55 protein-coding genes, 2 tRNA genes and 1 pseudogene (1 of these 58 cut by a window edge) are annotated in these 56,656 nt (G+C 65.3%); 49 read left to right on the top strand and 9 right to left on the bottom strand.

What is annotated here, in order from left to right:
* On the bottom strand, window positions 1–1,158 hold the 5' portion of the coding sequence (locus tag ACT6UX_RS10575; protein WP_444775111.1) for an ATP-binding protein. Its footprint begins 1,731 nt before the window's first position; the window shows 1,158 of its 2,889 coding nt (coding positions 1–1,158); the start codon lies at window positions 1,156–1,158; its stop codon lies off the left edge, out of view.
* A 280-nt stretch (window positions 1,159–1,438) separates the two neighbouring features.
* Between ACT6UX_RS10575 and ACT6UX_RS10570 the strand changes: the two genes are divergently transcribed.
* From ACT6UX_RS10570 to ACT6UX_RS10535, 8 genes are all read left to right on the top strand, one after another.
* Complete coding sequence (locus tag ACT6UX_RS10570; protein WP_444775110.1) at window positions 1,439–2,149, top strand: SDR family NAD(P)-dependent oxidoreductase; 711 nt, start codon at window positions 1,439–1,441, stop codon at window positions 2,147–2,149.
* An 11-nt stretch (window positions 2,150–2,160) separates the two neighbouring features.
* A complete protein-coding gene (locus ACT6UX_RS10565) occupies window positions 2,161–2,409 on the top strand; it encodes a tautomerase family protein (RefSeq protein WP_444775109.1) in 249 nt (82 codons plus the stop codon).
* Window positions 2,410–4,206 carry a succinate dehydrogenase flavoprotein subunit gene (gene sdhA, locus ACT6UX_RS10560; protein WP_444775108.1) on the top strand — a complete coding sequence of 599 codons (1,797 nt, stop codon included), beginning with the start codon at window positions 2,410–2,412 and terminating at the stop codon, window positions 4,204–4,206. It begins immediately after the preceding gene.
* Between the two features lie 88 nt (window positions 4,207–4,294).
* On the top strand, window positions 4,295–4,774 hold the full coding sequence (locus ACT6UX_RS10555; protein ID WP_444775107.1) for a (2Fe-2S)-binding protein: 480 nt from the start codon (window positions 4,295–4,297) through the stop codon (window positions 4,772–4,774).
* Window position 4,775: 1 nt separating this feature from the next.
* The gene (locus ACT6UX_RS10550; RefSeq protein ID WP_444775106.1) at window positions 4,776–6,911 is read left to right on the top strand and encodes a molybdopterin cofactor-binding domain-containing protein; all 2,136 of its coding nucleotides are present in this window, start codon (window positions 4,776–4,778) and stop codon (window positions 6,909–6,911) included.
* Between the two features lie 2 nt (window positions 6,912–6,913).
* Entirely contained in the window at window positions 6,914–7,447 is a 534-nt protein-coding gene (locus tag ACT6UX_RS10545; RefSeq protein ID WP_444775105.1) for a cupin domain-containing protein, read from the top strand.
* 3 nt (window positions 7,448–7,450) lie between these two features.
* Window positions 7,451–7,756, top strand: coding sequence for a sigma factor (locus ACT6UX_RS10540; RefSeq protein WP_444775104.1), 306 nt, complete (start codon window positions 7,451–7,453; stop codon window positions 7,754–7,756).
* Window positions 7,753–8,211: a MaoC family dehydratase gene (locus ACT6UX_RS10535; RefSeq protein WP_444775103.1), complete on the top strand. Its 459-nt coding sequence runs from the start codon at window positions 7,753–7,755 to the stop codon at window positions 8,209–8,211. Before ACT6UX_RS10540 ends, ACT6UX_RS10535 begins: the two co-directional genes overlap by 4 nt.
* A gap of 2 nt (window positions 8,212–8,213) precedes the next feature.
* Here ACT6UX_RS10535 and ACT6UX_RS10530 read toward each other — a convergent pair whose 3' ends face one another.
* Entirely contained in the window at window positions 8,214–8,891 is a 678-nt protein-coding gene (locus ACT6UX_RS10530) for a type 1 glutamine amidotransferase domain-containing protein (RefSeq protein ID WP_444775102.1), read from the bottom strand.
* A 69-nt stretch (window positions 8,892–8,960) separates the two neighbouring features.
* Window positions 8,961–9,812, bottom strand: a complete 852-nt coding sequence (locus ACT6UX_RS10525) for an enoyl-CoA hydratase/isomerase family protein (RefSeq protein ID WP_444775101.1) — start codon at window positions 9,810–9,812, stop codon at window positions 8,961–8,963.
* A gap of 257 nt (window positions 9,813–10,069) precedes the next feature.
* Here ACT6UX_RS10525 and ACT6UX_RS10520 point away from each other — a divergent pair, with 257 nt between their 5' ends.
* From ACT6UX_RS10520 to ACT6UX_RS10440, 17 genes and pseudogenes are all read left to right on the top strand, one after another.
* A complete protein-coding gene (locus ACT6UX_RS10520) occupies window positions 10,070–11,347 on the top strand; it encodes a carbohydrate porin (RefSeq protein WP_444775100.1) in 1,278 nt (425 codons plus the stop codon).
* Window positions 11,348–11,500: 153 nt separating this feature from the next.
* Window positions 11,501–12,511, top strand: coding sequence for an alpha/beta fold hydrolase (locus ACT6UX_RS10515; RefSeq protein WP_444775099.1), 1,011 nt, complete (start codon window positions 11,501–11,503; stop codon window positions 12,509–12,511).
* 434 nt (window positions 12,512–12,945) lie between these two features.
* On the top strand, window positions 12,946–13,656 hold the full coding sequence (locus ACT6UX_RS10510; RefSeq protein WP_444775098.1) for an HAD family hydrolase: 711 nt from the start codon (window positions 12,946–12,948) through the stop codon (window positions 13,654–13,656).
* Window positions 13,653–14,738, top strand: coding sequence for a transaldolase (tal, locus tag ACT6UX_RS10505; RefSeq protein WP_444775097.1), 1,086 nt, complete (start codon window positions 13,653–13,655; stop codon window positions 14,736–14,738). Before ACT6UX_RS10510 ends, tal begins: the two co-directional genes overlap by 4 nt.
* A gap of 32 nt (window positions 14,739–14,770) precedes the next feature.
* A complete protein-coding gene (pgi, locus tag ACT6UX_RS10500; RefSeq protein WP_444775096.1) occupies window positions 14,771–16,408 on the top strand; it encodes a glucose-6-phosphate isomerase in 1,638 nt (545 codons plus the stop codon).
* A gap of 183 nt (window positions 16,409–16,591) precedes the next feature.
* A complete protein-coding gene (gene gnd, locus ACT6UX_RS10495) occupies window positions 16,592–17,614 on the top strand; it encodes a phosphogluconate dehydrogenase (NAD(+)-dependent, decarboxylating) (RefSeq protein WP_444775095.1) in 1,023 nt (340 codons plus the stop codon).
* Window positions 17,615–17,702: 88 nt separating this feature from the next.
* Window positions 17,703–19,799, top strand: a complete 2,097-nt coding sequence (tkt, locus tag ACT6UX_RS10490; RefSeq protein WP_444775234.1) for a transketolase — start codon at window positions 17,703–17,705, stop codon at window positions 19,797–19,799.
* Between the two features lie 16 nt (window positions 19,800–19,815).
* Entirely contained in the window at window positions 19,816–21,378 is a 1,563-nt protein-coding gene (gene zwf, locus ACT6UX_RS10485) for a glucose-6-phosphate dehydrogenase (protein WP_444775094.1), read from the top strand.
* A gap of 48 nt (window positions 21,379–21,426) precedes the next feature.
* Window positions 21,427–22,218, top strand: a complete 792-nt coding sequence (locus tag ACT6UX_RS10480) for a Cof-type HAD-IIB family hydrolase (protein ID WP_444775093.1) — start codon at window positions 21,427–21,429, stop codon at window positions 22,216–22,218.
* Window positions 22,215–22,931, top strand: a complete 717-nt coding sequence (gene pgl / locus ACT6UX_RS10475) for a 6-phosphogluconolactonase (protein WP_444775092.1) — start codon at window positions 22,215–22,217, stop codon at window positions 22,929–22,931. The genes ACT6UX_RS10480 and pgl overlap by 4 nt, the downstream gene beginning before the upstream one ends.
* 1 nt (window position 22,932) lies before the next feature.
* A complete protein-coding gene (gene rpe / locus ACT6UX_RS10470; protein ID WP_444775091.1) occupies window positions 22,933–23,619 on the top strand; it encodes a ribulose-phosphate 3-epimerase in 687 nt (228 codons plus the stop codon).
* A pseudogene (rpiA, locus tag ACT6UX_RS10465) lies at window positions 23,616–24,347 on the top strand (ribose-5-phosphate isomerase RpiA); the annotation flags it as partial. The gene rpe and the pseudogene rpiA, both read left to right, overlap by 4 nt.
* A 15-nt stretch (window positions 24,348–24,362) precedes the next feature.
* The gene (locus ACT6UX_RS10460; RefSeq protein WP_444775233.1) at window positions 24,363–24,875 is read left to right on the top strand and encodes a gluconokinase; all 513 of its coding nucleotides are present in this window, start codon (window positions 24,363–24,365) and stop codon (window positions 24,873–24,875) included.
* Between the two features lie 20 nt (window positions 24,876–24,895).
* Window positions 24,896–27,544, top strand: coding sequence for an MGH1-like glycoside hydrolase domain-containing protein (locus ACT6UX_RS10455; RefSeq protein WP_444775090.1), 2,649 nt, complete (start codon window positions 24,896–24,898; stop codon window positions 27,542–27,544).
* 21 nt (window positions 27,545–27,565) lie between these two features.
* Window positions 27,566–29,056 (top strand): alpha-amylase family glycosyl hydrolase, encoded by a 1,491-nt coding sequence (locus tag ACT6UX_RS10450; protein ID WP_444775089.1) that lies wholly within the window; start codon window positions 27,566–27,568, stop codon window positions 29,054–29,056.
* Window positions 29,053–29,844, top strand: a complete 792-nt coding sequence (locus ACT6UX_RS10445; protein ID WP_444775088.1) for an ROK family protein — start codon at window positions 29,053–29,055, stop codon at window positions 29,842–29,844. Before ACT6UX_RS10450 ends, ACT6UX_RS10445 begins: the two co-directional genes overlap by 4 nt.
* 457 nt (window positions 29,845–30,301) lie before the next feature.
* Complete coding sequence (locus ACT6UX_RS10440; protein WP_444775087.1) at window positions 30,302–30,667, top strand: hypothetical protein; 366 nt, start codon at window positions 30,302–30,304, stop codon at window positions 30,665–30,667.
* 271 nt (window positions 30,668–30,938) lie between these two features.
* Here the strand turns inward: ACT6UX_RS10440 and ACT6UX_RS10435 are convergent.
* Window positions 30,939–31,014, bottom strand: a tRNA-Ile gene (locus ACT6UX_RS10435).
* 54 nt (window positions 31,015–31,068) lie between these two features.
* Window positions 31,069–31,776, bottom strand: a complete 708-nt coding sequence (locus ACT6UX_RS10430) for a response regulator (RefSeq protein ID WP_444775086.1) — start codon at window positions 31,774–31,776, stop codon at window positions 31,069–31,071.
* Between the two features lie 16 nt (window positions 31,777–31,792).
* Here ACT6UX_RS10430 and ACT6UX_RS10425 point away from each other — a divergent pair, with 16 nt between their 5' ends.
* From ACT6UX_RS10425 to ACT6UX_RS10415, 3 genes are read left to right on the top strand one after another with little or no spacing between them, the layout of a single operon-like run.
* On the top strand, window positions 31,793–31,960 hold the full coding sequence (locus ACT6UX_RS10425; protein ID WP_444775085.1) for a hypothetical protein: 168 nt from the start codon (window positions 31,793–31,795) through the stop codon (window positions 31,958–31,960).
* Entirely contained in the window at window positions 31,941–34,067 is a 2,127-nt protein-coding gene (locus tag ACT6UX_RS10420) for an ATP-binding protein (protein ID WP_444775084.1), read from the top strand. The genes ACT6UX_RS10425 and ACT6UX_RS10420 overlap by 20 nt, the downstream gene beginning before the upstream one ends.
* Complete coding sequence (locus ACT6UX_RS10415) at window positions 34,064–34,420, top strand: Hpt domain-containing protein (protein WP_444775083.1); 357 nt, start codon at window positions 34,064–34,066, stop codon at window positions 34,418–34,420. Before ACT6UX_RS10420 ends, ACT6UX_RS10415 begins: the two co-directional genes overlap by 4 nt.
* Here the strand turns inward: ACT6UX_RS10415 and ACT6UX_RS10410 are convergent.
* Window positions 34,384–35,298, bottom strand: coding sequence for a PaaI family thioesterase (locus tag ACT6UX_RS10410; RefSeq protein WP_444775082.1), 915 nt, complete (start codon window positions 35,296–35,298; stop codon window positions 34,384–34,386). The genes ACT6UX_RS10415 and ACT6UX_RS10410 overlap by 37 nt on opposite strands.
* Window positions 35,299–35,376: 78 nt before the next feature.
* Between ACT6UX_RS10410 and ACT6UX_RS10405 the strand changes: the two genes are divergently transcribed.
* The 15 genes from ACT6UX_RS10405 to ACT6UX_RS10335 all read left to right on the top strand — a co-directional run bounded on the left by ACT6UX_RS10405 (window position 35,377) and on the right by ACT6UX_RS10335 (window position 51,224).
* Window positions 35,377–36,162, top strand: a complete 786-nt coding sequence (locus ACT6UX_RS10405; RefSeq protein WP_444775081.1) for an enoyl-CoA hydratase — start codon at window positions 35,377–35,379, stop codon at window positions 36,160–36,162.
* 8 nt (window positions 36,163–36,170) lie between these two features.
* Window positions 36,171–37,151 (top strand): Bug family tripartite tricarboxylate transporter substrate binding protein, encoded by a 981-nt coding sequence (locus ACT6UX_RS10400; RefSeq protein ID WP_444775080.1) that lies wholly within the window; start codon window positions 36,171–36,173, stop codon window positions 37,149–37,151.
* Between the two features lie 2 nt (window positions 37,152–37,153).
* Window positions 37,154–38,950, top strand: coding sequence for an acyclic terpene utilization AtuA family protein (locus ACT6UX_RS10395; protein WP_444775079.1), 1,797 nt, complete (start codon window positions 37,154–37,156; stop codon window positions 38,948–38,950).
* A 193-nt stretch (window positions 38,951–39,143) separates the two neighbouring features.
* Entirely contained in the window at window positions 39,144–39,842 is a 699-nt protein-coding gene (locus ACT6UX_RS10390; protein ID WP_444775078.1) for a CerR family C-terminal domain-containing protein, read from the top strand.
* A 40-nt stretch (window positions 39,843–39,882) separates the two neighbouring features.
* Window positions 39,883–41,394 carry an efflux transporter outer membrane subunit gene (locus ACT6UX_RS10385; protein WP_444775077.1) on the top strand — a complete coding sequence of 504 codons (1,512 nt, stop codon included), beginning with the start codon at window positions 39,883–39,885 and terminating at the stop codon, window positions 41,392–41,394.
* Between the two features lie 53 nt (window positions 41,395–41,447).
* Window positions 41,448–42,578, top strand: a complete 1,131-nt coding sequence (locus ACT6UX_RS10380) for an efflux RND transporter periplasmic adaptor subunit (RefSeq protein WP_444775076.1) — start codon at window positions 41,448–41,450, stop codon at window positions 42,576–42,578.
* A 22-nt stretch (window positions 42,579–42,600) separates the two neighbouring features.
* Window positions 42,601–45,696, top strand: coding sequence for an efflux RND transporter permease subunit (locus ACT6UX_RS10375; protein WP_444775075.1), 3,096 nt, complete (start codon window positions 42,601–42,603; stop codon window positions 45,694–45,696).
* Window positions 45,697–45,772: 76 nt separating this feature from the next.
* Window positions 45,773–45,946, top strand: coding sequence for a hypothetical protein (locus ACT6UX_RS10370; RefSeq protein ID WP_444775074.1), 174 nt, complete (start codon window positions 45,773–45,775; stop codon window positions 45,944–45,946).
* 32 nt (window positions 45,947–45,978) lie between these two features.
* Window positions 45,979–46,533, top strand: coding sequence for a dCTP deaminase (dcd, locus tag ACT6UX_RS10365; protein WP_444775073.1), 555 nt, complete (start codon window positions 45,979–45,981; stop codon window positions 46,531–46,533).
* Between the two features lie 12 nt (window positions 46,534–46,545).
* Entirely contained in the window at window positions 46,546–47,829 is a 1,284-nt protein-coding gene (gene murA / locus ACT6UX_RS10360) for a UDP-N-acetylglucosamine 1-carboxyvinyltransferase (protein WP_444775072.1), read from the top strand.
* Window positions 47,830–47,833: 4 nt separating this feature from the next.
* A complete protein-coding gene (locus ACT6UX_RS10355) occupies window positions 47,834–48,259 on the top strand; it encodes a DUF2948 family protein (protein WP_444775071.1) in 426 nt (141 codons plus the stop codon).
* A 48-nt stretch (window positions 48,260–48,307) separates the two neighbouring features.
* The gene (hisG, locus tag ACT6UX_RS10350; RefSeq protein ID WP_444775070.1) at window positions 48,308–48,988 is read left to right on the top strand and encodes an ATP phosphoribosyltransferase; all 681 of its coding nucleotides are present in this window, start codon (window positions 48,308–48,310) and stop codon (window positions 48,986–48,988) included.
* The gene (gene hisD / locus ACT6UX_RS10345; RefSeq protein ID WP_444775069.1) at window positions 48,978–50,276 is read left to right on the top strand and encodes a histidinol dehydrogenase; all 1,299 of its coding nucleotides are present in this window, start codon (window positions 48,978–48,980) and stop codon (window positions 50,274–50,276) included. The genes hisG and hisD overlap by 11 nt, the downstream gene beginning before the upstream one ends.
* Window positions 50,277–50,278: 2 nt before the next feature.
* Window positions 50,279–50,767: a UPF0262 family protein gene (locus ACT6UX_RS10340; protein WP_444775068.1), complete on the top strand. Its 489-nt coding sequence runs from the start codon at window positions 50,279–50,281 to the stop codon at window positions 50,765–50,767.
* 13 nt (window positions 50,768–50,780) lie between these two features.
* Window positions 50,781–51,224, top strand: coding sequence for an arsenate-mycothiol transferase ArsC (locus ACT6UX_RS10335; protein ID WP_444775067.1), 444 nt, complete (start codon window positions 50,781–50,783; stop codon window positions 51,222–51,224).
* A 10-nt stretch (window positions 51,225–51,234) separates the two neighbouring features.
* On the opposite strand, the gene ACT6UX_RS10330 is transcribed toward ACT6UX_RS10335, so the two are convergent.
* From ACT6UX_RS10330 to ACT6UX_RS10320, 3 genes are all read right to left on the bottom strand, one after another.
* Window positions 51,235–51,549 (bottom strand): hypothetical protein, encoded by a 315-nt coding sequence (locus ACT6UX_RS10330; protein WP_444775066.1) that lies wholly within the window; start codon window positions 51,547–51,549, stop codon window positions 51,235–51,237.
* A 150-nt stretch (window positions 51,550–51,699) separates the two neighbouring features.
* Entirely contained in the window at window positions 51,700–52,284 is a 585-nt protein-coding gene (locus ACT6UX_RS10325; RefSeq protein ID WP_444775065.1) for a hypothetical protein, read from the bottom strand.
* A 17-nt stretch (window positions 52,285–52,301) separates the two neighbouring features.
* Entirely contained in the window at window positions 52,302–53,060 is a 759-nt protein-coding gene (locus ACT6UX_RS10320; RefSeq protein ID WP_444775064.1) for a hypothetical protein, read from the bottom strand.
* A 189-nt stretch (window positions 53,061–53,249) separates the two neighbouring features.
* Between ACT6UX_RS10320 and infA the strand changes: the two genes are divergently transcribed.
* The 6 genes from infA to ACT6UX_RS10290 form a co-directional block, all read left to right on the top strand.
* On the top strand, window positions 53,250–53,468 hold the full coding sequence (gene infA / locus ACT6UX_RS10315) for a translation initiation factor IF-1 (protein ID WP_295137458.1): 219 nt from the start codon (window positions 53,250–53,252) through the stop codon (window positions 53,466–53,468).
* 3 nt (window positions 53,469–53,471) lie between these two features.
* Complete coding sequence (locus ACT6UX_RS10310) at window positions 53,472–54,053, top strand: Maf family protein (RefSeq protein WP_444775063.1); 582 nt, start codon at window positions 53,472–53,474, stop codon at window positions 54,051–54,053.
* Window positions 54,050–55,234, top strand: a complete 1,185-nt coding sequence (locus ACT6UX_RS10305; RefSeq protein WP_444775062.1) for a ribonuclease E/G — start codon at window positions 54,050–54,052, stop codon at window positions 55,232–55,234. Before ACT6UX_RS10310 ends, ACT6UX_RS10305 begins: the two co-directional genes overlap by 4 nt.
* Window positions 55,227–55,451, top strand: coding sequence for a DNA gyrase inhibitor YacG (locus tag ACT6UX_RS10300; protein ID WP_444775061.1), 225 nt, complete (start codon window positions 55,227–55,229; stop codon window positions 55,449–55,451). Before ACT6UX_RS10305 ends, ACT6UX_RS10300 begins: the two co-directional genes overlap by 8 nt.
* 35 nt (window positions 55,452–55,486) lie before the next feature.
* A tRNA-Phe gene (locus tag ACT6UX_RS10295) sits at window positions 55,487–55,562 on the top strand.
* Window positions 55,563–56,437: 875 nt separating this feature from the next.
* The coding region (locus ACT6UX_RS10290; protein WP_444775060.1) for a hypothetical protein at window positions 56,438–56,656 on the top strand (219 nt) is incomplete at its 3' end.

The raw sequence follows: 56,656 nt of genomic DNA, 5'->3' as shown, positions 1-56,656 counted from the left end.
GTCGAGTGCGGCGGTCAGCGTGCGATGCCGGGGAAGCGCCGTGCGCCGGCCCTGCATCAGAAGCCGGAAGCGATCGTCCAGTTGGGTGGCGAGCTCATGCAAGCCGAATGTGTGTACGCGGCTGGCAGCCAGTTCGATGGCGAGCGCCATGCCGTCGAGCTTGCGGCAGATGTTCGACACGATCGGTATGGTTTCATCGGTGACTTCGAAGGTCTCGGCGCTCGACGAGGCGCGTTCGATGAAGAGCTCGACGGCCGGGAATGCCATCGCCTGGCGGGCGGTCAGCGCGGCGGTCTCGGGAGGCGTTTCCAGCGGATCGAGGTTCAGGACATTCTCGCCTTCGGCTCGCAGCGGTTCGCGGCTCGTGGCGAGGACGCGCGTCTCGCTGGTTCCGCGCAGGATCGCTTCTGCAAGTGCCGCGGCCGTCCCCAGGACGTGCTCGCAACTATCGAAGATGAGCAGCAGCCGGCGGTCGCGCAGGAAAGTGACCAGTTCCGAAATCGGATCGTCCGCGACCACCGCCAGGCCGAGCGCGGAGGCCACGACGCTCGACAGCACGATCGAGCTCGAGACGGGGGCGAGATCGATCAAGACGATGCCATCGGGATAGAGGTCCGCAATTCCGCCGGCGAGGCTCAGCGCGACCGTGGTCTTGCCGATTCCCCCGGGACCGACAATCGTAAGCAGCCTGCGATGTTGCAGGCGCTTGCTTACCTCGGCAACGACGCCGGCCCGGCCGATCACCCGCGCGATCGGCTTGGGGAGCTGCAGCATCCGCTCGGCCGCTACCGACACGACTTCGATGGCCGGCGCGATCGGTGCCGCCGAATGCGTGACGGGGGCCACGAAGCGATAGCCGCGACCGGGCACCGAGATGATGTAGCGGGCGTTGTCCCGACCGTCGTTCAGTGCCTTGCGAAGAGCCGCTACCTGGGCACGAAGATTGCCCTCTTCGACGACGATCCGGGGCCACACGCGCGCGAGGAGCTCGTCCTTTGCCAGGAGTTCGCCGGGGCGCTCGGTCAGCGCAATCAGGAGTTCGAGGGCACGACTCCCGAGGCGCACTTCCTCCGTCCCGCGCAGCAGGAGCTGACGCTCGGGCTGCAGCCGAAAAGGTCCGAAGGAGAGCTCGGGCGGCGCACTCGCTGGCAAGTCCACGATCCATGCTGAAGGCACTGATTATCAACCGCGCGCGCCCTGCGATAAAGTACGGCTTTTGGTTGGATTTTCTCCGGGGCTTTACGAGCCTCAGCGTCGCCAGCCTCCTGACACAGAGACACTGGAACATCGCCCAGGGTACGGAAGCCCCCAGACCGGGCTGTACACTAGTCCATCCGTCTCAGGTCGAACGTAGAACCAAGGTGTCGTCGACACCTTGGTCCAATCGACTTGGGCAGCGATCGATTTCATCTCCTTGGCATTGCGAAGGAGAGCAATGATGGAATCGGAAAAGAAGGTTGCGGTCGTCACGGGAGCCTCCCAGGGAATTGGCGAGGCCCTGGTGAAGGCCTATCGGAAGCGCGGCTATCGAGTGGTCGCGACAGCACGTTCGATAGGACCCACGAGCGATCCGGATGTCCTCTCGGTGCCGGGCGATATCTCCGACGTCGGCACCGGCGAACGGGTCATCGCCGAGGGCATGAAGCGGTTCGGCCGGATCGACACCCTGGTCAACAACGCCGGCCTTTTTCTCGCTAAGCCGTTCACGCGCTACAGCGAAGCCGACTACCAGGCCGTGATGGGCGTGAACGTTGCGGGCTTCTTCCGCATTACCCGGCCCGCGATCGCCCAGATGGAGAAGCAGGGCGGTGGCCTCGTGGTGCAGATCACCACGACCCTGGTGGAACACGCCGATTCGCATGTTCCGTCGGTGCTGGCCTCGCTGTCGAAGGGCGGCCTGAGCGCTGCGACGCGTTCCCTCGCGATCGAATACGCACAGCGCGGCATACGCGTGAACGCCGTATCGCCCGGCATCATCCGCACGCCCATGCATCCGCCGGAGAGCCATGCCGCGCTCGATGCGCTCCATCCGGTCGGGCATATGGGCGACGTCTCCGACATTGTCGGCGCCGTGCTGTATCTGGAGGGAGCGCCCTTCGTCACGGGTGAGATCCTGCATGTCGACGGTGGCCAGAGCGCCGGCCGCTGAGGAGCATTGCCATGCCGATCGTCCTCATCCAGGTGACGAGAGAAGGCAATAGGCCCGGTGCGGAATCCGTCACGGCCGCCGAGAAGGCGGCCCTGATCGCAGGCGCGACAGAGCTGCTCACCAGGGTGCTGAACAAGCCGCCTGACGCGACCTTCGTCGTCATTGAGGAAGTGGCGCTCGAGAACTGGGGTTGGGGCGGCCTGCCGGTTGCCGAGTTCCGGCGGCGGCGCGGCGGCGATCAGGCAACGAAGAGCAAGTGAATGGTCGCCCCCTACGAAATCGTCGAGCACGAGTACGATGTCCTGATCGTCGGCGCCGGTGGTGCCGGCCTCCGGGCCGCGCTGGGCATGGCCTCCTCGGGTCTCAAGACGGCCTGCGTGACCAAGGTATTTCCCACGCGTAGCCATACGGTCGCCGCGCAAGGCGGCATGGCGGCCGCTCTGGGGAACATGGGCGACGGCGATAACTGGCGCTTCCACATGTACGACACGGTCAAGGGCTCCGACTGGCTCGGCGATCAGGACGCCATCGAATACATGTGCCGTGAAGCCATCTCGGCGGTCGTCGAACTCGAGCATTACGGCGTGCCGTTCTCGCGGACGCAGGATGGCAGGATCTACCAGCGTCCGTTCGGCGGCCAGACGCTGGAGTATGGCAAGCGGATGGCCCAGCGCACGGCCGCGGCGGCCGACAGGACCGGTCACGCAATCCTGCATACACTCTATCAGCAGTGCCTGAAGCACGGCACGCAGTTCTTCGTCGAGTACATCGCGCTCGACCTCCTGATGGACGAGGATGGTGCCTGTCACGGGATGCTCGCCTGGGACCTGGCGGATGGCCGCCTGCATCGCTTTTTGGCCCATCGCACGGTACTGGCGACCGGCGGCTATGGGCGCGCCTACTTCTCCTGTACGGCCGCCCACATCTGTACCGGCGACGGCAATGCGATGGCGCTGCGCGCCGGCCTGCCGCTCGAGGACATGGAGTTCACACAGTTCCATCCGACGGGCATCTACGGCTCGGGATGCCTGATCACCGAAGGGGCGCGCGGCGAGGGCGGATACCTGACCAATGCGACGGGCGAGCGGTTCATGGAGCGGTATGCGCCGACGGCCAAGGATCTTGCCGGCCGCGACGTCGTCTGCCGGGCGATGACGATCGAGATCAACGAAGGGCGAGGCTGTGGGCCGAAGAAGGATCACATCCTCCTTCATCTGGAACATTTGCCGTCGGAACTGCTGCACCAGCGACTGCCAGGCATCAGCGAGACCGCCAAGATCTTCGCGGGTGTCGACGTCACGCGCCAGCCGATCCCCGTGCTGCCGACCGTCCACTACAACATGGGCGGCGTCCCGACCAACATACACGGCGAGGCGGTGACGCTGCGCGACGGCGATCCGGAAGCCGTCGTGCCCGGACTGATGGCGATCGGCGAGGCGGCCTGCGTGTCGGTCCATGGTGCCAACCGGCTGGGTTCGAACTCGCTGCTCGATATCGTGGTGTTCGGCCGCGCGGCCGCGCATCGCGCCGTCGAATGCGTCCGTCCCGGCGAACGGCTTGCCGCGCCGCCGGCGCAGGCGACGGACCGGGCCATAGATCGCCTCGACCGGCTGCGCTGGGCGACGGGCAAGCGCTCGGTCGGTGCAATCCGCCTCGCCCTGCAGCAGGCCATGCAAAGGTACTGCGCTGTGTTCCGCGATGGTCCGTTGCTCGACGAGGGTGCCGTCGCATTGAACGGCGTGCTGGGCTCCCTGCAGGGCGAGCTTGGACTTGCCGACCGGTCCATGATCTTCAACACCGATCTCGTCGAGGCGCTGGAACTCGACAATATGATGTCGCAGGGGCTCGTCAGCCTGCACTCGGCGATCGGCCGGGCTGAGAGCCGCGGCGCGCATGCCCGCGAGGATTTCCCCGAACGGGACGATGCGAACTGGCTGAAGCATACGCTGGCCTGGCTGCGGCCCGACGGCAGCGTGCGGCTGGCCTACCGGCCGGTGCACCTGAAGCCGCTCAGCAATGACGTGGCCCCCATCCCCCCGAGCAAGCGCGTCTACTAACCATACGAAGGTATCGACCATACCTTCGTTCAATCGATCCGTGACGGTCTCCGGTTCATCGTTCCGGCCTCTGCAGCAGGAGGCGAACATGAACCTGAGCGTCAAGGTGAACGGCAAGAAGCACAGTGTAGACGTGGATGACGACACGCCGCTGCTCTGGGTGCTGCGGGACGTGCTCGGCATGACCGGCACCAAGTTCGGGTGCGGCAAGGCGCTCTGTGGCGCCTGCACCGTACATGTCGATGGCGTTGCGACCCGCTCCTGCGTGACGCCGGTTGCCAGCGTCGGAACGGCGGAGATCACGACCATCGAAGCGGTCGGTGCAACGGACGCGGGCGCGCGCGTGCAGAAGGCGTGGCTCGATGTCGAGGTGGTCCAGTGCGGGTACTGCCAGTCGGGACAGATCATGTCCGCGGCCGCGCTGCTCGCCGGAAATCCTAGTCCGAGCGACGCCGACATCGATGATGCGATGTCGGGCAACATCTGCCGCTGTGGCACCTATTCGCGCATCCGCGCGGCCATCAAGCAGGCTGCGCAATCCGCTGCCCGCAAGAGCCAGGGAGGCTGACATGGCCGCGCTTTCTCGACGCGATTTCCTCGTCACAACCACTGCTGCGGCCGGGCTCCTGCTCAGCGTGAATCTGCCGGCTGCTGCAGTTCCGCCATTGGCCTTCACCAAAGGCTTCACGCCAAACGCCTTCGTGCATATCGGCGAGGACGGGCAGGTGACGCTCACCATGCCCTATGTCGAGATGGGGCAGGGAACCTACACGTCGATCTCCATGCTGGTGGCGGAGGAACTCGAGATCCCGCTCGGTCGCGTTCGTCTCGAGCATGCGCCGCCGGACGAGAAGACCTACGGCAACCCGCTGCTCGCCGGCGTGCAGGCAACCGGCGGATCGACCTCGATCATGGCGTCGTGGAAGCCGCTTCGCGAAGCCGGCGCGGTCGCGCGCGCGCTGCTGGTCAAGGCGGCGGCCGAGCAATGGAAGGTCGCGCTCGATACGTGCCGCGCCGAGGCCGGCGAGGTCATCCACGCGGCGAGCGGTCGGCGCGCCTCTTATGGTGCCCTCGCGGCTGCGGCGGCGCGGCTGCCGGTTCCCAAGGAAGTTCTCCTGAAAGACCCGAAGGCCTTCAAGCTCATCGGCACCCCGGCCAAGAGGCTCGACGCCGGCGGCAAGGTCAACGGGACGGCCATCTTCGGTATCGACGCGCGCCCGGCCGGCGTGAAGGTCGCGACCTTGGCACAGTCTCCGGTGTTCGGCGGTCGGCTGAAGCGGGTCGACGATCGGGCCGCGAGAGCGGTGAAGGGCGTGCGCCAGGTCGTACGCCTCGACGATGTCGTGGCGGTCGTCGCCGATCACATGGGGGCCGCGCTCAAGGGCCTGGCCGCGCTCGAAATCCAGTGGGAGGACGGTGCGCACGGGCAGGTGAGTAACGCTCAGGTCGCGCGCGAGCTCGAACAGGCGACGCTCGCCGCCGGGCCGGTGGCCGAGCAGGTCGGGGACGCGGACGCGGCGCTCGTCTCGGCACGGACGAAGATCGACGCAGTGTATGAGGTACCCTTCCTGGCCCACGCCACCATGGAGCCGATGAACTGCACCGTCCACGTCAGGCCGGACGGCTGCGATGTCTGGGTGGGAACCCAGGTGGCTGCACGCGCCCAGGCCGCGGCGGCCAAGGTGACCGGATTGCCGCTCGAGAAGGTCGTCCTGCATCAGCACTTGATCGGCGGGGGCTTCGGTCGCCGCCTCGAGGTCGATGGCGTTACGCGTGCGACCGAGATCGCGATGAAGGTGGCCGGGCCCGTGAAGGTGGTGTGGACGCGCGAGGAAGACATCCGCCAGGACATGTACCGGCCCTACTGGCTGGATCGCCTCTCGGCGGGCCTCGACGACAAGGGCCGGCCGGTCGCCTGGAGCCATCGCTTCGCCGGATCCTCGGTCATCGCGCGCTGGCTGCCGCCCGGTTTCGTCAACGGGCTTGATCCCGACAGCGTCGATGGGGCCGTGAAGCTCGCCTACGATCTGCCCAACAAGCGGGTCGAGTATCTGCGCGTCGAGCCGCACGGCATTCCTACCGCCTTCTGGCGGAGCGTGGGACCGTCGCACAACGTCTTCGTGGTCGAAGGCTTCATGGACGAACTTGCGGCGGCAGCACGCCAGGATCCGGTAGCGTACCGGATGGCGCTGCTCGACAAGGCGCCGCGTGCCAAGGCGGTGCTGGCGGTTGCCGCACAGAAGGCGGGTTGGGGCGAGACCCTGCCGCCCGGCTCGGGCCGGGGTGTGTCCCTGCAATCCGTCTTCGGCAGCTATTTGGCGCTGGTGGCCGAGATCGATGTCGCGGCCGACAAGTCCGTGAGAGTCCGGCGCGTCGTGGCGGCGGTTGACTGCGGAATGGTCGTCAATCCGAACACCGTCCGCGCGCAGATCGAGAGCGGCGTGAATTTCGGCATCACCGCGGCCCTGTACGGCGAGATCACCGTCAAGGACGGAAAGGTCGAGCAGTCGAACTTCGACGACTACCAGATGCTGCGCATCGACGAGGCGCCTTCGATCGAGGTGCACATAATGCCGAGCAGCGAAGCGCCGGGAGGCATGGGCGAGCCCGGAACCTCGGCCGTCGTGCCGGCCGTCGCCAATGCGGTCTTCGCCGCGACGGGCCGGCGCCTGCGCAAGATGCCGATCGATCTCTCGAGGGCATGATCATGACCCCTCGATCTAATCGTCGGCACGGCCTGTCGACCCTTATCGTCGCCGCGAGCAGCTTGATGGCGGCCTCCCAGGCCGAGGCACAGCAGCAGGGGGAGGCGCCGCGGCCGCATCAACCAGGAGAATCTGCGTTTCTCGCCGTTCTGCCTGAGACGGTCGAGTGGCGCGCTTTCCCGGCTTTTCCGCCTTCCGTGCGTCTCGCGGTCATCGTCGGCACCCCCGGAAAGGAGGGACCCTATACGATTCGCGTGAAAGTTCCGGGCGGCGTGAAGCTCGCGCCGCATCGGCATCCCGAAGATCGGGTCTACACGGTGATCTCCGGCGTGTTCTACATCGGCCTCGGCGATCGCTTCGACGAATCGCGCCTGCGGGCCTACCCGCCGGGAAGTGTCATCGTCCTGCCCGGCGGCACCTCTCATTTCCACTGGGCGAGATCGGGAGAGTACGTCAGCCAGGTGAGCGCCATCGGTCCGCTCGGGCTCGACTATGTCGACCCGCATGATGATCCACGCCGCACCGGGAAGGAGTAGGGCATGAACATTTCCTCCATCGCTCTCCCTGCCGCTCCGACACCGTCGCTCTGCCGACAATGGCACGAGCGACACGATATCTCCGCCGCCGTGGGGCTGGCGCGCCGGCATCGCCAGCTCGTGGTCGACATCGCCACCAGTTATACGCCGGGCAGCAAGCCATCTTCGGATCTCATCGCCGAAGGCCAGGTCGGCTTGATGCGGGCGATCTGCCGCTTCGATCCCGACGGCGGATTGGGCTTCGAGGCATGCGCGGCGATCCATGTGCATGCTGCCATCTTCGATCATGTCCTCAGGAGAGCCGGGTGAGCGAGCACTATCTCGAGGACTACCAGGTCGGCCAGGTCTACAGCTCGGCGACGGCTAGGGTCGAAGGGGAGCGGATCAAGTCGTTTGCCGCCGAGTTCGATCCGCAGCCGTTTCACCTCGGCGAAGTGGGCGCCGCCGGCACGGTGTTCGGCCGCCTTGCCGCCAGTGGCTGGCACACGGCCGCGCTCACGATGCGGCTCCTGGTCGAGGGGCGCCTCAGGCCGGCCGGCGGTGTCATCGGCATGGGATTCGACGAACTGCGCTGGCCGCTTCCCGTGCGTGCCGGCGACGTGCTCAGTGTTCAGAGCGAGATTCTGGAGGTGCGGGAATCCAAGTCGCGGCCGGATCACGGCGTGATCAGGGTGCGCTTTACGACAAGCAACCAGACAGGCGAGGCCGTGCAGGTCGCGACCGGCAGCCTGCTCGTACGCCGCCGGCCGTCCAACCCGCACTGATCTCAGGCGTTCAGGAGTTGCAGGAGCTTTAGCGCGCCAGATCCGGACGAGGCCGGATTCTGGCCGGTTACCAGGTGTCCGTCGACAAGAGTGAAGTCGGCCCAGTCGACCGCCTTCTCGTAAAGGCCGCCCAATCGTCGCAACTCGTCCTCGACCAGGAAAGGCACGACCTTGGTGAGGCCGACGATCTCCTCTTCGCTGTTGGCGAAGCCGGTGACACGCAGGCCTTTGACGAGCGGCTCGCCCTTGTGCGTGGCGCGATGGAGGACGGCGGGCGCGTGGCACACTGCGGCGACGGGCCGGCCGCTCCCGTAGAACGCCTCGATCAGGCTGATCGACTTCTGGTTATCGACCAGGTCCCACATGGGACCGTGACCGCCCGGATAGAAGATCGCGTCGAACCCGTCCGGCCTGGCATCGTTCAGGAGCGACGTGCCCGCCAGGACCTTCTGCGTCGCGGGGTCCTGCTTGAAGCGTGTCATCGACGCGGTCTGGTTGGCAGGATCGTCGCTCTTGGGATCGATCGGCGGTTGCCCGCCCTTGGGCGACACCAGGGTGACGTCGGCGCCGGCATCGCGGAACGTGTAGTAGGGTGCGGTGAATTCCTCGAGCCAGAAGCCGGTCGGCTTGCCGGTATTTCCCAGCCGGTTGTGCGAGGTCAGTACCATCAGGATCTTCATCGTCGATCTCCAGGGAAAGACATCAGCCCGGAGCGGCTGATGGCGGGGGAATGAAATGGAGCGGGGCCGTTACCTGGCCGCGCCGGCTTCGCGGTACTGCGCCGTGAAGCGACCGAGCTGTCGCTCGACGTCGGTGGGCTGCTGCAGGCCCTTCTCGACCAGTATCTTGAGGCGTGCCTGGGCCGCCGGCCGCTGCACGGAGGCGATGAAGGCGTCCCAGCCCGGCTGCATCTCGGCATCGGGCGGAAGGCTCGCGACATCGACCAGCCGCTTGGTCTCGGCGATCGTCTGGTGATCGAAGCCCGCGATACGCATCGCCAAGGCATCGACGAAGGCATCCAGCTCGGCATCGGGGAGGGCACGGTTCACGTAGCCGTACCGCTCCGCCAGCGCACCGTCGAAATCGTCGGCGCCGATCAGGATTTCCAGCGCGCGGCCGCGGCCGAGCAGGCGCGGCAGCCGCGCCATCGGGCCGCCGCCCGGTACGAAGCCGGCCCCGACCTCGAACTGCGACAGGATCGCCTTCTCGCGACTGGCGAAGCGCAGATCCGCGGCGAGCGCTAGTTCGCTGCCGATCCCGCTTGCACGGCCGCGAATCGAGACGATGGAGATCGCCTTGAGCCGGGCGAGGCGCACCATGAAGTCGGGCACGGGATGCATGCCCGTCGGTCCGGGCTCCATGCCGGTCGAGTCCTCGAGCGGCTTGAGGAGGTCGTAGTGGGCCATGAAGAAGCCGGGCACGACGCTGTCGAAGACGACCACTTTCACATGCGGATCGGCCTCGAGCTGCTCCAGCACCTTCATGAGTTCCCGCATTTCGGCAGGCCCCACGATGTTCAGGGGCGGGTTGTCGAGCGTGACGACCCAGTAGGCTGGATTCCTCCGCGTCACGCGGACTTTCGCTCGGTTGGATGGGGACATCTGCAGAGCTCCTTTGCTCACCGTTGGGGACTGCAAACAGATGTGGCGCGGATGGCCTGCGCTCCATTGAACGAAAGTATCGGCGACACCTTCGTTCAATCGCCCGGCCCCGATGCCGCCGCCATCAATGAGATCATCCGGAATGTCCCGGTGCGAGGTGACGGGGGTTCCACACAATGCGCCGGCAGAGACGAAGTCTGCGTATCGGATCGCTTTGGCAGCATGTGGGCTCGGCCGCGCTGCTGGCGGCGCTTCTGGTGAGTGGGAATGTTATTCAGGCCAACGAGCCGTCGCCGCAGGAGCCTGACAGGACCCGAGACGTTCCGTGGCTTCTCGGCGACTGGAACGGGCGTCGCGTCTGGCTTCAGGACCGCGGCCTGGATCTGCAGCTCGGATACACCGGAGAGTTCGCCTTCAACGCGACGGGCGGCGTCCGGCAGCAGGCCGCCTATGCCGACCAGTACCTTGCCGGCGCGACTTGGGACCTCGAACGGCTGGCTGGCCTCAAAGGCATGACCTTCCAGGCCACGGTCACAGCGCGTACCGGGCGTAACCTCAGCGACGACGTTACAATGGGTACGCTCCAGCAGGTCCAGGAAATCTACGGCCGCGGTCAGGCGCTGAGGCTGACGCAGCTCTGGGTGAACCAGCGCCTGTTCGACGGAAGGATCGACTGGAAGGTCGGCCGCATGACCTTCGGCGAGGATTTCGTGTCGTTCCCGTGCGAGTTCGAGAACCTCACCTTCTGTGGCGCTGCGCCCGGCAACCTCGTTCCCGGCTATATCTACAATTGGCCGGTCAGCCAGTGGGCGACGCGGCTGCGCTATAACATTGACGGCTTTGGCTACGTGCAGGCCGGCGCGTGCGACGTCAATCCGCAGTATGCCTCTACCAACGACACGCTGTTGCCCGTGTTCTTCAAGGGCTCGACGGGCGTGCTCATCCCGATCGAGCTGGCCTGGTTGCCGCGCCTCGCCGGCGGGTTGCCTGGCAGCTACAAGATCGGGGCATGGTACGACACGTCCACGGTGAACGACGTGGTGAGCGATAGCAACGGCAATCCCTACGCATTGACCGGATTGCGGCCTCGCCGCCAGCAAGGGCGGGCAGGCGGCTATCTCAGCATCGTCCAGCAACTGACGCCGCTGGCCGCAGGAGAGACGAGAAGGGGGCTCAGTGTTTTCCTGAATGCCGTGGTGACCGGCGACAGGAGCTCGACCACCGACAGTCAGGTGGCTGCCGGCCTGGTCTATACTGGCCCGTTTCGATCGAGGCCGGACGACGATGTCGGCTTCGCGGTCGGCATGACCCGCGTCAACAGCCGCATCGCGGCGTCGCAGGCCTTGGCGAACAGTCTCGGGCTCGGGCCGGTCGCGGTACAGGGCGCCGAGTTTCCCTTCGAGCTTCATTGCACGTTTCGGCCAGTGAACGGCGTCCTGTTGCGTCCCAGCATCCAGTACGTGATCACTCCCGGCGGCACCGGCGCCAACCTCAATGCACTCGTGTTCGGGTTCACGACGTCGATCAATTTCTGACGGAAGGGTCCCTGAAAGGGTGCTGCCGTATCGCTGCCGTCATGGCCGGCCCCGTCAGGGTTATACCTTCGCATAGCTGTGACGGGGCCTCCGTGATCGTCATGGTGGCTACGGTCCAGAGGTCGTTAACGACATTCGTCGGAGGGAATTGCCATGGAACCCGTGAACGTTCGACGCCGGCATGTGCTCGCTGCGACAGTGATCGGCGCGGCCGCAATCACTGCAGTCGGAACACCCTCCGCTTTCGGGCAATCGTCCCTCGACAGCCGCTTCGGTCCGCCGCGGCGGATCAGGGCTGGAGATCTCGAGGTCGCCTATGCAGAAGCGGGCCCGGCTTCGGGCATGCCCGTCCTTCTGCTGCATGGCTGGCCTTACGACATCCACACCTATGTCGACGTGGCGCCACGCCTCGCAGCCGCCGGCCATCGCGTGATCGTCCCGTACCTGCGAGGCTACGGCGCCACGCGCTTCCTTTCGGAGACGACGCCCCGCAACGGGCAGCAGGCGGCCCTTGCCGCCGACGCCATTGCGCTCATGAATGCGCTCGGCCTCGAGCGGCCGATCGTGGCCGGCTGTGACTGGGGCGCAAGGACGGCCTGTATTCTCGCCGCCCTGTGGCCCGAACGTTGCCGCGGGCTCGTCTCGGTAAGCGGCTATCTCATCGGGAGCCAGGAGCTCAATCGAGCGCCGCTGCCGCCTCAGGCCGAGCTGCAATGGTGGTACCAGTACTATTTCGTGACCGAACGAGGAGAAGCCGGCTATCGCAAGTACACGCATGAATTTGCGCGATTGATCTGGCAGCTCGCCTCACCCAAGTGGCAATTCAGCGACGCGACGTTTCGGCGATCTGCTGATGCCTTGGGCAATCCGGATCAAGTGGCGATCGCCATTCACAACTACCGCTGGAGACTCGGCCTGGCGCCAGGCGAAGCGCGTTTCGACGATCTCGAACGTAAGCTCGCGTCGTTCCCTTCCATCGTCACACCGACCATCACGCTGGAGGGCGATGCCAACGGGGCGCCGCATCCCGACCCCACCAGTTACGCCCGCAGATTTACGGGCAAATACCAGCATCGGCTGGTTACCGGCGGGATCGGCCACAATCTACCGCAGGAAGCCCCCGGCGCGTTCGCGAAAGCCGTGATCGACGTCGCGACATCCTGATACTCAAGTGTTGGCGGCACCAAGGTCCAATGGATCGGTGAAGCGGAAAGGCTTTTCGTCCTCTTGCCCGCTGGCCCGTTCAGGCTGGCGTAGATCAAGAGGTCGAATCCCATGGTTACCCCGTTGAACGTTGCTGTACTCGTCGGCAGTCTTCACAAAGACGCCTACAGCCGCAAGATTGCCCATGTCCTGGTGGGCCTCCCGCCGGCGTCCCTGGACTGTCGCATCGTCGAGATGGCTGATTTGCGATCGGTGACTAAATGAAGAGCTTACGACGCGGACAGGAACGATCGTGAACGTGTGACCTTCACGGCATTGGCGCGGCGATCACTGCGAATTTCCCGATGTGGGGATTCTTGAAAGCAGTTTGTCTTTGTGATCTCACGGGAGCATGATCCGTCAGGGGGAGGGGGCGGCGCAGGGTATCTACTGCAATGATGCGGCCTCATCCGATCGTCTTCCTCGTCGACGTAGATAACACGCTGGTCGACAATGACGGAATCCAACAGGATCTGAAGGACCACCTTGAGGAGGTCTATGGCCTCGCTGCCCGCGAGCGCTATTGGACGATCCTCGAGGGCCTGATGACCGAGCTCGGCTATCGCGATTACATCGGAGCCCTCCAGCGTTTCCGTGTCGAACATCCACGCGATGTCGAGCTGTTGGCGATGTCCTCCTTCCTCATGGATTATCCGTTCGCTGACCGCCTCTATCCACAAGCGCTTGAAGTGCTGAAACGGCTGCGCTGCCTGGGCCTGACTGTGATCCTGTCGGATGGCGATGTCGTCTTTCAGCCTCGCAAGGTCGAGCATGCGGGGCTGGCCAAGGTCGCGGATGGAAACGTACTGATCTACATCCACAAGGAAGAGGCGCTGGACGATGTCGAGCGGCGATATCCGGCCGAGCATTACGTTCTGGTGGATGACAAGCTGCGAATCCTGGTGGCGGCCAAGCAGTACTGGGGTGAGCGCGTCACCACCGTATTGCCGCGCCAGGGCCAGTATGCGCACGACACGAAAGTCGTGAGCGCCCTGCCGCCGGCGGACGTAACGATCGAGCGCATCGGCGATTTGCTCGGCTATGACCTGGTTGGTCTGCGTACGGCCGCCACACCGGTTACACCCAGCCTGAAGGTGACACGATGAAGCCAACCCAAAAGCTCCACGACCTCGGCCAGAGCCTATGGCTCGACAACATCACGCGCGATCTGCTGAACAACGGCACGCTGCAACGCTACATCGACGATCTATCGGTGACGGGACTCACGTCGAATCCGACGATCTTCGACAATGCGATCAAGAACAGCGCGATGTACGACGAAGACATTTCCCGATCGGCCTCCGCGGCCAGATTGGGAGAGGACGCGTTCTTTCCCCTGGCTCTGGCGGATTTGACCCGCGCCGCCGAGCTGTTCCAGCCGACTTTCGCGCGGACGGACGGGGTGGATGGCTGGGTTTCGCTCGAGGTCTCGCCTCTCCTGGCCCACGACACCAACAGCACCCTGGCGGCCGCGCTCGATCTTCACAAGCGCGCCGGCAAACCCAACCTCTTCATCAAGATTCCCGGCACCGCGGAGGGACTGGCCGCCATCGAGGCCGCGATCTTCGCCGGCGTGCCTGTCAACGTCACATTGCTCTTTTCGCGCGAGCAATACATTGCGGCTGCCGAAGCCTATTTGCGCGGCGTCGAGCGGCGCATCGCGGCAGGACTGAATCCGGCGGTCGCCTCGGTGGCGTCGCTGTTCGTCAGTCGCTGGGATGTTGCGGTCGGCGGAAAGGTGCCGGCCGAGCTCACCAACCGGCTGGGGATCGCGGTCGCCCAGCGCGCCTACAAGGCCTATCTCGAGCTGCTGGCCTCGCCGCGCTTTCAGCGCGTTGCGAATGGCGGCGGCCGCGCCCAACGCCTGCTATGGGCCAGCACCGGGACCAAGGATCCAAAGGCGTCCGACGACCTGTACATCAAGGCGCTCGCCGCGCCCTTCACGGTCAATACCATGCCGGAGGGCACTCTCACGGCGTTCGGCGATCATGGCACCGTGGGTGCAGCACTTGCATCGGATGGAGGCGACTGCGAGACCGTTCTTGCCAGCTTCGCCAAGACGGGAATCGACATCGCGACACTCGCCGCCCGTCTGCAGGACGAGGGTGCCTCGTCCTTCGTCAAATCCTGGCATGATCTGATGGCCCGCATCGAATCCAAGCAACTTTCGATTCGCAAAGCGAGCTGATCACAGTCCCACCGTCTTAGAGGAAACAATCAATGCCCGTGCCGCCTCTGCACTCGCGCCCTGCGTGGACGCTGCTTAAGAAGCATCATCAGAAGATCAAGCGTGTTCAACTCAGGCAGCTCTTCGCCAAGGATCGCGATCGCGGTGAGCGACTGGCGGTCGAGGCCGCTGGAATATATCTCGACTACTCCAAGAACCGGATCACCGACGAAACCTTGGGCTTGCTGCTGCAGCTTGCCCAGGAATCGGGGCTGCGGGATCACATCGACGCCATGTTCCGCGGCGACAAGATCAACACCTCGGAGAAGCGCGCGGTGCTTCACGTCGCGCTCCGCGCTCCGCGCGGTGCCTCCATCATGCATGACGGCCAGAACGTGGTGCCGGAAGTCCATGCCGTTTTGGACAAGATGGCGGATTTCGCCGAACGGGTGCGCAGCGGCGCCTGGAAGGGCCATACCGGCAAGCGCATCCGCAATGTGATCAATGTCGGAATCGGCGGCTCCGATCTCGGCCCTGTGATGGCCTACGAAGCGCTCAAGCACTACAGCGAGCGCGCCATGGTTTTCCGCTTCGTCTCGAACGTCGATGGCACGGACTTCGCCGAGGCGGTGTACGACCTCGATCCCGCCGAGACGGTGTTCATCATCTCCTCCAAAACCTTCACGACCCTGGAGACCATGACCAACGCGCATACAGCGCGGGACTGGCTGCTGGCCGGAATGAAGGGCGACGCGTCGGCGACCGCCAGGCATTTCGTCGCCGTTTCCACCAATGCCAAGGAAGTGTCGAAGTTCGGCATCGATACGGCCAACATGTTCGGCTTCTGGGACTGGATCGGCGGCCGCTACTCGATGGATTCGGCCATTGGGCTGTCGACCATGCTTGCCATCGGGCCGGAAAATTTCCGCGCCATGCTGACGGGATTCCATGAAATGGACGAGCATTTCCGGACGGCGCCGTTTGAGCGCAACCTGCCGGTCCTGATGGGTTTGCTTACCGTCTGGTACAATAATTTCTTCGGAACCCAGACCGTCGCCGTGTTGCCCTATCAGCAATATCTCAAGCGGTTTCCCGCCTATCTCCAGCAGCTCACCATGGAGAGCAACGGCAAGCACGTGACCTGGGATGGCGTCGCCGTCGATTACGATACCGCGCCGATCTACTGGGGCGAACCGGGAACCAACGGCCAGCATTCATTCTATCAGATGATCCACCAGGGGACCCGGCTGATCCCTTGCGATTTCATTGCCTTCGCCCAGACGCTGAACCCGTTGGGCCGGCATCAGGACATTCTCCTCGCCAATGTCTTCGCCCAGACGGAGGCCTTGGCCTTCGGCAAGACCGCCAAGCAGGTCACGGCCGAGCACACACCCGAATGGCTCGTGCCGCATCGGCTGTTCGAGGGCAATCGTCCGTCGAACACCATCCTGCTCGACGCCCTCACGCCGGCGGCACTGGGCAAGCTGGTCGCGCTGTACGAGCACAGCGTCTTCACCCAGGGTACAATCTGGCAGATCGATTCCTTCGACCAATGGGGCGTGGAGCTGGGCAAGGCTCTTGCGCAGCAGATCGTTCCCCAGCTCGAGAGTGCCGAGGAGCCCAAGCTCGCGCACGACAGCTCGACCAACGCGCTGATCCGTCGCTATCGCAAGCTCAAAGGATCCGCCTGATGGATATCAAGCCGAGGCCGGGCCTGACGCGGCAGAAGGCGAGGCGCGAGCAGGCGGTCGCCCGGGTCGCCGCGCGCTATCGCGAATCTGTCGGTCTTTTCGATGAGCACCGCAGTCGCCCATCATCCGGGACCCCATGATCGGTCTCATCGCAGCATCGTCTAGGACGTAAGGGGTTAGCACATGCAATTGGGAATGATCGGCCTTGGCCGGATGGGAGCGAACATGGTGCACCGCCTGCTGAAAGGCGGCCATGAGTGCGTGGTGTACGACCGGTCGCCGAAGGCGGTGGCAGAGGTTGTGAAGGACAAGGCCGTCGGCACCGCGTCGCTGGCCGAGTTCGTCAAGACTCTCTCTAAACCCCGGGCCGTCTGGTTGATGGTGCCGGCCGGGGTCGTGGACCAAACCATCGCCGATCTTCTGCCCCATCTCGAAGCCGGCGACATCCTGATCGACGGCGGCAACTCCTACTACATCGACGACATTCGCCGCGCCAAGGAGCTGACGGCCAAGGGCATCCACTATGTCGATGTCGGCACCAGCGGCGGCGTCTGGGGCCTGGAGCGCGGCTATTGCATGATGATCGGCGGCGAGAATGAAGTGGTAAAGCGGCTCGATCCGATCTTCGCGACGCTGGCGCCGGGCATCGGCGACATCGCCCGCACGCCGGGGCGCGAGAAGAAGTCCGGTGGCACCTCGGAGCAGGGCTACCTGCATTGCGGCCCCAACGGCGCCGGCCATTTCACCAAGATGGTTCATAACGGCATCGAGTATGGCGTCATGGCGGCCTATGCCGAGGGCATGGCGCTGCTCAAGGCGGCCAACATCGGTAAGAAGGCCGGCGAGGTCGATGCCGAAACCACGCCCTTGCGCGACCCCGAGCATTATCAATACGACCTCAACCTGGCCGATATTTCCGAGGTCTGGCGCCGCGGCAGCGTGATCGCTTCCTGGCTGCTCGATCTCCAGGCCTCGGCCCTGATCAAGGATCCCGACCTGTCGCGATTCGAAGGCCGCGTCTCGGATTCCGGCGAAGGCCGATGGACGATCAAGGCCGCCATCGATGTCGGCGTGCCGGCCCATGTGCTGTCGTCGGCGCTGTACGAGCGCTTCAGTTCGCGGGGCGAGGCCGATTTTGCCGATAAGCTGCTCTCGGCCATGCGCTACGAGTTCGGTGGGCATATCGAGAAGCCCGCCGGCTCCTGACGATGCCCGCGCGGCGGTCGGAGGAGACATGGGCGGCCATATCCAGGCTCCTGCCTCTTTCCGCCGCGGCTTCGCGGGAGAGGAATGAATCGCAGCCGCGGATGCGCCCGTAATGGAGATGAGCAGCATGACCAACGAAGAGCTCGATCAACTCTCGATCAACACCATCCGCACACTCTCCATCGACGCCGTGCAGGCAGCGAAGTCGGGTCATCCCGGCACGCCGATGGCGCTGGCGCCGCTGGTCTATACGCTGTGGAACCGCGTCATGCGCTTCGACCCGAAGGATCCGATCTGGCCGGACCGCGACCGCTTCGTGCTGTCGAACGGTCACGCCTCGATGTTGTTGTGGTCCATCTTGCATCTCACGGGGACGCAGGCCGTGAACGCAGAGTACGAGCGCCTCGGGACGCCGTCGGTGGCGCTCGACGACATCCGTCACTTCCGCCAGCTCGGCAGCAAGGCGCCGGGCCATCCGGAATATCACTGGGTGTCCGGCGTCGAGACGACGACGGGTCCGCTGGGGCAGGGTATCGCCACCAGCGTCGGCATGGCGATGGCGCGGCAGTGGCTGGCCAGCCGCTACAACAAGCCTGGCTTCGAGCTGTTCAACTATAACATCTATGCCGTGTGCGGCGACGGCTGCCTGATGGAGGGCGTCGGCTCGGAGGCGGCTTCGCTGGCCGGGCATCTCGGCCTCGGCGACCTATGCTGGATCTACGACAACAACCACATCACCATCGAGGGCAAAACCAGCATCACCTTCACCGAGGATGTCGCGGCGCGCTTCGCTGCCTACCACTGGAACGTGCTGCATGTCGGCGACGCCAATGATCTCAAGAGCATCGAGGACGCGCTTGCGGCCTTCCGCCAGACCAAGGGCAAGCCAACGCTGATCATACTCGACAGCCACATCGGCTATGGCTCGCCACACAAGATCGACACCGCCGCGGCCCACGGCGAGCCTCTGGGCGACGACGAGGTCAAGCTCACCAAGCGTGCCTATGGCTGGCCGGAGGACGCCAGGTTCCTCGTGCCCGATGGGGTCATGAAGCATTTCGACGACGGCATCGGGGTGCGTGGCGCCGAGGCCCGCCAGCGCTGGGAGGCGCTGTTCGCCGACTACCGCAAGCAGTTTCCCGAGCTCGCCACCGAGATCGACCAGCTGCAGCGGCGCGAACTCCCCGCCGGTTGGGATCGCAACCTGCCGACCTTCAAGGCCGATGCCAAGGGCATTGCCGGTCGCGACGCTTCAGGCGAGGTGTTGAACGTGCTCGCCCAGAACATACCCTGGTTCCTGGGCGGTTCCGCCGACCTCGGGCCGTCGAACAAGACGACGCTCAAATTCGCTGGCGCCGGCGACTTCGAGCCCGGCAGCCCCGGTGGCCGCAATCTCCATTTCGGCATCCGCGAACATGCCATGGCGGCCATCGTCAATGGACTGTCGCTTTCCAAGGTTCGGGCGTTCGGGGCGACCTTCTTCATCTTCAGCGACTATGCCCGGCCGGCCATCCGGCTGTCCGCGCTGATGGAGCTTCCGACCCTTTTGATCTTCACCCATGACGCGATGGGCGACGGCGAGGACGGGCCAACCCATCAGCCGGTCGAGCAACTCCTGTCGCTGCGCGCCATTCCCGGCCTGGTCGTGCTGCGGCCCGGAGATGCCAACGAAGTAGTCGAGGCCTATCGCTGCATTCTACAGCTGCGCCATCAGCCGGCGGTGATCGCGCTGTCGCGCCAGCCCCTGCCGACCTTCGATCGCGGCAAGTACGCATCGGCCGCTGGTGTCGCCCGTGGTGCCTATGTCATGGCCGACGCTCCGGGCGGTCCGCCCGAGATCATCCTCATCGCGACCGGCAGCGAGGTCGCACTGGTCGTCGAGGCCCATGAAGCGCTGACGGCCCGCGGGATTCGCTCCCGCGTCGTCTCCATGCCCTCGTGGGACCTCTTCGAGCACCAGCCGAAAGCCTATCGCGACGAGGTCTTGCTGCCCGGCGTCAAGGCGCGCATCGCGGTCGAGCAAGGGTCGGAATTGGGATGGGACCGCTACGTCGGGTCTGAGGGGCGCGTCATCGGCATGAAGACCTTTGGTGCATCGGCGCCGCTCAAGGAACTACAGCACAAGTTCGGCTTCGAGCCCGACAAGGTCGTCTCGATGGCGATCGAAATGCTCGGGCGAGAATAACGAAAGGCAGACGATCATGACGGGCAAACAGGATCGCGCACCCCAGGCCGAAGCGGTGGCGAAGGCCGAGCCGGCGCCTCCTTGCGCCATGGTGATCTTCGGCGCGGCCGGCGATCTCACGAAGCGTCTCATCATGCCGGCGCTTTACAACCTGGTGAATGCCAAGCGACTGCCCGAGGGCTTCCGGATCGTCGGGGTCGATCGCGCGGCTAACACGTCCGAGAGTTGGGCCAAGGGACTGACCGACACGATGCACGAGCTCATCAGGGGCGACGGCGAGTTCCAGGCCGACCATATCGACGATGCGTCCTGGCGCTGGCTGACCGACCGCATGACATACCTGCAGGGCGACCTCACGGATGCGGCAGCCTACAGCCGGATCAGCGAACATCTGGCCGGCCTGGAGAAGACGGCCGGCACGCAGGGAAACGCGCTGTTCTATCTGGCCGTCGCCGATCGCTTCTTCAGCGTGGTGGTCGCGGGACTGGGAGCGGCCAACCTGGTCGAGGAAGAAGATGGGAAGTGGCGACGGGTCGTGATCGAGAAGCCGTTTGGCCATGATCTGCCCTCGGCCAAGGCGCTTAATGCAGAGATCCTGAAGACGCTCCAGGAGCATCAGATCTACCGGATGGACCATTTCCTGGGCAAGGAAACGGTACAGAACATCATGGCGCTGCGCTTCGCCAACGGCCTGTTCGAACCGCTGTGGAACCGCGAGCATATCGATCACGTCCAGATCACCGCCTCGGAAACCGTCGGCGTCGAGCGTCGCGGCAAGTTCTACGAGACGACCGGCGCCTTGCGCGACATGGTGCCCAACCATGTCTTCCAGCTCCTGTCGCTGACCGCGATGGAGCCGCCGATCTCCTTCGAAGCCGATGCAGTCCGCGCCAAGAAGGCCGAGGTCATCGAAGCGATCCGCCCGATGACGCCGGAAAACGCCCTGACGGACGCGGTGCGCGGCCAGTATGCCGCCGGCACGGTCTCGGGCAAGGCCGTCCGCGCCTATCGTCATGAGCCCGACGTCGCGCCGGATTCGGCGACCGAGACCTACATCGCGTGCAAACTGCAGATCGACAACTGGCGCTGGGCCGGCGTGCCGTTCTACCTGCGCACCGGCAAGTTCATGAATCGGCGTTGGACCGAGATCGCCATCCGGTTCCACCAGGCACCCTTCACCCTGTTCCGCGACACCGACGTCAAGCGCATGAACCCCAACTGGTTGATCCTGCGCATCCAGCCCGACGAGGGAATCGCCCTGGAGTTCGCGGCCAAGCGTCCCGGCCCGACCGTGACCCTGGGCAACGTCAGCATGGACTTCGCCTACAAGGCCTATTTCGACATGGCACCCAGCACCGGCTACGAGACGCTGATCTATGACTGCATGATCGGCGACGCGACGCTGTTTCAGCGCGCCGACAATATCGAGGCCGGTTGGCAGGCCGTGCAGCCGATCCTCGACGCCTGGGCAAGCAATCCGGTCAAGGACATTCCCACCTACGTCGCGGGCAGCAACGGCCCCGACGCGGCGGACGAATTGCTGGCGCGCGACGGGCGCACCTGGCGGCCGCTCCAATGAAACGACAGCCCTGAGGTCACGATGGCAGAGAAGCGCAAAATATCCCTGGTGCTGGCCGACGTCGATGGCACGCTCGTGACCGAGCAGAAAGTGCTGACCCCGCGCGCCCAGGCGGCCGTGTTGCAGCTACGCAAGGCCGGAGTCCGGTTCGCCATCACCAGTGGGCGGCCACCGGCAGGCATGTCCATGCTTTTCGACCCCCTCGACCTCGATACCCCGATTGCTGGCTTCAATGGTGGCCTGGTCATCAAGCGCGATCTTACGATCATCGAGCAGAAGACCGTGCCGGCCGATGTCGCCGCCGAGGCGATCAAGCTGATCCAGGCTCACGGGCTCGATGCCTGGGTCTATCGCGGCAACGACTGGCTGGTCGCCAAGGCCGATGCGCCGCATGTCGTCCACGAAGCCTGGACCGTCAAGTTCGACCCGAAAATCGCGAAGGACGTCGCGGCACAGTTGGACCAGGTCTCCAAGGTGGTCGGTGTCGGCGACGATCTCGACGTGGTGGAACGCTGCGAGGCCGAGGCCCGGACGGTGTTGGGGCATCTCGCGACGGCAAACCGGTCGCAGCCCTATTATCTCGATGTGACGAACAAGGATGCAAACAAGGGCGCGGTGGTGGACTTCCTGGCGCGGCACCTCGGCGTGCCGGTCGAAGAGATCGCCACCATCGGCGACCAGCCGACCGACGTGCCTATGTTCAAACGCGCCGGCTTCAGCATCGCGATGGGCAATGCTTCCGACCAGGTCAAGGCGCAGGCCAGCGTTGCCACCGATTCATATAACGACGAGGGCTTCGCCAAGGCGATGGAACGCTTTGTTCTGGGGCAGTCGACATGAAGGGACGGATCGAAACGCTCGCCGATCCGGCAGCGCTCGCATACCACGTGGCAGAGTGGCTGACGTCGGCGGCGCTCGCGACGACGGGCGATTTCCGAGTGTCTCTTTCGGGCGGTTCGACGCCAAAGGCTCTCTTCGCCCTGTTGGCCTCGGATCCCTTCGTCGGGCGCATCCCGTGGGCCCGGGTTTCGTGGTTCTGGGGCGACGAGCGGTTCGTTCCCCATGATCATCCGGAGAGCAATTACCGGATGACCCGCGAGGCGATGCTGGCCAAGGCGCCGGTGCCGCCAGCGAATGTCCATCCTGTTCCGGTCGACGGCGCTCCCGAAGAGGCCGCCGCGCGCTATGAACGGATACTGCAAGCGGCCTATGGCGCCCCGGTGCTGGATCCGGCGCGGCCCATGTTCGACGTCACCCTTCTGGGCCTCGGCCCCGATGGGCATACCGCCTCGCTGCTGCCAGGCGAAGCTGTGCTGGATGAGCGGACGCGCTGGGTGGCCGCAGTGTCGCACGGCCGGCCCGAGATCCGCATCACCACGACCTATCCGATGATCGAGAGCAGCCACCGGGTCGCATTCCTGGTGTCGGGCCGGGCGAAGGCGGAGATCTTCAAGGCAATTCGCGCGGGGGGCAGCGACGCTCCGGCGGCGCGCGTGAAGCCTGTGGGCGAGCTCATCTGGTTCGTCGATCGTGCGGCTGCCGGCGAGGGGTAGAATGGCTTCCTCGATCCTCATCGCACCCTCGGTCCTGTCGGCCGATTTTGCACGACTGGGCGATGAGGTGCGCGCCGTCGACGCCGCCGGCGCCGACTGGATCCATGTCGACGTGATGGACGGCCGTTTCGTGCCGAACATCACCATCGGGCCGGTCGTTCTGCAGGCCATCCGCCGCGTGACGGCAAAGCCACTCAATGTTCATCTGATGATCGTCGAGCCGGAGCGTTATCTCGAAACTTTCGCCCAGGCGGGCGCCGATCACCTGCTGGTGCAAGCCGAGCCTGGTTCGACAGTCCACCTGCATCGCACGCTCAGCCACATCCGCGCGCTCGGCAAGAAGGCCGGAGTGGTGATCGACCCGGCGAGCCCGCCCGAGCTGATCGAATACGTCCTGCACCTCTGCGACATCATTCTGGTGATGACGGTCAATCCGGGCTTCGGCGGCCAGTCCTTTCTTCCCGAGATGTTGCCCAAGATCCGGCGCATCCGGGCGATGTGCGCCGAACGTGGCCTCGATCCGGTGATCGAGGTCGATGGCGGCGAGAACGAAAGGACGGCCGGACTGGCGGCTGCCGCGGGCGCCATGGCGATCGTGGCAGGCTCGGCGATTTTCGATCAGAAGGATTACAAGGCAGCCATTGCGGCGATCCGGGCCAGCGCGACAGCCGGTGCCGCCAAGCCATGAGCGCTGGCGCACCTCCTGCCGATGCCGGTCGCGATGCGCTGAAGCGCGCCGCGGCGGAAGCGGCGGTCGGGCTGGTCGAAGACGGCATGGTGGTCGGGCTGGGCACAGGTTCGACGGCGTTTTTTGCCGTCGAGGCGCTGGCGCGTCGTCATGCGCAGGGATTGCGTTTCGTCGGCATTCCCACGTCGCAGCGGACGGCAGCGCAGGCAAGTGCTGCGGGCATTCCGCTCACCTCGTTCGCCGAGCATCGCCAGATCGATATCACCATCGACGGCGCCGACGAAGTGGAGCGCGGCACGCTCAACCTGATCAAGGGGCTGGGCGGAGCCTTGTTGCGCGAGAAGATCGTCGCCAACGCCAGCCGGCGGCTGGCCATCGTCGTCGACGGGACGAAGCTGGTGGACCGGTTGGGTGGGCGCACACCGGTTCCGGTCGAGGTCGTCTCCTTCGGCCTCGAAGCAACCCAGGCCTCGCTCGAGGCGCTTGGCGCCAGCGCCCAACCCCGGCAGTCGCCGGCAGGGCGCGCGTTCGTCACCGACAGCGGCAACGCGATCCTCGATTGCAGCTTTGGCGCGATCGCAGATCCGGCGAGGCTGGAGCAGCGCATCGAGCGCATCGTCGGCGTGGTCGAAAGTGGCCTGTTCGTCGGCCGTGCCGCGACGGTCTTCGTCGCCGATGGATCGGGTGTCCGTCGCCTCGATAGCCCGCACATCCATCGCGGCAGGCCGCCGATCCTCGTGATCATGGGCGTGTCGGGAGTCGGCAAGTCGACGATCGCACAGGAACTGGCGGGCCGGCTGGGCTGGCCTTTCGAGGAAGGGGACACGCTGCACCCTGAGGCGAACGTCGCCAAGATGCACGCTGGGCTCCCGCTGACCGACGCCGACCGCCAGCCTTGGCTCGAGCGCGTGGCCGCCTGGATCGACGGACGGCGCGCCAAGAAGCAGGCAGGCATCATCACGTGCTCCGCGCTCAAGCGCTCCTATCGCCGGATCATCGTCGGCGACCGGCCGGAAGTGCGACTGGTCTACCTGCGCGGCGGACGCGACCTCATCGCCCGGCGCCTGGCAGGGCGCACGGGCCATTTCATGCCTGTGGGCCTGCTGCAAAGCCAGATCGATACGCTCGAGGAGCCGCTTCCGGAGGAGGACGCCCTGGTGATCGACGTGGGAACCCCCGCCGCAGACGTGGCTCAGAAGATCATCCGGCTGCTCGGCGCTTCCGCAGCGACCGGTTCAGGCGCAATGCGAGCGTAGGCAGAAGAAGGGATCGGCGCATGCCGGCTACGACCAACGCCAAAGAGATTGCCCCCGAAGAGGAGCGGCTGAGAGAAGCGAACGAACGCCGGCAACCGTGGCGTAAGTGGGGACCCTATGTGAGCGAGCGTCAGTGGGGGACGGTGCGTGAGGACTACAGTGCCGAGGGTCACGCCTGGAGATATTTCCCTCATGATCACGCGCGCAGTCGTGCCTATCGCTGGGGCGAGGACGGGATTGGCGGCTTCTGCGACGCCAAGCAGCAGCTCTGCATGGCCGTCGCCCTGTGGAACGGCAAGGATCCGATCCTGAAGGAGCGCATGTTCGGCCTCAGCAACCGTGAGGGCAATCACGGCGAGGACGTCAAGGAGATCTATTACTATCTCGATGCGGTGCCGACCTACAGCTACGCGCGGATGCTCTACAAGTATCCGCAGGCCGCCTTTCCCTACGATCTTCTGCTGCAGGAGAACGCGCGACGGAACAGGCAGCAGCCTGAATTCGAGATCATCGAAACTGGCATCTTCGACGAGGACCGCTATTTCGATGTGGATATCGAATATGCGAAGGCGGGCGCTGAAGACATCCTGCTGCGATTGACCATCACCAATCGCGGACCCGACGCGGCGCCGATTCACGTGCTGCCCCAGGTCTGGTTCCGCAACAGCTGGAGCTGGTTCACCGATCGGCCCAAACCCGCTCTCGAGCGCGTCGACAACGACGTCGTGGTCAGACACGAGACGCTCGGCGCCTATGCGATCCACTTCGAGGGCGCGGACGAAATCAAGTTTTGCGATAACGAGAGCAATGACCCGAAGCTATTCGGGAGCGGCGAGACAGGACGATTATACAAGGACGGGTTTCACGAATATCTGGTAGGAGGCCGCAAGGACGCGGTCGGCTCGGATCGCGGCACCAAGGCGGCTGGCATCTACCGACGCACCGTGCCAGGCGGCGCCAATGTCACCATCCAGGTCAGGCTGAGCCTGGGTCCGCCCAAGCCCGCACCTTTCGCCCATTTCGACCGCATCTTCCGCCTGCGCAAGGCCGAGGCGGATGCCTATTACGCCGAACTGCAGAGAAAGGTGGTGGACGAAGACCTTCGTCGGATCCAACGCCAGGCTTTCGCGGGCGTGCTGTGGTCGAAACAGTTTTTCTACTACGATGTCACCGAGTGGCTGGATGGTGATCCGGCAGAGCCCAAACCTCCCGGGAGCCGGCACGAGGGACGCAACAGCGAGTGGGTCCATGCGACGATGCAGGACATCGTCTCGATGCCGGACAAATGGGAGTTCCCCTGGTTCGCGGCGTGGGATTGGGCTTTCCATCTGGTTACGCTCGCCTGTCTCGATCTGGAGGACGCCAAGCATCAGCTGATCCTGCTCGGCCAATCCTGGTACATGCATCCCAACGGCCAGTTGCCGGCGTACGAATGGAACTTCAGCGACGTCAATCCGCCGGTACAGGCTTGGGCGGCGCTGCGTCTCTACGAGATGGAGGAGAAGCGCACCGGCAAAGGTGACCGGCAATTCCTCAAGCGAGTCTTCACCAAACTACTGCTCAATTTCACCTGGTGGGTGAACCGCAAGGACCCGCGCGGCCTGAACGTTTTCGAAGGCGGCTTCCTCGGCATGGACAATATCGGCGTCTTCGACCGGTCGGCGGCGCTGCCGGTGGACGGCATGCAGGTGCAGTCGGACGGAACGTCGTGGATGGCGATGTACAGCCTCAACATGCTGCGCATCGCGATCGAGTTGGCGCAGGACGACGAGGCCTATCAGGACATCGCGACCAAGTTCTTCGAGCATTTCCTCATGATCGGCGGCGCGATGACCAATCTCGGCGGCAAGGGGTTGAGTCTATGGGACGACACCGACGGCTTTTTCTACGACTGGCTCGTCATGAGAAACGGGGAGGCCACGCCGCTGCGCGTTCGCTCATTGGTCGGCCTGATTCCCGGGTTTGCCGTCGAAACCATCGAGGCGCACCTGCTCCGGAACCTGCCGTCCTTTACGCGGCAGCGCGACTGGTATCTGCGCTACCGCCCAAAGCTCGCGGTCCTCGTGTCGCGCTGGAATGCGCCGGGCGCCGACGATACGCGCCTGCTCGCCATCGTCCGTGCGTTCCGCTCAAGCAAGGTTCTGGCACGCGTTCTCGACCCGAACGAATTCCTGTCGGATTACGGCATACGCTCCCTGTCGCGTTACCATCTCGATCATCCCTACGTCTTCGAGTCCGGCAACTACCGCTCCGAGGTGAAGTATGTCCCGGCCGAATCGGACAGTGATCTGTTCGGCGGAAACTCCAATTGGCGCGGGCCGATCTGGATGCCGATCAACTATCTGCTCATCGAAAGCATCAACAAGTTCGCCAAGTTCTACGGCGATGATTTCAAGGTGGAATGCCCGGTTGGCTCCGGCCAGCAGCTATCGTTGAAGGAGATCTCCGCCGAGCTGCGCAATCGCCTGATCGATATCTTCCGGCGCGACAAGAACGGACGGCGTCCGGTTTTCGGCGGCTACGAGAAGATGCAGACCGATCCGCATTTCAGGGACTACCTGCTGTTCCACGAATATTACGACGGCGACACCGGCCGCGGCCTGGGCGCCTCGCACCAGACCGGATGGAGCGCCTTGGTCGCCAACATCATCGCGGAACTGCATGAATAGGTCGAGCGAAGCGAGGAGCCCGTGAACTCCGCGCGCCATCCTTCGCTGTACGAGATCAACACCCGGGTCTGGCTTCGCCGCCTGTCGGAAGAAGCCGGCAAGCCGGTCACGCTCGTGGAGGTCGATGACGACGTCCTGGATGACCTTGCGCGCCGCGGCTTCGACTGGATCTGGCTGCTGAGCGTTTGGCAGACGGGCGCGGCGAGCCGGGCCGTGTCACGCGGCAACCCTCTATGGCAGGCCGAATTCCGGGCCGCGCTGCCCGATTTGACGGCGCAGGACATCTGCGGCTCGGGCTTCGCCATCAGCGCCTATGAGGTCGATGAGGCGGTGGGCGGGAAGGCAGCGCTCGCCACGTTCCGCGCCCGACTGGCGGCGCGCGGCTTGCGGCTCATGCTCGATTTTGTGCCCAACCACACGGCGCTCGATCATGCCTGGGTGAAGGCGTATCCCGATTTCTACGTCCAGGGCAACGAGCAGGCCCTGGCCGCGGCGCCGGAAAATTACTGCCGGGTCGAGACCGACCAGGGTCCGCGTATTCTGGCCTATGGGCGCGATCCGAATTTCGCCGGCTGGCCTGATACCTTACAGCTCGATTATGCAAATCCGGTGCTGCAGTCGGCACGGATGACGGAGCTGGCGGCGATTGCCGACCAATGCGACGGCCTGCGCTGCGACATGGCCATGCTCCTGCTGCCGGAAGTCTTCCATCGCACGTGGGACTCGACGCCGCCGCCGTTCTGGCCGAAGGCGATCGCGGCCGTGCGCGGCGACCATCACGGCTTCACCTTTCTAGCCGAGGCGTATTGGGACCTCGAATGGGATTTGCAGCAGCAGGGCTTCGACTATTGCTATGACAAGCGCCTGTACGATCGGCTTCGCCATGGCGATGCCGCCGCCATTCGCGCCCATCTGGGTGCCGGGCTCGACTATCAGAGTCGGCTGGCACGCTTTCTCGAGAATCACGACGAGCCGCGGGCGGCGTCGGTGTTTCCCTGGCCGCGCCATCAGGCGGCCGCCGTCGTCACAGCGCTCGCGCCCGGCCTGCGCTTCTTCCACCAGGGCCAGTTCGATGGCGCGCGCATGCGCGTGCCTGCCCATTTGTGCCGCGGTCCGGTCGAGGGGCGGGACGCCGGCATCGTCGCCTTCTACGAGAGGCTGCTGGCTGTGCTGAAGGGCGAAGGGTTTCGCGAAGGCGCCTGGTCATTGATCCCGCCGGATCCGGCATGGGACGGCAATCCAACGGGCGAGGACTTCGTTTCCTTTGCCTGGGACCACGGCGAGGGCGAGCGCCACATCGTCGTCGTCAACTACTCGGATCATCAGGCGCAATGCCGTCTCCGACTACCCTTCGACGGACTGGCCGGCCGAAACGTCCGGCTCGTCGACAGGATGGGAAGCGAGTCTTACGACCGGGATGGCACCGGCTTGGTCGAGCCAGGCCTCTTCATCGATTTGGGCGCGTGGCGCTACAACGTCTTCAGGGTGGAATTCGTGGAGCAGAGCAAATGAACGATCCCGCAAGTCACGCGGCGCACCCGCCGCAGACCCTGGCGATCGATATCGGCGGCACCGGGCTGAAGGCCTCAGTCCTCGATGACGTGGGAAAGATGGTGGAAAAGCACGTCCGGGTGCCGACTCCCTATCCTTGTACGCCGGACATCCTGGTGAAGGCGCTCGTCGCTTTGACGGCGCCTCTCACGTCCTATGACCGTATTTCCATCGGCTTTCCCGGTGTCGTGCGTGACGGTCGAATCATCACGGCGCCCCATTTCAAGGGAAAGGTGTGGCGCGACTTTCCGCTGGCGGAAGCGCTCGCGCACCGATTGGGCAAACCGGCCCGCCTGCTCAACGACGCCGAGGTCCAGGGCCTGGGGATCATCAAGGGACAGGGTCTCGAAGTCGTGCTGACCCTCGGGACCGGTCTCGGCAGTGCGATCTTCAGCAATGGAGCACTGACGCCTCACCTCGAACTCGCGCACCACCCGATCTCCAAGGCCGAGACCTACAACGAGTATGTCGGCAATGCCGCGCGTCAGGCATTGAGCAGCAGGAAGTGGAACAAGCGCGTGCTCAAGGTCATCGAGCAGGTCTACTCGCTCCTGCATTACGACAATCTGTACTTGGGGGGAGGAAACGCCGCTCGCGTCAGCATTCCCTTGGCGGACAACATTCACATCGCTTCTAACGATGCCGGCATCACCGGCGGTGTCCGTTTGTGGGACGAAGCCGTCTGGAGCGGCGTGCTTGGCCGTCGTGCACCGAGCCGAGGGCGCCAAGCTATTTATTTCACCACCTAACACCGTTCGCGGACTCAGCCTGCTCGCGTAACAGAGGTTCTGGAAAAGCGACCGGAGCCGACGACTAGACTAGGCGGAGAACTGGTCCGTAGAGCGAACCATCCGCAGGTCCTCGCGCAAACTCCGCAGTTGCCGGCGCTTGAAATGCATGTGGACGCATGGCTTCGCTAAAGGGGACGAGGCTTGAAACTACCATAGTGCCCCCGCTGCTGCTCGCTAAACCGGCCCGGCGAACTCCCGAGGGAGAAGGGTGCCCGCCGAGTCCTTCGAGAGCCGAAATTCTCGCTGGTCAGAGATATGCGTCTGGCCCAAACATGACACAAGTACTTGTCGAGGCGGATGAGTCCTACGCCAATTCTCGGCCATTTGTACCAAGTTCAGAAGATTTCGAACGGCGCGCTCATCGCCTTTAGCTAGCAATGACCGCATCGAGATCATCGCCACAAGTGACACTCTCGTGAACGCTGATGAGGCGCCAGAGCGCCGGACCATCGTGTTGCAAGCAAAGCTGGGTCATCGAAACCGGGCCCGGGTTCTCGACGACGGTTCAGGTGGGCCCAATCCGATGCTGATCAAGGCGCTCGGGCGGGCACACGAATGGCGGGGCCGGATGGAGCGCGGCGAGGCGATGTCGTATCGAGCCATCGCGAAAAAGGCCGGAGTTAATCCCAGCTACGTCCAGACGATCCTCCCTCTCGCTGTCCTTGCGCCAACCGTGACGCGCGAATTGTTAGATGGTCGCCGCAAGCTGCAGGGGCGGCTTATGGTCCGTATGCGCGAGGGTGTACCTGCCTCCTGGTCCCTGCAGGCCGATCGATTCTAAGCCGATCACCAAGCGGACACTTACCTAAAGTGACTGAGGGGCGAGATGTCAACACCTTGCGGCGCCCGATCGGCCACTGCGTCCGACGTTCATCATCGAATAGCGGTGACAGGCGAAAAGCACCTTGGAGACTTTATAGTCCGAATCGGCCTTCTCGCTTGAAACACTGCTCATAGAGACAGTCTCTGATGTTACTCTACGCCGAAGAAAGCCGTTAAATGGGGCGTTCTGAACTAACAGCCTGCCGCCGGTGTGAGTGCCAGCGAGCGGTTGGTAGGCCCGGCAGGATTCGAACCTGCGACATAACCGTTATGAGCGGCTCGTTCTAACCGCTGAACTACGGGCCCCCGCAACCGACGGGCTGCGCCCCGGCCGCGCCGGGGCCGGTTCTTATAGCCCGGCTATTCGGTGGGCGGCACGAACATATAGCCGACACCGCGTACGGTGCGGATCACCGTCGGCTTGTCCGCCGCCGGCTCGATTTTGCGCCGGATCCGCGTGATCCGGAGGTCGATCGACCGGTCGAACGGGTCGCGGGCGCGGTGGCTGGTCGTCTCCAGCAGCCAGTCGCGCGACAGCGGACGATTGGGATTCTCCGCGAAGACCTTCAGGACGTCGAACTCGCCCGACGTCAGCGGAACATCGATATTGTCGGCGTCAAGAAGCTGGCGGTTGGTCAGATCGAGCACGTGGCCGCCCATCCGCACACGCTCCAACCGCGGGGGTGTCGCCTTGGCGACCGACCGGCGCAGGACGCTCTTGCAGCGGGCCAGCAGCTCGCGGGGTTCATAGGGCTTGGCCACATAGTCATCGGCCCCGCTTTCGAGGCCCAGCACCTTGTCGACCGGATCGTTCGCCGCGGTCAGCATGATGATCCCGATGCGGGTGTTGCTCTCGCGCAGCCAGCGGGCCAGCGCGAAGCCGTCGTCAGGACCCGGGAGCTGGACGTCGAGCAGGACGAGATCCGGCATCGACCGGGATAGCTGGCGGCGCATCTGGGCGCCATTCTCTACGGCGGTGACCTTGAGCTCGTGATTGGACAGGTAGGCCTCGGCGGCCTTGCGCTGAAATGCGTCGTCCTCGACCAACAATACGGACGGAAGCTGCATGACCTTAACCTAATAAATGACGTTGAATGCCTTCAAATTAACACTATTTCTCAATGAATTATATCGTTTTCTTGATATTTTTGATACGATTGGCGATGCGGAAAATCCGCAAGCTGTAGCTGCCCGATGGAGCGGCGGCTCAAACCCTAGTTTCGGGATGGTTGATGTCGCTCGCCGCCGCTGACCCGGCTGCCCCTCAGGTCGACGAGACGGAGGCGGCGGTCAGACAGGACCGGTTCGTCAGGGCCGAACTCGTGCGGCGCCTGTTCCAAGGATCGGCCCCGTCCCGTTACTTTTCCTTCGTCCTGTGGCCGGTGATCGCCGCCATTTACTGGCGGCAGCTCGACCTGATCGAGCTGGCTGGACCGTTTGCGGCCTATCTCGTCGTCACGTTGGGGTTCGACCTGCTGCGGCACAGGTTCGCGCAGGCTCGTTCCGACGACGAGCAGACCCTGCGCTGGGGCTGGTGGTTTGCCGGCTTCACCTTCCTCGGCGGCGCGTGCTGGGGCTGGGCGGGGTATCTGCTGGCCTCTCGGGATTTCGAACTGCAGCGCATGCTGCTAGGGCTCGTGCTCCTGGCCACGGTCACGACGGCGGTCCCGATCCGCTCGGCCCATCCCCCGACTTTCTACGCCTTCGCCGTCGCCACGGCGGCGCCGCTCCTGCTGGTACTCGTCGCCTCGGGCAGTCCATTCTACCAGCTCGTGGGCATCGCAGGCGCCGCCTATGTCGGGCACCTCATGGCCTATGTGCGCGACGTGCACCGCTGGCAGTACGACAATATCGCCCTGGCCTACGAGAAGGAGGATTTGGCGCGCCGGCTGCAGGTTGCCTATGACGAGGCCCGGCTGGCGCGGGACGCCGCCCTGGCGGCCCAGCGCGACGCCGAGAAGGCCAACCAGGCCAAGTCGACCTTCCTCGCCACCATGAGCCACGAAATCCGCACGCCGATGAACGGCGTGTTGGGCATGATCGACGTCCTGGAGCGCACCGAACTCTCTGCCGACCAGCGCGACCAGCTGGGAACGGTGCGCTATTCGGCGGCGTCGCTGCTGAGGATCATCGACGACATCCTGGATTTCTCCAAGATCGAGGCCGGGCGTCTCGATCTCGAACGGGTCGAGCTCTCCACCGTCGAACTGATCGAAGGCGCGGCCGAGGCGCTGGCCGCCCGGGCTGCCGAGAAGGGGCTGATCCTGTCGGCTTATGTGGCGTCCGACGTGCCCGCTCGTGCCATCGGCGATCCGCTGCGTCTGCAGCAGATCCTGTTCAACCTGCTGGGCAACGCCATCAAGTTCACGGAGAAGGGCAGCGTCCGTCTTTTCCTCGAGGGAGAGGGCGGGGAGCGGCACGGCTCCCTCGTGCTCCGCATCAGGGTTGTCGACACGGGGATCGGTCTCACGGCCGCCCAGCGCGATCGCCTGTTCAACCCGTTCGTACAGGCCGACAGTTCGACGACCCGCCGCTTCGGCGGCACCGGGCTCGGCCTGTCCATCGTGCGGCGACTCGCGGAGGCGATGGACGGCCGCGTCGAGGTGCACAGCGCGCCCGGGGTCGGATCGACCTTCATCGTCACGGTGACGCTCCAGGCGGCGCCGCCGGCACAGGCCGCCGCCGGGCTTCCCCTCCAGGATCTTTCCCTGGTCCTCTCCCTGCCGGACCCTCAGGAGAGCGCCGCCATCGCGCGATATCTGCGCGACGCGGGCGCCGAGGTCGACGTCGTGGTTTCGTCCCAGACGGCAGTGACCATCGAAGGCTCGAACGACCAACTGTGCCTCACCGACTTGAAGCGCCCGTGGCGGCGCGACGTGCTGGTCAGGGCGATCGCGCAGGCTGCCGGGCGGACAGGCTATGTCGCTCCGGCAGCGGCCGCACCGGCAGCGGCCGTACGGCTGGGCGGCCGCGTCCTGGTGGTCGATGACAATTCGGTCAACCGCAAGATACTGGCCCGGCAGCTCGAACTGGCCGGGACATCGGCCGACATGGCGGCCGGCGGGGAGGAGGCGCTCGCGATGTGGCGCTCCCGTTCCTACGACCTGATGCTCGCCGACCTGCAGATGCCCGACATGGACGGCTTCGAACTGGCGCGGCGCATCCGCCAGGGCGAAGCGTCGACCGGGAGCGCACGCCTTCCGATCCTCGCTGTCACCGCCAGCACGCTGGAGTCGGAGGAAGAGCGCAGCCGGGCCGCCGGGATGGACGGTTTCATCACCAAGCCGATCGGCATCGAGCAGTTGAAGGCGACCCTCGAAGTCTGGCTGACGGATGCATGTCGGCAGAGCGCGTCATGAGCCCGGCCTATGATCGCGACCGGCTCATCGAGCTGTTCGGTGGCGATGCGGCCACGCTCGCGGAGATCGAGCACGAATTCCTCGACACGGCACGGAGTGCCCATCGGGAGATTCGCGAGACTGACGATCTGGAGACGATCGCACGGGCAGCGCATCGGGTGAAGGGCGCTTCGGGCATGATCGGTGCAGTGGCGCTCGGCGGCATCGCCGACGCCGTGGAGCGCGTGGCCCGGGCGCGGGACCTGCCGGGCGTGCGTCGCCTTGACGAAGCCTTCGAGCGGGAAGTGACGCGGGTCGCTGTTCAGGCCGGTGCCGATCAGGCGCGCGGCCGGAGCATTACCGTCGCGGAGTAGGAGAGCAGGGCCTTGCCGTTCTGTTCCAGCAGGCCGCGCAGGAAGGCGATCGACCGGCCGCGCTTGGGCACTTCCACCCGCGTGAACAGCGGCGCGGAGATGTCGCCCGCGGCCAGGAACTCGGCGGCGAAGGAGACGGTGGCCGGCGCGAGATCGGTCGTCATTGCCGCGGCGCGCGTGATGGCGGTGTCGGCGAAGCTCATCATGTAACCGCCGTGGAGCGCGCCGCCGGAGTTGCACATGCGCGCGAGCGTCGGCTGCACCAGCGAGGCGCCATCGGCTTCCTTGCGCACGAAGGCCGGGCCGATATGGGTGGAATAGGCGCTGGCCTTGAACGGCTCGAATCCCTCGGGAACGACCTGCGGCGGCAGGGCGATCCTCGACGGTGCCTGCTCGTCCTTACGCGCCATCGCCTTGGCGCGTGCGACGTGGCGGCACACGCCCGACCACAGGGCGATCGTGCGGCCTTCCTGGGTGATCGAGCCGCGCGCGAAGGCGAGGCGGCCCGTGACCTGCAGTGGCTCGCCGCGTGCTTCCAGCGGCGGCCCTATGACCGCGCCGTTCAGGAACTCGACGGCGATGCTCACCGTCATGGCGAAGGAGCCGTTGGTGCCGCCGTCGGCGGCGCGGCCGGCCACCAGGCAGAGCGCATAGTCGGCGAAGGTCAGGATGCCGCCGCCATGCACGCCGCCCCTGTAGTTGCCGTGGCGCGCGAGCGTCGGCAGCACGCAATGTACCGTGTTGGCCTGACGCGCATCGCCCTGGAGGTCGAAATAGAACGGCCCAACATGGTCCTCGAACGGATCCGGCGGCACGAACACCGTGTAGCGGGAGAGGTCGATGCCCCAGGAGGCGAGGTCGGGATGGGTGTCGGGCATTGGCTCTTGTGAAGCTGCGTTGGCGGGTTCTAATAGGGGAGAATCAGCCAATCACAAAGAGCCACGGAGCGAAACGTCATGGCGGAAGCCGCGCACAAGATCGAGGTCCGGCGCGACAAGCGCGATGCCGGCACGGTGGCCCATCTCGTGTTCGACAATGCGCGGCGTCTCAACGTCCTGAATCCGGCGGCCTTGCACGATCTCACCGCAACCTTCCACGCGCTCTCGGCGGAAGAGGATCTGCGCGTCGTTGTCTTCTCGGGCGCGGGAGGCCGGGCGTTCATCGGCGGTGCTGACATCAACCACATGGCCGGGATGCGCACCTCCGAGGACGGTCGCGCCTTCATCACCATGGTCCACAAGCTCTGCCTGTCGATCCGCGACTGTCCGGTCCCGGTGATCTGCCGCCTGGAGGGCTACACGCTGGGTGCCGGGCTCGAAGTGGCTGCGGCCTGCGACCTGCGCATCGCCACGGACAGCGCGCATTTCGGCATGCCCGAGGTGAAGGTCGGCATCCCCTCTGTTGTCGAGGCAGCGTTGCTGCCCCGTCTGATCGGCTGGGGCCGTACCTCGTGGATGCTGCTGACCGGCGAGAACATCGGTTCGGCCAAGGCCGAGGCCTGGGGCATGGTCGAAGAGGTCGTGGAGGCGGCGAAGATCGACGCGGCCATCGAGCGCTGCGTGCATTCGATCGTCGATGCCACGCCGCTCGCCGTGCGCGCGCAGAAGCGCCTGATGCGTCGCTGGGAGCGGTTGCCGCTCGACGAGGCCGTACAGGCCGGCATCGATTCCTTCGCGCAGTCGGTCGCGGAGGGCGAGCACATCGAGCGCATGGGTGCGTTCGTCAATCGCAAGAAGAAGTAAAGGCGCCAATGATCGACCGCCGTCAGTTCCTCGTGTCGTCCGCGGCCGTGGCCGCGTTGGGACAGACCGTGTCGACCGCCGCGCTGGCGCAGGCCGCGTGGCCGACCAGGCCGATCAGTATCGTGATCCTGTTCGCCGCCGGCAGCGGCACCGACACGATGGCGCGCATCTTCGCCGAGAAGCTTTCCGCGAAGGTCGGCCAGCCGGTGACGATCGATAACAAGCCGGGCGCCAACGGCACGATCGCCGGCGCCGCCGTGGCGCGTGCCGCGCCCGACGGGCACACGCTGATGTTCACCTCGAACACTTCCCACGCGGCGGCCGCGGCGCTGGTGAAGAACATGCCTTACGACCAGGTGAGGGATTTCGAGGCGATCGGGCTCGTCGGCCTGGTGCCATTCTGTGTCGTCGCCCATCCGGGCGCGCCCTTCGACACCATCCAGGAGCTGGTGGCCTACGCCAAGGCCAACCCGGGCAAGCTTTCCTACGGCACTGGCAACAGCACCGGCGTGGTGGCCGAGGAAACGCTCAAGCGCCTGCTTGGCTTCGACGCCGTGCAGGTGCCCTACAAGAGCGTGCCGCCGGCGCTGAACGACGTTCTGAGCGGCACGCTGCAATACATGGTCGCCGACATGGGCACCGTGCTGCCGCACATCAAATCGGGGCGGGTGAAGCCGATCGTGTCGATCTCCTCGGAGCGCTCGCCCAACCTGCCCAACCTCAAGACCCTGCGCGAGCAGGGCATCGAATTCGACCTCGACGGCTGGTACGCCATGTTCGCGCCGGCCAGGACACCGCGCCCGATCATCGACAGGGTGAACGCGATCATCCGGGAGGAATATTCCAAGCCCGAGATGCAGCAGCGCATGCGCGACTTCAACGTGATCCTGAAACTCGGCTCGCCGGAGGACCTGCTGGCCTTCCAGAAGGCCGAAATCGAGAAATGGACGAAGCTCGCGCGAGAGGCGGGGATCCAGCCGGAGGGTTGAGCATGTCAAAGACAGTCCGCATCGGCTGCCATTCGGGCTTCTGGGGCGACACCGAGACCGCCGCAGTCCAGCTCGTGCGGCACGGCAACGTCGACTATCTGGTGAGCGACTATCTTGCCGAGGTCACCATGTCGATCATGGCGGCGCAGAAGCTGCGCAACCCGCAGGCGGGTTATGCCGTCGACTTCGTGTCGGTCGTCATGGCGCCGCTGGCGCGCGAGATCGCCGAGAAGAAGATCAAGGTCGTGACCAATGCCGGCGGCGTCAATCCGCTGGCGTGCCGCGACGCCGTGCTCAAGGCGTGTGAGGCCGCCGGCGTGACGCTCAAGGTGGCGGTCGTCCTGGGCGACGACATCCTGCCGCGCGTCGAAGAATTCCGCGCCGCCGGCATCCGCGAGATGGATACGGGCGGCGAGTTGCCGTCGAAGATCACGAGCATGAACGCCTATCTCGGCGGCTTCCCGATCGCGCGGGCGCTGGCCGAGGGCGCCGACGTCGTCATCACCGGCCGCTGTGTGGATTCGGCCGTGACGCTGGGCGCCTTGATCCACGCCTTTTCCTGGACGCCGGAGGAGTTCGATCGTCTCGCCGCCGGCACGCTGTGCGGCCACATCATCGAATGCGGCGCCCAGTGCAACGGCGGCAACTTCACCGATTGGCGGCTGGTGCCGGATTACGACAATATGGGTTTTCCGATCGCCGAGGTGTCGAGCGACGGCAGTTTCGTGCTTTCCAAGCCCGACGATACCGGAGGTCTGATCACGACGGCGACGGTCGCCGAACAGATGCTCTACGAGATCGGCGATCCGCGCGCCTACATGGTGCCGGACGTCGTGTGCGACTTCACGCAGGCAACCTACGAGCAGGTTGCCGAGAACCGGGTGCGGGTGAGCGGCGCCCGGGGACGTCCGCCCACCGACACCTACAAGGTCTCGACGACCTGGCCCGACGGCTACAAGTTCACCTCGATCTTCATGATGGGCGGCCGCGAGGCGGTGGCCAAGGGCCGCCACAGCGCGGAGTCGATCATCAAGAAAACGCGCCGCCTGTTCGCGGAGAGGGGAATGGCTGACTATCGCGACGTCAGCATCGAGGTGATCGGCAGCGAGGCAACCTATGGCCCGCACGGCCGTGTGCCCGACGTGCGCGAGGTCGTGGTGAAGATCGCCGCAAAGCACGATCAGAAAGAGGCGCTGTCGCTTCTTGGCCGTGAGATCTCGCCGATGTCGACCGGCGGCGTGGTCGGCATGACCGGCAGCTTCGGCGCCGGGCGCGTCTCGCCGTCGCCGGTCATCCGCATGTTCTCCTGCCTGGTGCCGAAGTCGATGGTGCCGGTCACGGTCGACGTCGGCGGCCATCAGATCGCGATGCAGGAAGGCGCGCTGAGCGGCGGCTTCACCACAGCTCATCTTCCGGTCGAAGCGCCGGCCGCATCGCCGCTGCCGCCAGGCGGCACCACGACCGTGCCGCTGATCTCGCTTGCTTACGGTCGCTCCGGCGACAAGGGCGACAATGCCAATATCGGCATCTTTGCGCGCCAGCCGGAGTATGAACCCATCCTCGATGCCGAGGTGACGGAAGAGGCGGTCGCGAAGTATTTCGCCCATCGCATCGAGGGACCGGTCACGCGCTGGCGGCTGCCGGGCATCAAGGGGTTCAACTTTCTGCTGCGCAAGGCGCTGGGCGGCGGTGGCATGGCCTCGCTCAAGGCCGATCCTCTGGCCAAGGCCTTCGCCCAGATGCTGCTGGACATGCCGGTCCGCGTGCCGAAGTCGCTGGCGGAGACGCTCGCTCCTTAGCTTCGTCGCAGCATCGGGATAGCCGATGCGAGCGCGCTGCATCGTTCATCAGACAATCACCAGTAAGGCGAGCGTGGTGCTGCGCATCGAAAGCTAATGCGTGTAATTTGCATGAGTCGCGTAAGATATCTATCGATTGACATAGTATATCACCTGACAATAAAAGGATCGCGTTAGCGTTTCCCAGGTGACCATGATCGAGACACAAGCCGGGTCCCCGACCCGCGGGCGACCCGCCACCCAGGCCAGGGGCGAAGATACCCGTCGGCGCATTCTCGAAGCTGCGCTCGATCTGTTCGCCGCCCACGGCTATGAGGGCGCGAGTACCCGGCAGATCGCCGAGGGCGCGGGCGTGAACCTGCCGGCCATTCAGTACTATTTTGGCAACAAGGAAGGGCTTTACCGCGCGATCATCGAGGACATCATTGCCGACACGGAACGGCACATGTCCGGGGTGTTGCCGCGCGTCCGCATCGCGCTCGATGATCCGCGCACCACACCGCCCGAGTTCACCGAACTCCTCTGCCAGACGCTCGAAGCGTTCGTGACGGTGGTGACGAGCGGCCCGCAGGTCGAGAGCCGCCGGCTCATTTTCGCGCGAGCCGAGGTGGAGGAGACGCCGGGCCTCGACCGGATGCACGAAAACGGCATGCAGCAGGTGTTCAATCCCTGCCTCGCTCTCTTTGCCCGTATCCACGGAAAGTCGGAAGCCGATCCAGAGATGACGATGCGCACCATGGCGCTGATCGGGCAGGTCGTCATCTTCTGCAACAACCATAAGCGGCCGATCCTGAAGGCGGTCGGCCTCGAGGGCGAAAACGTCCAGTTGATGAAGCAGATCGTGCGCGAGCAGACGCTTGCCATCTGCCGCGCGGCAACGCCCGAAAAATAGAGTCGCGAGTAACAACATGCACAGGCGGTCGCCCTTTCTGATGGCCTTTACGGCCCTGCTCCTTGCCGGCTGCACCGCAGGTCCTGATTTCGTGAAGCCGGCCAAGCCGACATCGACCGGCTACACGCCCGAGCCGTTGGCCCTGCAGACGACTTCCGCGGCCAGTCCCGGCGGCGCGGCGCAGACGTTCGTGCCGGAGCAGGACATTCCCGGCGAATGGTGGGCACTGTTCCAGTCGCCGCAGCTCGACACCCTGGTTCGTGAATCGCTGAGGGCCAATCCCGACGTCGACGCCGCCCAAGCGGCGCTGCGACAGGCGCGGGAACTCTACTTCGCCCAGCAGGGCAGCCTGTTTCCGAGCCTGAGCGCCAACGGTTCGGGCCAGCAGCAGCTCGCCTCTCCGGCCTCACAGGGTCAGGTGGGCTCGGCCGCCATGTTCGGCGTCACCGCCGCCTCGCTCAACATCTCCTATTCCCCGGACGTGTTCGGTGGTGTGCGGCGCCAGGTCGAATCACGCGAGGCGGCGGCGGAGAACCAGCGCTTCCAGCTCGAGGCGACGTATCTCACGCTTTCCTCGAACGTCGTCGTCGCGGCGATCAACCTCGCCTCGCTGCAGGCCCAGATCAAGGCGACGCAGGACATCATCAACATCCTCAACAATTCGCTGACGGTGGTGCGCCGGCAGTTCGACCTGGGTGGCGCCTCGCGCGCCGACGTGCTGGCTCAGGAGGCGGCCCTCACGCAGACCCAGGCGACCTTGCCGCCGCTGCAGAAGCAGCTCGCCCAACAGCGCAATCAGCTGATGCGGCTGGTCGGTCGCTCGCCTGACCAGGATCGCGGCGAGAGCTTCGACCTCGCCAAGCTCAAGCTGCCGCAGGAACTGCCGCTCAGCCTGCCCTCGAGTCTGGTCGAGCAGCGGCCTGACGTGAAGGCCGCTGAAGCGCAGCTGCGCGGCGCCAGCGCCGATATCGGGGTCGCGGTCGCCAACCAGATGCCGCAGTTCACCATCACCGGCCTGCTGGGGTTCGCCTCGGGCGGGATCAGTTCGCTGATCGTGCCGGGCTCTGGCGTGTGGAGCGTCGGCCTCGGCATCGCGCAGACCGTGTTCGATGGCGGCAGGCTCGACCATCAGCGTCAGGCCGCGATCGCTGCCTACGAGCGCGCGGCCGCGCAATATCGCGGCGTCGTCCTGTCGGCCTTCCAGGATGTGGCCAACGCTCTGCGCGCCGTGCAGTACGATGCCGATACGCTGCGCGCCCAGGTCGCTGCCGAGCAGACTGCGGCGGCGAGCCTCAGGCTCTCCGAGCAGCAGTACCAGTTGGGCGCCGTGAACTATCTCATCCTGCTCAACGCTCAGCAGACCTATCAGACCGCCGTCATCAACCGGCTGCGGGCACAAGCCGCACGCTACTCCGATACGGCGGCGCTGTTCCAGGCGCTGGGCGGCGGCTGGTGGAACCGCACTGACGTCGATCCGAAATCGATGGGCAAGCCGACACGCTTTGCGCTGCCGCCCGTCCAGGACATCAAGCTTCCGCGCGCCGGTCACTGACCGACCGTCTCTCTTCAAGTTCAACTGACCCAGATCAGCTCAAGAGGCATACGATGATCAAGCGAATGCTCATCATGCTCATTCTCGTCGGCGCAGTGCTCGGCGGGTTGTTCGGCTTCAAGACCTTCGTCAACGGCAAGATCAAGGAAGCCATGGCTGGCATGGCCAACATGCCCCAGACCGTCTCGGCCACGAAGGCCGAGACGAGCGACTGGCAACCCAAGATCGACGCAGTCGGCAGCCTGCGCGCCGTCCGCGGCGCGGAGCTGTCGCTCGAGGTGCCGGGCGTCGTCGAGACGATCACCTTCCAGTCGGGCGACGAGGTGAAGGCGGGGCAGGTCCTGCTGACCCTGCGCAAGGAAGACGAGGAGGCTCGGCTACAGTCGCTGGAGGCGACGGCACAGCTCGCGCAGATCACTTACGACCGCGACGTGAAGCAGCTCAAGGCGCAGGCGATCAGCCAGGCAATCGTTGACAATGACGAAGCCAACCTGCGCAACGCGCGAGCGCAGGTCGCCGTCCAGAAGGCGATCCTCGACAAGAAGACGCTGCGGGCGCCGTTCGCCGGCAAGCTCGGCCTGCGCCAGGTCGATCTCGGCCAGTTCCTCGCGGCTGGCACCATGATCGCCACCCTGCAGTCGATGGATCCCATTTTCGTCGACTTCCTGCTGCCCCAGCAGGCCGTGGCGCAGATCGCCGTGGGCGACAAGGTGAGGGCGAAGATCGACGCCTTTCCCGGACGCACCTTCGAGGGGAAGATCACCGCCATCAACCCGAAGATCGAGACGGGTAGCCGCAACGTGCAGGTGCGTGCCACCTTGCCGAACGCCGACCAGAAGCTGATGCCCGGCATGTTCGCCGCGGTCGAGCTGGACACCGGCGCGGCGCAGCGCCTGGTCACGCTGCCGCAGACGGCGGTGAGCTACAATCCTTACGGCTCGCTGGTCTACATCGTCGACGACAAGGGCAAGGGCGCCGATGCCAAGCCAGAGCTGACCGCCCGGCAGGTCTTCGTCACCACGGGCGCCACGCGCGGCGACCAGGTGGCGATCCTGAAGGGCGTTTCCGAGGGCGACACGGTGGTCACCTCGGGGCAGATCAAGCTGCGCAACGGGGTGCCGGTGGTCGTCGACAACCGGGCGGTGCCGACCAACGACCCCGCGCCGAAGATCGTCGATAAATAGCCAACCCGCAGGACATCGTCCCATGAAGTTTACCGACATCTTCATCCGCCGCCCGGTGCTGGCGAGCGTAGTGAGCCTGCTTATCCTGGTCGTCGGCCTGCGCGCCATCAGCGCCCTGCCGGTGTTGCAGTATCCGCGCACTGAGAATGCCGTCGTCACGATCACGACGACTTACTACGGCGCCGATCCCGACGTCATCGCCGGCTTCATCACCACGCCGCTCGAGCAGGCCGTCGCCCAGGCCAACGGCATCGACTACATGACCTCGACCAGCCAGAGCGGCGTCAGCACCATCACCGTCTACCTGCGGCTCAACTACGATTCGAGCAAGGCGCTGACGGAGATCAACACCAAGGTGAGTTCGGTTCTGAACCGGCTACCCGCCGGGACGCAGCAGCCGGTGCTGACGGTGAAGGTCGGTCAGACGATCGACGCGATGTATATCGGCTTCAACAGTAAGGAACTGGCGCCCAACCAGATCACCGACTACCTGGTGCGCGTCGTTCAACCGAGGCTGCAGGCGGTCGAGGGCGTGCAGACGGCCGAGTTGCTGGGCGCCAAGAATTTCGCGCTGCGCGCCTGGCTCGATCCGCAGAAGCTCGCCGCGTACGGCCTGACCGCGGCCGATGTTGGACTGGCATTGACGGCGAACGACTACATCGCGGGCCTCGGCACGACCAAGGGGCAGATGGTGCAGGTCACCCTCAAGGCTTCGACCGCGCTGACCTCGCTAAATGAGTTCCGCAACCTCGTGCTGAAACAGGACAAGGGGGCGATCGTCCGCCTCAGCGACGTCGCCAACGTGACGCTGGGGTCCGACGATTACGAATCGGAAGTGAGCTTCGATGGCCAGAAGGCGGTCTACATCGGCATCCAGGTCGCGCCGGCCGCCAACCTGCTCGACGTGATCAAGGGCGTGAAGGATGTCTTTCCGTCGATCCAGGCGCAGCTGCCGCAGGGGCTGAACGGGCAGATCATCTACGATTCGACGGAATTCGTGAATAGCTCGATCGACGAGGTGATCCACACCCTGCTCGAGGCGCTGGTGATCGTGACCCTCGTGGTCTTCGCCTTTCTGGGATCGGTGCGGTCGGTGATCATCCCGGTGATCGCCATTCCGCTGTCGCTGATCGGCACCTTTGCCATGATGGCGGCCTTCGGCTTCTCCATCAATCTGCTGACCCTTCTCGCGCTGGTGCTGGCGATCGGCCTGGTGGTCGACGACGCCATCATCGTGGTCGAGAACGTGAACCGCCATCTCGAGGAAGGGCAGAAGCCGTTCCCAGCCGCGATCCAGGCGGCGCGCGAGCTGGGCGGGCCGATCATCGCCATGACCGTGGTGCTGATCGCCGTCTATGTGCCGATCGGCTTCCAGAGCGGCCTGACGGGCGCGCTGTTCACCGAGTTCGCCTTCACCCTGGTGGGCGCCGTCACCATCTCGGCTGTGGTGGCGCTGACCCTCTCGCCCATGATGTGCTCGCGGATGCTGAAGCCCCACGGTCACGGCGACCGCGGCCTGGAAGCCCGCATGATCCGCGGCATCGACAACGTGTTCGACCGCCTGCGGCGCGGCTACGCCCGCTGGCTGACGGGCAGCCTGAACTACCTGCCGGTGACGGCGACTTTCGCCGTGCTGGTGCTCGGCAGCATCTACTTCCTCTACTCGGCCACCAGCAGCGAGCTGGCGCCGCAGGAGGATCAGGGCATCATCATCGGCTTCGCGACCTCGGCGCCCAATTCGACAATCGACCAGCGCCAGATCTATTCGCGCGAGGTCTACAAGATCGGTGCCAGCCATCCGGAGACGGACCACATCTTCCAGCTCGACGTGCCCGGCCAGTCGATCGCGGGCTACGTGCTGAAGCCGTGGGACAAGCGCACGATGACCTCCAACCAGCTGCAGCCGATCGTGCAGCAGGAGCTGGCGGGTATTGCCGGCGCGCAGGTCGTGGCCTTCCAGCCGCCGCCGTTGCCCGGCTCGACCGGCCTGCCGATCCAGTTCGTGATCAACACGACGGGCGGCTTCGAGGCACTGAACGACGTGGCGCAGAAGTTCCTGCAGGATGCGCTCGCCACCGGCCGGTTCATCTTCCTCAACACCGACCTCAAGATCGATGCGCCTCAGGCCACGGTCGTGATCGATCGCGACAAGGCCTCTGCTCTCGGCCTGCAGATGAGCGACATCGGCGGCGCCCTGGGCTCGATGCTGGGCGGCGGTTACGTCAACTACTTCGCGCTCGACGGCCGGTCCTACAAGGTGATCCCGCAGGTCCAGCAGTCCTCGCGGCAGAACATCGACCAGATCCTCGACTATCACATCAAGGCCGGCGACGGTACGACGGTGCCGCTGTCGACCGTCGCGTCGATCGTCACCAAGGCGATTCCGCAGTCGCTCAACCACTTCCAGCAGCTCAACAGCGCCACCATCCAGGGCGTCGCCTTCCCCGGGGTCTCGCAGGCCGAAGCGCTGCAGACGCTCAAGGAGCTGGCGCAGCGCACACTGCCCCAGGGCTACTCGATCGACTATGGTGGTGCGTCGCGCCAGTACGTGCAGGAGAGCGGCGGCTTCATCGTCACCTTCGGCTTCGCGCTGATCATCATCTACCTGTCGCTCGCGGCGCTGTTCGAGAGCTTCCGCGATCCGCTGATCATCCTCTTCTCGGTGCCGATGTCGATCGCGGGCGCGCTCATCTTCCTGATGGCGCTCAGCACGATCGGCATGCCGGGGGCGACCCTGAACATCTACACCCAGGTCGGCCTGGTCACCCTGATGGGCCTGATCAGCAAACACGGCATCCTGATCGTCGAGGTCGCGAACGAGCTGCAGGAGGCTGGCAAGTCGCGCCGCGAGGCCATCCAGGAGGCTGCTGGCATCCGACTGCGACCCATCCTGATGACCACGGCTGCGATGGTGCTCGGCGTCGTGCCGCTGATCGTGGCCACCGGCGCCGGCGCCCTGTCGCGCTTCTCGATGGGCCTGGTGATCGCCAGCGGCCTGACGGTGGGCACGTTGTTCACTCTGTTCGTGGTGCCGGCCGTCTACGTGATGCTGGCGGCGGACCACTCGAAAAAGCGCGGTGCCGGCGAGCCCATCGAGGCGCCGGCGGCGGGCGACTGACCACCGGACCGGACAGTCGACCGGGGCGGCAGACGGGACTGCCCCGGCCGCCCCGCAATAGTGTATCCTTCTTCCGATGACCGCCCCCTCGAAACAGGTCCCGGAGAAGGACGAACGCGCAGACCGGCTGGCCGCCGCGCTGCGCGAGAACCTGAAGCGGCGCAAGGCGCAGGCGCGCGCCAAGGGGGAGGTCCCGAAACCGTCGGGTCCGGGACAGGGTGATCCGACCACCGGCAAGACCGGCGGTTGAGCCGACCCCCTCCCTCGTTTAGAAGCGCCCCAATGAGCATTCTCTCGGACCGCTGGATTCGCCGCATGGCGCAGGAGAAGGGCATGATCGAGCCCTTCGTCGACGCGCAGAAGCGCGAAGGCGTCATCTCCTACGGCCTGTCATCGTACGGCTATGACGCCCGTGTCGGCACCGACTTCAAGATCTTCACCAACGTCAATTCCTCGGTGGTCGATCCCAAGAACTTCGACCAGCAGAGCTTCGTGGACCGCAATACCGAAGTCTGCGTCATCCCGCCGAATTCCTTCGCGCTGGCGCGGACGGTCGAGTATTTCCGCATTCCCCGTGACGTTCTGGTGATCTGCGTTGGCAAGTCGACCTATGCGCGGTGCGGCATCATCGTGAACGTGACGCCACTTGAGCCGGAATGGGAGGGGCACGTGACCCTGGAGTTTTCCAACACGACGCCGCTGCCCGCGAGGATCTACGCCAACGAGGGCGCCTGCCAGTTCCTCTTCCTCCAGGGCAATGAGCCCTGCGAGGTTTCCTATCGCGACAAGGCCGGCAAGTATCAGGGCCAGCGCGGCGTCACCCTGCCGAAAATCTGAGCGGAGGCGACCATGGACAGAATTCGCATCAGGGGCGGCCGCCAGCTCAAGGGCCAGATCCGTATCTCCGGCGCCAAGAACGCGGCCCTGCCGCTGATGGTGGCATCGATGCTGAGCGACCAGCCGCTCACGCTGCACAACGTGCCGCGCCTGGCAGACATCACGACCATGATGCAGTTGCTGCGCCAGCACGGGGTGGAGATCGAGGCCACCGCCGGCGAAAACGGCCACAGCCACGGCACGACCATGGTGCTGAAGGCGTCGAAGATCACCTCGACCACCGCGCCCTATGACATCGTGCGCAAGATGCGCGCGTCGATGCTGGTGCTGGGTGTGCTGCTGGCGCGCGAGGGGCAGGCCAAGGTCTCGTTGCCGGGCGGCTGTGCCATCGGTGCCCGACCGGTGGACCTCCACATCGCCGGCCTGCGGGCGATGGGTGCGGACATCGACATCGACGGCGGCTACATGGTCGCGCGGGCGCCCAAGGGCCTCAAGGGCGCGCGCTACACCTTCCCGAAAGTGTCGGTGGGTGCCACGGAGAACCTGATGATCGCGGCGGCGCTCGCCAAGGGCACGACCGTGCTGGACAATGCCGCGCGCGAGCCGGAGATCGCCAACCTCGCCGAATGCCTGTCGGCCATGGGCGTCCCGGTGGGCGGCATCGGCACCGAGACGCTCACCATCGAGGGCGTGACCTCGTTCAACGCCATCGAGCATTCGGTCATCCCCGATCGCATCGAGACCGGCACCTATGCAATGGCCGTCGCCATGACGGCGGGCGACGTCGAATTGATCGGTGGCCGGGTCGACCTGATCGACACCGTGGCGGCCAGCCTGCGCGCCGCCGGCGTCACGCTCGAGGACACCGAGAACGGCATGCGCGTGCACCGGACCAACGGCGCCCTGCACGGTGTCGACGTGATGACCGAGCCGTTCCCGGGCTTCCCGACCGATCTCCAGGCCCAGATGATGGCTTTGATGACGCGGGCCGAGGGCGCCTCGATGATCACCGAGACGATCTTCGAGAGCCGCTTCATGCACGTGCCGGAACTGGCGCGCATGGGCGCCAACGTCACCATCCACCATCAGTCGGCGCTGGTGCGGGGTGTGCCGAAACTGCGGGGCGCCGAGGTCATGGCCACAGACCTGCGCGCCTCGGTGTCGCTGGCGATCGCGGCCCTGTCGGCCGAGGGCGACACGATGCTGCATCGCGTCTACCACCTGGATCGCGGTTTCGAGCGGCTGGAGGAGAAGCTCAGCGCCTGTGGCGCCGATATCGAGCGGCTGAAGGGCTAGATCCATGACGGCCAAGCTGAAACTGTCCGCGCTCGATACCGACGACCTGGCGATTATCTCCGCCGCCGTTCAAGACGCACTGGTGGCGGTCCGCGACTGCGCCTACCTCAAGGAGGAAAGCCGGTTCGTCCTGCTGCTCAACCGGTTTCGGTGGGAAGCCGATCCGGGGCAGGGGATAGGCCATACAAGGACCCACTCTGCCCTCGTTTTCAATGAGGTCACGGCCGTGCGGCACCATGACATCCCCACGGCCGAGCCCGATCGGATGCTTGAACTGCTCGCGGTGGTGCTGGAAAACGAGCATTCAGTCCTTCTGCGCTTTTCGGCCGGCCGGGCTATCCGGCTGGAAATCGGCCGGCTCGCATGCCATTTGGGGGATGTCGGTGAGCCTTGGCCCACCCCTTGGAAGCCCGCCCACCCGGTCGAATAGCCTTTCCGGCTCCGATCAGGGGCGGGCATTCGTTACTGGAGACATGTCGTGTCGAGCGACGCTAACGAGAAACTCATCCTGGCGCTGCCCAAGGGCCGTATCCTCAAGGAAGCGGCCCCCGTCTTCGCCCGCGCGGGCATCGAACCGGAGGCGGCCTTCGCCGATCCGGATGCCCGCCAGCTCCGCTTCACGACCAACCATCCGGACCTCGACATCATCCGCGTGCGCTCGTTCGACGTAGCGACCTTCGTGGCCTTCGGCGCCGCCCATCTCGGCATCGCCGGTGCGGACGTGCTGATGGAGTTCGACTATCCCGAGATCTACGCCCCGATCGATCTCGGCATCGGCAAATGCCGCCTGGCTGTTGCCGAGCCGGTCGAGATGGCGGGCAACGACGATCCGCGACGCTGGAGCCATGTCCGTATCGCCACGAAATATCCCGAGGTAACGCGCCGGCACTTCGCCGCGCGCGGTGTGCAGGCGGAATGCGTCAAGCTGTCGGGTGCGATGGAGCTCGCGCCGTCGCTCGGCCTCAGCCACCGCATCGTCGATCTCGTCGATTCCGGCCGCACCCTGAAGGAGAACGGGCTGGTCGAGATCGAGCACATCGCCGATATCACCTCGCGCTTCATCGTGAACCGTGCTGCCCTCAAGACACGGCCCGAGCGGGTCGGCCACTGGATCGACCGTTTCCGCGATGTCGCCCGCGGAGTGCCCCGTGCCGCTTAGGCTCGACGCTTCGGCGCCGGGCTTCGAAAAGGAATTTTCGGACTTCCTCGGGCGCAATCGGGATACCGACGAGAATGTCGACCGCGTGGCGGCCGGTATCGTGGCCGACGTGCGCGCCCGCGGCGATGCGGCCGTCGTCGACTACACGGCGAAGTTCGACTGGGCCGGTATCACGGCGGCCAACATGCGCGTTTCCGAGGCCGAGCGCGACGCGGCGGCGGCGCAGGTGCCGGAGGCGCAGCGCGAGGCGCTGGCCTTTGCGGCTCGGCGCATCGAGGCGTTCCATCGCGCGCTGATGCCGAAGGATGTCGACTTCACCGACGCCACGGGTACGCGGCTCGGCGCGCGCTACCGTCCGGTGGATGCGGCTGGCGTCTACGTTCCGGGCGGCACGGCGGCGTACCCGTCGTCGGTGCTGATGAACATCGTGCCGGCCAAGGTCGCGGGCGTTGGCCGCATCGTGATGGTGGTGCCGACGCCGGGCGGCACGCTCAATCCCCTGGTCATGCTGGCGGCCGCAATCGCCGGTGCCGACGAGATCTGGCGCATCGGTGGGGCGCAGGCGGTGGCGGCGCTGGCCTATGGCACGGAATCAATCCGGCCGGTCGACAAGATCACCGGGCCGGGAAACGCCTACGTCGCCGCAGCCAAGCGCCGCGTGTTCGGGCAGGTCGGCATCGATCTCATCGCCGGCCCCTCCGAAATCCTCGTGGTCGCCGACCGTCACAACGACCCAAGGTGGATCGCCGCCGACCTTCTGTCCCAGGCCGAGCACGATCCGTCCTCGCAGTCGGTTCTGATCGCCGACGATGCGGCCTTCGCCGACGCCGTCATGCGCTCCGTCGAGGCTGAGCTGAAGACGCTGGCGCGCGCCGCAATCGCCGCGGCGAGCTGGCGCGACAACGGCGCCGTGATCCTGGTGCCGGATTTCTCGGTCGCTTCGCCCATCGTCGACGCGATCGCCGCCGAGCATGTCGAACTGGCGATGGAAATCGCGGAGGCCGAGGCTCTGTCGCAGAAGATCCGTCATGCTGGCGCGATCTTCCTCGGCCGCCACACGCCTGAGGCAATCGGCGACTATGTCGCCGGCACCAACCACGTGTTGCCGACCTCGCGCGCCGCGCGCTTCTCCGGCGGTCTGGGTGTGGCGGACTTCCTGAAGCGGACGTCGCTGGTCAGCTGTACGCCGCAGTCGCTGGCGGCGCTCGGCCCGTCCGCGGTGGCGCTCGCCGAGGCCGAAGGGCTCGGCGCCCATGGCCGTTCGGTTTCGCTCCGGCTGGGCCGCTAGCCATGCCGACCGCGACGACCGACAGGACGCGGCGCATCGTCGACGTCGTACTGGATGAAGAATCGGTCGCCCGCCGGACGCCCGAAGTCGAGCATGAGCGGGCCGTCGCGCTGTTCGACCTGATCGAGGAGAACGATTTCCGTCTCGTCGGCGGCCAGTCCGGCCCGTATCGGCTGCGCATCGGCATCTTCGAACAGCGCCTGGTGTTCGACGTGCGCAACGAGGCCGATGAGAAGCTGCGCGACATCGTCCTGTCGCTGACGCCGTTCCGCAAGGTCGTGAAGGACTACTTCCTGATCTGCGAGAGCTACTACGCCGCGATCAAGAAGCTCGGCCCGTCGCAGATCGAGGCGCTCGACATGGGGCGGCGCGGCCTGCACGATGAGGGGTCGGAGTTGCTGCGCGAGCGACTTGAGGGAAAGATCGAGGTCGACCACGACACGGCCCGGCGGCTGTTCACGCTGATCTGCGCCCTGCATATCAAATCGTGAGCGGGCAGGGGCGATGATCGGACTGCCGTCCAGCCTGCTCTTCGCCTGCAGCGAGAATTCGGTCCGGTCGCCGATGGCCGAGGCGCTGGCCAAGCGTCTCTACGGGCAGACGGTATACATCGATTCGGTGGGCGTGCGTGCGAGCGACGTCGATGGGTTCGCAGTCGCCGCGCTCGACGAGATCGACATCGACGTCCACCGCCACCATGCCAAGACCTTTGATGACGTGGATGCCGCGTCGTTCGAGTTGATCGTCACGCTGTCGCCGGAAGCGCATCACAGCGCGCTGGAGTTCACGCGGGGAACGGCGACCGAGGTCGAGTATTGGCCGATGCCCGACCCCAGCGCGGTGGAGGGATCGCGGGAGACGCGGCTCGATGCCTACCGTCACACCCGCGATCAGGTCTTGGCCAGACTGAAGGCGCGCTTCGGGACACCGATCACGCCCTCGGTCTGACCGCCTCTGCCTAACGCTGCGTGACGTGGCCCGCCGGGTCGAGCGTGATCAGGTAGTAGGTGTCGCCCTTGAGGGCCTGGCCCTGCCAGCTTCCATCCTTGTTGCGCAACAGCATGGTGACGCCGTTGTAGCCCGCATCGTGTATCTGCTGTCGCGCTATGGCGCCCTCGGCGGTCGGCGTCCAGTTGGGCGCCGTCGTGGGCGTGAAGACCTTGTTGGGCTCGGTACCGGGCTCGCGACCGGTGGGCATGCCTTGCGCCTGGACTGCATTCGTCGCGAGGACCGCGGCGCTGACCAGTGAGAATGCAAGCAATGTCCGGTTCATGATGTCTCTCCTCGGGTGCGAAGCGCTGCCACACTGGAGCGCCTTCGCCCGGGATCATTTCCGGACCGGATTATGGATCGATTGTGGCGGCAGCGCGCCCGTGCATGCAGGCGAGCCTCCCGCCTTGCACGAGCGCCTGTAAGGACGATGTCAGCGCGTGCTTTCGGAACCTGCGTACCAGGCTGCGCGATGCGAGCTGTGACGCGGCACGGGCAGGTTGATCAGGTCCATGAATACCGAGGCGCCACCGTCGGCGCCCGCGAGGTCGCCCTCGAGCACCTCGACGTCAAAGGTCAGTTTGTCGCCTTCGAGCTTCGGCGACTTCAGCGTGACGACGGCATCCACGACGCTGGCCTTCGCCTTGTTCAACACCGAGACCGTGGCATTGGGAGGATCCTTGGCGAAGGAGTTCGGCGCCTTCGCCGTCCATTCCTCGAGCACGTGCGCGAGCATCGCGTGCCCCGCCGAGCGTACCGGGCGGTCGGCGAACACGATGACGCTGGGCGCGATGCCTTCGAGGACCAGCTTGTTGTCCTGCAGCTTGGCGCCGCGGGCGTTGAGCACGAACATCGAGGGAATGAGGCGCGGATGGCGCGCCGCACCGACCACCTTGGGCAGACCCTGCACCGAGGAAGTGGCAGGTGTGGCCGGCTGGGTCTGCGCGGTGGCGCTGAAGGCAAGGCCGAGCGTTGCGACGGCAGTCGCGAAGGCAAGGGAGAGTCGGATGGAATGCATGATGGTCACCGTGCGGCTCAGTAGCAGGGCAGGAGGGGCGGCTTGCCGCAGGTCGGCGCGTTGTAGCGCTGCTGGTAGCGCGGATCGATGTCGGGCGGCGGCGGCGCACCGGCGCCGCTATTGGAGCCGCCACCGTTCCACTGCCGGTTGACCGGTTCCGTCGGCGACGGGTTGGACCAGCCGCTGAAGGTGCTGGTGCCGTCCGGATCGCCGATCGCCGGCGTCTCTCCACCGGTCGTCTGGCTCTGGCCGTAGTACTGGGCGCCGTGCGAGCCGATGCCGAACCAGATCGTGTCGATGAAAACCGAGGCCGGACCGTTGGCGGTGCCCAGGCTGCCCTCCAGCACGTCGACGTCGAAGGTGAGCTTCTCGCCCTCGAGTTTGGCGGTCTTCAAGGTCACCACGGCGTCGGAAACGTTCCCGCCGTCCTTGTTGAAGACGGAGACCGTGGCGTTCGGCGGATCCTTGGCGAAGCTGCCGGTGCGCCAGATGTCGGCCATGTCGGGCGTCACCATGTGACCGACCGAGCGCTTCGGCCGGCTGGTGAACAGGGTCGCCGTCGGCAACACGCCGTCGAGGACCAGCTTCTGGCCGTCGAGCTTGGCACCGCGGGCATTGATGACGATCAGCGCCGACGAATATTGCCGCTTCGCCGGCTTGCCGATCGTCTTCTGGGCGGGATGGGTGATGGCGTTGGGCGGTGCCGCGGGAGCGGGCGACGCCTGGGCGAATGCGAGCGCCGGCGTCAGCAGCAGGGCGGCCACTAGGCCTGACATGCACGTTGAGTTCATCTTTTTGCTGGTCCTTCTTCCCCGGGCGTCCGCAGCCGCGCCCTGTATAAGGGAGGCGGGCTTCGGTGAGAAGGCCGGCCATCCCGGCCGTTGCCCGCGCCGCCATTGACTTACCCCCTCCTGCGGCCCATTTTCCGGCCGCTTTCCCAGAAAATCACCCCAGCCGGAGGCCGGATGGCCAAAGAAGACTTGATCGAATTTACGGGCGTCGTGGCCGAGTTGCTCCCCAATGCGATGTTCCGGGTGAAGCTCGACAACGACCACGTCATTCTCGCCCATACCTCGGGCAAGATGCGCAAGAACCGCATCCGCGTTCTGGCAGGCGACCGCGTCACCGTCGAGATGACGCCTTATGACCTGACCAAGGGCCGCATCACCTTCCGCTTCAAGTAGGCGTTGCGCGCCTCGACGATCCCCCCGCTCGTACTGGCCTCCGCGTCTCCGCGACGGCTCGACCTGTTGCGACAGGTTGGATACGAGCCTGCGACGATCGACCCTGCCGACATCGACGAGACGCCCGGGACGGGTGAGTTGGCGCGTGCCTATGCGCTGCGCATGGCGCGGGCGAAGCTCGCCGTCGTGCAGCAGCGCCATGCCGGCGCCCTCGTTCTGGCGGCCGACAGTGTCGTCGTCTGCGGTCGCCGCATCCTGCCGAAGGCGGAAAGCGAAGCCGAGGCCCGATCGTGCCTCGCCAAACTCTCAGGCCGCCGCCATCGCGTGCTGGGCGGCATCGCCGTGGCCGCTCCCGACGGCCGGGTCGGTACGCGACTCGTCGAGACCATCGTGCGCTTCAAGCGCCTCGAGTCCGGCGAGATCGATGACTATGTCGCCAGCGGCGAATGGCAGGGCAAGGCGGGAGGCTACGCCATCCAGGGCCGGGCGGCCGCCTTCGTCGCATTCCTCTCCGGCTCCTACAGCAACGTCGTCGGATTGCCGCTGTTCGAAACCGTAACGCTCCTGAAGGCCTCCCGGGCATGAGCCGCGTCGATCGGCTCGTCTGCCACGTACTTCCCAAGGCGTTCCTGATGGCCTTGGTGAGCCAGGGTCGCTTGGTGGAACTGCAGGTCGTGCGCCGCGACAAGCCGTCGAGGGTCGAGAGTATCTTCCTCGGCCGCCTGGAACGTGTGATGGCCGATCTCGATGCCGCCTTCGTCGACATCGGCATTGATCGCGCGGGCTTCCTGCGGGCCGAGGACCTTTCGGGCGTCGATGGCTGGCCGCCGCTCGGTGCACCGGTCCTCGTGCAGGTGCGCAACGACGGCGAGGGCGAAAAGGGTCCGCGCCTGTCGATGAACATTGCCATCAGCGGCCGTTATCTCGTCTTCCATCCCAATGGCGCCGGCGTGACCTTCTCGCGCCGTATCGAGGGAGAGTCCGAACGCGACCGTCTGCGCGGGCATGTCGAGGGCCTGCTCGATGGCGGAATCGTACTGCGCACCGCCGCCGCGGGCGCCACGGCCGATGTCCTGCAGGCCGACGCCACGCGCGTACTCGACCGCTGGGAGAAGATCCGGCGCCTGGCCCTCGACGTCGAGCCGCCGGCCGACCTGTCGGCGCGCATCCCGGGTGAGCGCGACCCGATCGCGCGGGCCTTGCGCGATCACGGCGCGGACCTCGAGGAAGTGATCCTCGACGACCGGGCGATGGCGCGTACGCTGCAGGACAAGATGGACCGGCTGGGTGAGAAGATCCGCGTCCGCTGGCACAACGGCACGATGCCGGCTTTCGACATCGACGACGTCGCCGGCCAGATCGACACCGCGCTGGCGCCGCGCATCGCCCTGCAGAGCGGTGTCGAGGTGCTGTTCGAACCGGGCGAAACGCTGTGCTCCGTAGACGTCGACAGTGCCGGCGCGGGCGGCCGCCAGGGACGGGCGCCGCGCCGGCCCGTCGACGTCAACCTCGAGGCGGCGCCGGCGATCGCCCAGCAGCTCAGGCTTCGCAACATCGCCGGCGCGGTGGTGATCGACTTCGTCAACATGCGCAGCGCCTACGACCGCGACAAGGTCCAGGCGGTGCTGGCCGAGCATTTGGCAAGCGATACGGTGCCCACCCAGATCTACGGCTTCACCCGGCTCGGCCTCTTCGAGTTGACCCGCGCCCGGCGCGGCCCGACCCTGGCGGCCCAGCTCGAAGCGCTGGAAAAGAGTGATGACTGACCGATCCCCGCCGCTGCGCGCCGTGCGCACCGAACCGAAATGCCCGACCTGCGGAAAGCCCGCGGACCCGATATACAAGCCGTTCTGCCGCAAGCGCTGCGCCGACATCGATCTCGGCCGCTGGCTGAAGGAAGGCTATCGCGTGCCGACCGACGAGGCGCCCGGCGAGGAAGAACTCGAAGACAGGGGTGGCGGCGCATCTGGACAGCGGGGCTAGCTCGTCCTATAAGCCCGGCCGCCAACGAACGACGTGCCCAGGTAGCTCAGTTGGTAGAGCATGCGACTGAAAATCGCAGTGTCGGTGGTTCGACTCCGCCCCTGGGCACCATTCGCCTTTCCCAAGCAAATCAGCAAGTGAAGCAGGGAAACCTGAGCCGCGCGAGATAGCGGTTTCTCTTTTAGACACCCTCAATCGCTGCTTTAGATATCGGTCCCGTTCCGTTCACGTTCCTGTGGCGGTGATCGCTACGTCGAGCTGTGTTCAGCCCCTGCCCACGCGGTGACAGCATCCTCCTGCTCTTTCGTCGCCCCTGGCATATGGACACTGATGGATCCACGGTCTTGCGACGGATCGTGCTTGAGTCCGACCGGCAAGCCACCTCGTCGAGCTTCCTCCGCGCCACGGTGTATCTGGACCTTCATCTCCCAGCCGTATTTCGCCTACCTTCTGCCCACCAGGGGAAGGCCTCTGCGAAGCGCCTCTTTCGGTCTTGCTCGCGCTCATCGCTTACCTCTCTAACTTTTCAATTGTGGAGTTTTCGCAACTCGGCGTTCTCCAAGCGTCGGCGGGTCGTCAAGGTGCATCACCGCCATGAACATCTGATCCATCAGTCGGTTGTGTTCCTCGAAACGGGTTATTTGAGCTACCAGTTCGGCCTCACCAAATCTGTTGGGTCACCCGGCGTGTGGGAGGGAGCGCGAGGCGTTACGCGACAAGAGTGCCAGCCGCATCTTTCTTGCAAGTCACGTTACATCAAGCCTACGCTTCTCCAGTTGCCGCGTCAGAGCGCCCCTGGTGTGGGCCGCGAGCCTGGCGATGCTCGTTCGGGGCTGGGTTGGGCCCGGTCGCTCGTGGAAAGATGGGCGGCCCTTCTCGGATCTACTGGTGGTGACGGAAACAGGGCGCGGCATGGGCTTTGCTCAGGTCCAGTTGACATAAGGTAATGCGCGTGGCCCCGGCTGCGCGCGATGGGGTGCGCTGGGATGCCGATTTACACGGACGTTATTGCCCTCGACAGGGTCATCTTGGTTGTAGCTCGGGGACCGGTAACTGGTGACGAGATCGTCGAGTGCATCGAGAAGCTGAAGGCACCGCAGATCCGAGGTTACGCGAAGATCGTCGACGTCACGGGGGCCTCGTCGGAGGTGACCCGGGAGCAGGTGGAGCGTCTCGCCGGTGCTCTGCGCGGCGGGCCGGATGCT

This window comes from Reyranella sp. (genome assembly GCF_052439685.1).
Lineage (GTDB): Bacteria > Pseudomonadota > Alphaproteobacteria > Reyranellales > Reyranellaceae > Reyranella.
This window is presented reverse-complemented; position numbering and strand designations above follow the sequence as displayed.

What these genes read in the sequence shown, in the direction of transcription:
- ACT6UX_RS10570 (WP_444775110.1), top strand. Translation starts at nt 1,439, where the DNA reads ATGGAATCGGAAAAGAAGGTTGCGGTCGTCACGGGAGCCTCCCAGGGA.
- ACT6UX_RS10565 (WP_444775109.1), top strand. Translation starts at nt 2,161, where the DNA reads ATGCCGATCGTCCTCATCCAGGTGACGAGAGAAGGCAATAGGCCCGGT.
- sdhA (WP_444775108.1), top strand. Translation starts at nt 2,410, where the DNA reads ATGGTCGCCCCCTACGAAATCGTCGAGCACGAGTACGATGTCCTGATC.
- ACT6UX_RS10555 (WP_444775107.1), top strand. Translation starts at nt 4,295, where the DNA reads ATGAACCTGAGCGTCAAGGTGAACGGCAAGAAGCACAGTGTAGACGTG.
- ACT6UX_RS10550 (WP_444775106.1), top strand. Translation starts at nt 4,776, where the DNA reads ATGGCCGCGCTTTCTCGACGCGATTTCCTCGTCACAACCACTGCTGCG.
- ACT6UX_RS10545 (WP_444775105.1), top strand. Translation starts at nt 6,914, where the DNA reads ATGACCCCTCGATCTAATCGTCGGCACGGCCTGTCGACCCTTATCGTC.
- ACT6UX_RS10540 (WP_444775104.1), top strand. Translation starts at nt 7,451, where the DNA reads ATGAACATTTCCTCCATCGCTCTCCCTGCCGCTCCGACACCGTCGCTC.
- ACT6UX_RS10530 (WP_444775102.1), bottom strand. Translation starts at nt 8,891, where the DNA reads ATGAAGATCCTGATGGTACTGACCTCGCACAACCGGCTGGGAAATACC.
- ACT6UX_RS10525 (WP_444775101.1), bottom strand. Translation starts at nt 9,812, where the DNA reads ATGTCCCCATCCAACCGAGCGAAAGTCCGCGTGACGCGGAGGAATCCA.
- ACT6UX_RS10515 (WP_444775099.1), top strand. Translation starts at nt 11,501, where the DNA reads ATGGAACCCGTGAACGTTCGACGCCGGCATGTGCTCGCTGCGACAGTG.
- ACT6UX_RS10510 (WP_444775098.1), top strand. Translation starts at nt 12,946, where the DNA reads ATGATGCGGCCTCATCCGATCGTCTTCCTCGTCGACGTAGATAACACG.
- tal (WP_444775097.1), top strand. Translation starts at nt 13,653, where the DNA reads ATGAAGCCAACCCAAAAGCTCCACGACCTCGGCCAGAGCCTATGGCTC.
- pgi (WP_444775096.1), top strand. Translation starts at nt 14,771, where the DNA reads ATGCCCGTGCCGCCTCTGCACTCGCGCCCTGCGTGGACGCTGCTTAAG.
- gnd (WP_444775095.1), top strand. Translation starts at nt 16,592, where the DNA reads ATGCAATTGGGAATGATCGGCCTTGGCCGGATGGGAGCGAACATGGTG.
- zwf (WP_444775094.1), top strand. Translation starts at nt 19,816, where the DNA reads ATGACGGGCAAACAGGATCGCGCACCCCAGGCCGAAGCGGTGGCGAAG.
- pgl (WP_444775092.1), top strand. Translation starts at nt 22,215, where the DNA reads ATGAAGGGACGGATCGAAACGCTCGCCGATCCGGCAGCGCTCGCATAC.
- rpe (WP_444775091.1), top strand. Translation starts at nt 22,933, where the DNA reads ATGGCTTCCTCGATCCTCATCGCACCCTCGGTCCTGTCGGCCGATTTT.
- ACT6UX_RS10460 (WP_444775233.1), top strand. Translation starts at nt 24,363, where the DNA reads ATGGGCGTGTCGGGAGTCGGCAAGTCGACGATCGCACAGGAACTGGCG.
- ACT6UX_RS10455 (WP_444775090.1), top strand. Translation starts at nt 24,896, where the DNA reads ATGCCGGCTACGACCAACGCCAAAGAGATTGCCCCCGAAGAGGAGCGG.
- ACT6UX_RS10445 (WP_444775088.1), top strand. Translation starts at nt 29,053, where the DNA reads ATGAACGATCCCGCAAGTCACGCGGCGCACCCGCCGCAGACCCTGGCG.
- ACT6UX_RS10430 (WP_444775086.1), bottom strand. Translation starts at nt 31,776, where the DNA reads ATGCAGCTTCCGTCCGTATTGTTGGTCGAGGACGACGCATTTCAGCGC.
- ACT6UX_RS10425 (WP_444775085.1), top strand. Translation starts at nt 31,793, where the DNA reads ATGACGTTGAATGCCTTCAAATTAACACTATTTCTCAATGAATTATAT.
- ACT6UX_RS10420 (WP_444775084.1), top strand. Translation starts at nt 31,941, where the DNA reads ATGTCGCTCGCCGCCGCTGACCCGGCTGCCCCTCAGGTCGACGAGACG.
- ACT6UX_RS10415 (WP_444775083.1), top strand. Translation starts at nt 34,064, where the DNA reads ATGAGCCCGGCCTATGATCGCGACCGGCTCATCGAGCTGTTCGGTGGC.
- ACT6UX_RS10410 (WP_444775082.1), bottom strand. Translation starts at nt 35,298, where the DNA reads ATGCCCGACACCCATCCCGACCTCGCCTCCTGGGGCATCGACCTCTCC.
- ACT6UX_RS10405 (WP_444775081.1), top strand. Translation starts at nt 35,377, where the DNA reads ATGGCGGAAGCCGCGCACAAGATCGAGGTCCGGCGCGACAAGCGCGAT.
- ACT6UX_RS10400 (WP_444775080.1), top strand. Translation starts at nt 36,171, where the DNA reads ATGATCGACCGCCGTCAGTTCCTCGTGTCGTCCGCGGCCGTGGCCGCG.
- ACT6UX_RS10395 (WP_444775079.1), top strand. Translation starts at nt 37,154, where the DNA reads ATGTCAAAGACAGTCCGCATCGGCTGCCATTCGGGCTTCTGGGGCGAC.
- ACT6UX_RS10390 (WP_444775078.1), top strand. Translation starts at nt 39,144, where the DNA reads ATGATCGAGACACAAGCCGGGTCCCCGACCCGCGGGCGACCCGCCACC.
- ACT6UX_RS10385 (WP_444775077.1), top strand. Translation starts at nt 39,883, where the DNA reads ATGGCCTTTACGGCCCTGCTCCTTGCCGGCTGCACCGCAGGTCCTGAT.
- ACT6UX_RS10380 (WP_444775076.1), top strand. Translation starts at nt 41,448, where the DNA reads ATGATCAAGCGAATGCTCATCATGCTCATTCTCGTCGGCGCAGTGCTC.
- ACT6UX_RS10375 (WP_444775075.1), top strand. Translation starts at nt 42,601, where the DNA reads ATGAAGTTTACCGACATCTTCATCCGCCGCCCGGTGCTGGCGAGCGTA.
- ACT6UX_RS10370 (WP_444775074.1), top strand. Translation starts at nt 45,773, where the DNA reads ATGACCGCCCCCTCGAAACAGGTCCCGGAGAAGGACGAACGCGCAGAC.
- dcd (WP_444775073.1), top strand. Translation starts at nt 45,979, where the DNA reads ATGAGCATTCTCTCGGACCGCTGGATTCGCCGCATGGCGCAGGAGAAG.
- murA (WP_444775072.1), top strand. Translation starts at nt 46,546, where the DNA reads ATGGACAGAATTCGCATCAGGGGCGGCCGCCAGCTCAAGGGCCAGATC.
- ACT6UX_RS10355 (WP_444775071.1), top strand. Translation starts at nt 47,834, where the DNA reads ATGACGGCCAAGCTGAAACTGTCCGCGCTCGATACCGACGACCTGGCG.
- ACT6UX_RS10340 (WP_444775068.1), top strand. Translation starts at nt 50,279, where the DNA reads ATGCCGACCGCGACGACCGACAGGACGCGGCGCATCGTCGACGTCGTA.
- ACT6UX_RS10335 (WP_444775067.1), top strand. Translation starts at nt 50,781, where the DNA reads ATGATCGGACTGCCGTCCAGCCTGCTCTTCGCCTGCAGCGAGAATTCG.
- ACT6UX_RS10330 (WP_444775066.1), bottom strand. Translation starts at nt 51,549, where the DNA reads ATGAACCGGACATTGCTTGCATTCTCACTGGTCAGCGCCGCGGTCCTC.
- ACT6UX_RS10325 (WP_444775065.1), bottom strand. Translation starts at nt 52,284, where the DNA reads ATGCATTCCATCCGACTCTCCCTTGCCTTCGCGACTGCCGTCGCAACG.
- ACT6UX_RS10320 (WP_444775064.1), bottom strand. Translation starts at nt 53,060, where the DNA reads ATGTCAGGCCTAGTGGCCGCCCTGCTGCTGACGCCGGCGCTCGCATTC.
- infA (WP_295137458.1), top strand. Translation starts at nt 53,250, where the DNA reads ATGGCCAAAGAAGACTTGATCGAATTTACGGGCGTCGTGGCCGAGTTG.
- ACT6UX_RS10305 (WP_444775062.1), top strand. Translation starts at nt 54,050, where the DNA reads ATGAGCCGCGTCGATCGGCTCGTCTGCCACGTACTTCCCAAGGCGTTC.
- ACT6UX_RS10300 (WP_444775061.1), top strand. Translation starts at nt 55,227, where the DNA reads ATGACTGACCGATCCCCGCCGCTGCGCGCCGTGCGCACCGAACCGAAA.